Below are 56,939 nucleotides of genomic sequence, written 5' to 3' on the forward strand. Positions count from 1 at the left end.
TCTCTCCGGTCCTGCTCCCGCTTGTCCAAAAAATATTGATGGTTTAAGCCAGGCCGATAAAGACGCCCTTCCCGCCGCGTGTCAAAAATCAGGAATTACTGAGCAGCAGTTATGGATAACGGGGGGCGCGCTTGCCGGAGTGGCTGCGGTGGTCGGTATTGCCATGTCAGCTGGCGGTGGCGGCGGCGGCGGTTCAGATGACGGCGGCAGCACACCACCAAATCCGGACGACGGCGGCAACACGCCACCAAATCCGGACGACGGCGGCAACACGCCACCGAATCCGGATGACGGCGGCAACACACCACCAAATCCGGACGACGGCGGTAACACGCCACCGAATCCAGACGATGGCGGTGATACGCCACCGGATCCCGATGATGGTGGCGATACGCCAGATCAAACGCCGGTGACCACCACTTATCCAAACGGACTGTCAGTGACGATGGTGCCGGGCGCAACGACAGCGTCGCTGACGCTCAGCGGTGAGACTATGCAGGCAGTGAAGCAGGCGAACGGCACCTGGCTTGTCACGGATTCGACGGGCAAAACCTATACTGCGCAGACGCTGGATCAGGCAACGGGCGCGATCACCGGTTACAGCATTGCCGATCGAAAATCATGGACCCTTGATGCAACGACACCCACCGGGAAAAAAATCTGGACGTCGCAATATTATGATGTCAGCGGGGTTGTTGAAGAAAACGAAACATTATTTACCGGTGCCGTAGTGACGGAAAATAGAGCGGGTGAATCATATACTATATACTCTGCTCAGACGGGGACATATGCGCAGAATCCCGCTTCGCAGGATGTGAGTGATGGTTTAAATATTTCCGGTCGTGTCAGGGTGGAAAATAATGCGATATTTCTTAACTCTGGGAAAATGGCTTTAAGCACGCGTTATGTTCAAAGCAATCAGGGTTTTTTTCACTCTCCAAACGGTAATTTTTATGTTCTGGATTCCATGCGACTGGATCACGGGCGGTTTATTAATACCGGATCACTGTACAACAACTGGAACTCAATCGTCAGCCTGAACAGTTCAGATATTTATAATTCCGGCACGATTACTACGACCGGTGGTGATACTAAATCGGCTGGCGCGGGTCCGGATAATGTGGAGTCTAACCCTCTCTTCCTGCTGGGTGGAGATTCGGCACAAAGTACAGATACCTGGACCAATACATCAACCGGGGTGATTACCGCCAGAGGGGGAGCATCTGTCCTTTCAGATTTCGGTGGCAACATAGATTATTCAGATTCACTCGCGGCAGGCTCCGCTCATGATCAGGGAACGATCAATGCGGTCAATGATGGTTTCATTGATTACTCTTTACTTAATTCGCATCCCGGTAACGGTGATTTTGTGTCTACGGACACTCTGGCCGCAGTCTCATTAGGTAACAGCGCCGGCACGGTCAATACTTTTGTTAACAACGGCACAATGACCGTCAGCGGCAGTACTGCGGTGGCAATGTCCGGTCAAAATAATACGACGCTGGTCAACAACGGGACGATCAATCTGGGTGACACCAGTCACTCGGTCGCTGACAACGGCACCGGGCTTGTGGCCTTTAAAGCGGTGGGCGACAACGTCACGGCCTATAACCAGGGCACGGTGAATATCAATGCCAACGATTCCTATGTGTTTGACCGCGGAGGCAGCGCCACGGCGCATCTGGTGAATACCGGTGAAGTGAATGTGCGTACGGGTGTGACGTCGGGCGGTCTGGTGAAAGGCGAATCCAGTTCTGTTGTCGATACCACCTCGGTTTACCGCAGCACGGTCAGCAACTACACCGTGGGCACCACTGCCGCCGGAGCGGCAGGGACAATGACGGTCAGCCATGCTGATTTGAACGACGTTTCTGTGGATACCGGTTTTACCTCCGGCACCGCCGCCCAGACCCAAACCTTCGACAATGTCTTTGTGGGTGAAGATATTCAGGGCGCGGAAAACATACAGTCAACCAGCGTCGTCTGGTCCGCCAGCGCGCAGACTGATCAGAGCGGCAACGTTGATGTCACGATGAGCAAAAACAGTTATCAGGACGTGGTCAGCAGTGATGCCAGCGCGCAGAACATGGCCGCCACGCTTGATGCGAACTACACCAATAACGCGTTGTATAGCAGCCTCAATCTGCAAACAGCGTCGGAAGTCGATAAAGCGATGCGTCAGCTTTCCGGCGTGGATGCCACCACCGCTTTCAAAGAGGCGCGTGTGCTGAGCCAGCGTTTCAATATGCTGGCCGATAACGCCATCGTATTGCCGTCAGGTTTTGGTTTTAATCTGGTGGATAAAAACGATAAACGCAGCGAACTGGGCAACGATACCCGTTATGACATGATGGCCCTGAGTCAGAGTTTTGACCTCAGTGCAGGTCAGAAGATGCAAATGCAGTACGGTATTGCGCGTCTTGACGGTAACGGCATCGATGGCAAAAGCAAAGCGGGTGATAACGGGTTGACCGGCGGTTACAGCCAGTTCTTCGGCATCAATCACAGCGTAGATTTTGGCAGTCTGAAACTGACCAACGCCCTGCGCTATGACGTGCATCAGCTGGAAAGTAACCGCAGCATTCGTTATTCCGGTGTTAACCAGACCGCCAGTTCTGACAACAGCCAGCAGTACATGGAATGGCGCAGCCAGTTCAGCAGAGGGTTTGACGTGGCAGAAGGTTTGAATCTGACCCCTTCTGTGGGCATGAAACTTCGCCATACCAATAACGATGCTTACAGCGAAAGAGGCGCGGGTGATTTCAATCTGAATATGGATTCCAGCAACGAAACGGCAGTAGATGCTGTCATCGGTGTTCAGATGAAATATGCGGCATCCAATGGCTGGGCGATGAATGCCCTGCTGGAAGGCGGGCCGAATCTCAGTTATACCCAATCTGCGCAGAAAGCCTCTTTGCAGGGCGCGAACAATGCCAGCTTTACCATGAACGACGATCAGCAGGGTGGTGGCTTTAATGGTGTCGCCAAAATGGGGCTGAGTTATGGCGGCAAGGCCGGCAAACTTGCCTTCGATGCTTATCAATGGAAAGAAGATGATATTGTCGATAAAGGTCTGTCATTAGGCTATCAATATAACTTCTAAATCATTTTATTCCGTTCTTCAAAGCGGCCGAGAGGCCGCTTTATTCATCTTCTGTTTTCATAAAATGACATTGGTCATGGCGCTTAAAAGAGAGTCATTACCTGGAATGGAGTTTTCATGAGCATCGATAATATTAATAAGCTATACAGGAAATTTGATATAAACCTGCTTCCTTTATTTGTTTTACTTTTTGAGTGCGGCAGCGTAAGCCAAACCGCATCGCGTCTGGGGGTATCCGCTTCGGCAGTGTCGCAGTCATTAAATAAGCTGAGGGGATATTTTTTTGATCCGCTCTTTGTTCGTGATTGCCAGACGATGATACCCACGGACACCGCCAGGCATTTATATTTCTTAGTGCATGATGATATGGTGAAACTGATTGAGGATATTGATCAGCTCCTTGATGCCAATGCTATAAAGAAACTGGTGATCCGCTGTTCAGATTATCTTTGTGTCAGATTATTTTCCGATATCTCAGACGTGGTGATGTCGCAACACCCTAAATATCAGGTCATTCACGATTCGGCCTTTGAGAGGCCAGAGTCTACAATGTCTTTTTCTGGCATGACTGAAGTCATTCTTGGTTTCACACCCTGTCAGGACAGTTCTTACGAAAATGTAAAAATAATGGATGAGGAGCTGTGTTACATTTGCTCAGATAATCATCCCCGCGTGAAAGATATCCTGACAGAAGAGAACTTTCAGAATGAAGAATATATTGTATTTTACCGGATGAAGAATAAAGAAGATGAAATTGAAGGGTTCATTCCTAAGTCGAGATTTTTCAGTCTGCTGGAATATAATTCATTTATCACCTTGCTGAAAACGGTGGAAAACAGCGAATGTATTTGCATCATACCAAAATGGGTTTTAGACCATTTTAAAGAGATATTCAGTATTAAATGTATTGATTCCGTCCAAAAACTCCTGCCTTTACCCGTCTATCTGAGTTATCAGAAATCGATGGCGTCAGACCAAACGATTAAAGATATTCTCCGGCATTTTTCAACGCAGGCATTTGCAGGCGTGCTCTGACCCACCTTCAATTCCCTTACCAGGGAAAGTGCCTGTACCGGGCTTCAGTGTTTGCTGGGCCCCTGCAGGTTTTTTATCCAGTGGCCATTTTCATGGTGAAAACCACACGCCGTCATAAAGGCATCCAGCACGGGTTCCGGCTCGGCTTTCATTGTCCAGCTTTTCACCTGCGGCAATTGCGCCTGCAAATCTTCCATCAGATATAACCCGACACCGCGACGGCGCGTCACTTCGCGCACCAGCAGATCGCTGAGTTCACCCTGACTGCCGTTGAGCCGGATTTTCACGGCACCCAGAATGCGTTCATTAAACACCGCCGCAAACAGCGCACGATCATTTTGCAGGCTGGCTTGCCAGTCGTTTTGCGTTTGCTCAGGCCAGATTTTTGCCAGATCGATCAGGTCTTGTGCGCTGAGGGAGGTGAGTCTTTGAATCGTTAATTTCATGATGCGGAAGGTCTGAAAAAAGGAGGCGTGTAGTGTAGCGGATCCTGCTAAAAACCGGGCGTAACTTTTTTTGTACAGTAACAGCGCGAAAACTTTTTTGGCGATCCCTGTATAAGCGATAAATGTTGGCTTTAATCAATAATGCCAGCGTTTACCACTGATTGTCTGAGAGGGAACCGATTTAATGCCCAGATAAAATTCTGTTTACACCTCATATTTCTGATTGTGCTATTTGATTTGCAGAAGAAAATTCCTGTTTAATGATATGAATTATAAAGTCTTATTCGAAAATAAGACGAAATAAGCCGGTAACTCGTTATTACTTATACTAAATTTCTTAAGTGATGACGTTTTGAACAGGCAAAGAAAGCGCAAACCACAACACACATCAACGGGGTAATCGGATGAAAGTAACAAAGGGTAAGATCTGGCTGGCAGGGTGTATTGCATTGGCAATGAGTCAGGCCGCGTTTGCAAAAGATATTAAAGTCGCCATCGTGGGCGCGATGTCCGGTCCGGTTGCCCAGTATGGCGATATGGAATTTACTGGCGCAAAACAAGCCATCGCTGACATCAATGCCAAAGGCGGCGTAAAAGGCGACAAACTGGTTGGCGTCGAATATGACGATGCCTGTGACCCGAAACAAGCGGTCGCCGTGGCTAACAAAGTGATCAACGACGGTATCCGTTACGTGATCGGCCACCTGTGTTCCTCTTCCACTCAGCCCGCTTCTGACATCTATGAAGATGAAGGCGTGTTAATGATCACACCGGCTGCGACCAACGCAGACCTGACCACCCGTGGTTACAAAATGGTGATGCGTACCACCGGTCTGGATTCCGATCAGGGCCCGACCGCCGCGAAATACATCCTCGACACCATCAAACCAAAACGTATCGCCGTGGTGCATGACAAACAGCAATACGGCGAAGGCCTGGCCCGTTCCGTACAGGACGCGCTGAAAAAAGGCGGCGGCAACGTGGTGCTGTTTGAAGGCGTCACCGCTGGCGATAAAGACTTCTCCACCCTGGTGGCGCGTCTGAAGAAAGAAAACGTCGATTTCGTTTATTTCGGCGGTTACTACCCGGAAATGGGTCAGATCCTGCGTCAGTCAAAACAGGCCGGTCTGAACGCGAAATTCATGGGTCCGGAAGGCGTGGGCAACTCCTCACTGTCTAACATTGCCGGTGATGCTTCTGAAGGCATGCTGGTGACGCTGCCAAAACGTTATGACCAGGTTCCGGCTAACCAGCCAATCGTTGACGAACTGAAAGCCAAAAAACTGGATCCAACCGGTCCGTTCGTCTGGACGACTTACGCCGCATTGCAGGCGCTGACCACCGGTATGGAACGCAGCGGCAGCATGGAACCGGCTGATATTGCTAAAAACCTGAAATCAGCGTCAGTGGATACCGTCATGGGCCCGCTGAGCTGGGATGATAAAGGTGACCTGAAAGGATTCGAATTCGGTATTTTCGAGTGGCATAAAGACGGCACGTCTACCCCAATCAAATAAATGCCCGGCATCCTTCAGGTTGCAGGGGGTTGGCTGCAACCAGAATGATTTTGGCATTGCTATGCAGTAGTAGCAGAACAGCGCATTACTCTGCCCGGCGTCTGGTGTTATATGAGGCGCCGGGTTGCAGTCTCAGCACAAGTTTTCAAACCCTTGATTAATAAGGATAGGGTATGTCAGAGCAGTTCCTCTATTTCACTCAGCAGATGTTCAACGGCGTCACGTTGGGCAGCACCTATGCGCTGATCGCCATTGGTTACACCATGGTTTACGGCATTATCGGCATGATCAACTTCGCCCACGGCGAGGTGTATATGATCGGCAGTTATGTCTCCTTTATCGTAATCGCCGCCCTGATGATGATGGGTATCGACGCCAGCTGGTTGCTGATCGGTGCCGGTTTTATCGCCGCGATTGTGATTTCCAGTGCTTACGGCTGGAGTATTGAACGCGTGGCGTATAAGCCGGTGCGTAACTCCAAGCGTCTTATTGCACTGATTTCTGCCATCGGGATGTCTATTTTTCTGCAAAACTACGTCAGCCTGACCCAGGGCTCGCGTGATCTCGCCTTACCGAGTCTGGTGACCGGCCAGTGGACACTGGGCATAGCTAACGGCTTTGCGGCGACCATCAGCACCATGCAGCTGATCATCTGGATAGTGACCTTTGTTGCCATGCTGGCGCTGACGCTGTTCATCCGTTATTCACGCATGGGCCGCGCCTGTCGCGCCTGCGCGGAAGATCTCAAAATGGCCAGCCTGCTGGGGATCAGCACTGACCGCGTGATCTCACTGACTTTCGTCATCGGTGCATTAATGGCGGCGGTGGCGGGCGTGCTGCTCGGTCAGTTCTACGGTGTCATCAACCCGTACATCGGCTTTATGGCCGGGATGAAAGCCTTCACCGCGGCGGTTCTCGGCGGTATCGGCAGCATTCCGGGGGCGATGATCGGCGGCCTGATTTTAGGCGTGGCCGAAGCGCTGACCTCGGCGTATCTGAGCACCGAATACAAAGACGTGGTCTCCTTCGCGCTGCTGATCGTGGTGCTGCTGGTACTGCCGACCGGTATTCTCGGACGTCCGGAGGTTGAGAAAGTATGAAGCGCCTGAATCTGTTAAATGCGCTGGTTTCCGCTTTCGTCCTGCTGGTGCTGGCCGCGTTCATCATGGGATTGCAGCTGAGCCTCGATGGCACAAAACTGGTGGTCAACGGGGCCGGTGAAGTGCGCTGGACGTGGATTGCCATCGGCTGTGCGATTGTTTTTGTGTTCCAGCTTTTCCGCCCGGTGGTCAGCAGCAGCCTGAAAAAAATCTCCGGGCCAGGCTGGGTGTTGCCGAGCTTTGACGGCTCGACGCCGAAACAAAAACTGCTGGCGCTGGTGCTGATTATCGCCGCCATCGCCTGGCCGTTTATCGTCTCGCGCGGCACGGTGGATATCGCCACGCTGACGCTCATCTACATCATGCTCGGCCTAGGCCTGAACGTGGTGGTCGGGCTGTCCGGCCTGCTGGTGCTGGGTTACGGCGGCTTTTACGCCATCGGCGCTTACACCTACGCGCTGCTCAATCACTATTACGGCATCGGGTTCTGGGAAGCGTTACCGCTGGCCGGTCTGGTGTCGGCGGCATTTGGTTTCCTGCTCGGATTCCCGGTTCTGCGATTGCGGGGCGACTATCTGGCGATTGTGACGCTCGGCTTCGGCGAAATCGTTCGTATCCTGCTGCTCAACAATACCGAACTGACCGGCGGGCCGAACGGCATCAGCCAGATCCCCAAACCGACGCTGTTCGGGCTGGAATTCAGCCGCACACCGCGCGACGGCGGCTGGGACACCTTCAGCAACTTCTTTGGCGTGGCCTACGACCCGAGCGACCGCATTATCTTCCTGTACATGGTGGCGCTGCTGCTGGTGATCGCCACCTTGTTCATCATCAACCGTTTGCTGCGTATGCCGCTGGGGCGTGCGTGGGAAGCGTTGCGTGAAGATGAAATTGCCTGCCGGTCGCTCGGGCTGAACCCGACCCGCATCAAACTGACCGCGTTCACCATCAGCGCCGCGTTTGCCGGTTTCGCCGGTACGCTGTTCGCTGCGCGTCAGGGCTTTGTCAGCCCGGAATCCTTCACCTTTGCGGAATCCGCTTTCGTGCTGGCTATCGTGGTGCTCGGCGGCATGGGATCGCAGTTCGCGGTGATTCTGGCGGCGATTCTGCTGGTGGTTTCCCGTGAGCTGATGCGCGACCTGAACGAATACAGCATGTTACTGCTCGGTGCGTTAATGGTGCTGATGATGATCTGGCGTCCGCAGGGCTTGCTGCCGATGAAACGTGTCCATCTCAAACTGAAGCTTTCTAAGAAACAAATCGCGGATCAGGGGGAACAGGCATGAGCACGCAACCTCTGTTAGCGGTTGAAGGTCTGATGATGCGTTTTGGCGGCCTGCTGGCGGTCAACAACGTGGCGCTGAAGCTCAACCAGGGCGAAATTGTTTCGCTGATCGGCCCGAACGGCGCCGGTAAAACCACGGTGTTTAACTGCCTGACCGGTTTCTACAAGCCGAGCGGCGGCACCATTAAACTGCGTGATCAGCATCTTGAAGGGTTACCGGGGCAGAAAATCGCCCGCATGGGCGTGGTGCGGACTTTCCAGCACGTGCGTCTGTTCCGCGAAATGACCGTGATTGAAAACCTGCTGGTTGCCCAGCATCAGCACCTGAAAAGCGGCGTACTGGCGGGCTTGTTCAAAACGCCGGGATTCCGTCGCGCTGAAGCGGATGCACTGGATCGCGCTGCCGACTGGCTGGAACGTGTCGGGCTGCTCGAACTGGCCAACCGTCAGGCGGGGAATCTGGCGTACGGCCAGCAACGTCGTCTGGAGATTGTGCGCTGCATGGTGACGCGTCCGGAAATCCTGATGCTCGACGAACCGGCAGCCGGCCTGAACCCGCGGGAAACCGAAGAGCTGAACCAGCTGATTGCCGAGCTGCGTAACCAGCACAACGTGTCGGTGCTGCTGATTGAGCACGACATGAAACTGGTGATGGGCATTTCTGACCGCATCTACGTGGTGAATCAGGGCACGCCGCTGGCGCAGGGCACACCGGCTGAAATTCGAAACAATCCGGATGTGATCCGTGCGTATCTTGGCGAAGGGTAAGGGACAGAACACGATGTTGTCATTCAATCAGGTATCCGCCCATTACGGCAAAATTCAGGCGCTGCATGAAGTCAGTCTGAGTATTAATAAAGGGGAAATCGTCACGCTGATCGGCGCGAACGGTGCGGGTAAAACCACGCTGCTCGGCAGTTTGTGTGGCGAACCGCGTGCGACGAACGGCTCGATCATTTTCGAAGGGCAGGACATCACCCAGTGGCAGACCGCCAAAATCATGCGTGGCGATATCGCGATTGTGCCGGAAGGCCGCCGCGTGTTCTCCCGTATGACGGTGGAAGAAAATCTGGCGATGGGCGGTTTCTTTGCCACACGCGACCAGTTTCATGCCCGTCTGGAGCGCGTATTTACGCTGTTCCCGCGCCTGAAAGAGCGTCGTGTGCAGCGCTCCGGCACCATGTCCGGCGGTGAACAACAGATGCTGGCGATTGGCCGTGCGCTGATGAGCCAGCCGCGTTTGCTGCTGCTCGATGAACCGTCGCTGGGGCTGGCGCCGATCATCATCCAGCAGATTTTTGACACCATCCAGCAACTGCGCGAAGAAGGGATGACCATCTTCCTGGTCGAGCAAAACGCCAATCAGGCGCTCAAACTCGCCGACCGCGGTTATGTGCTGGAGAACGGCCATGTGGTACTGGAAGATACCGGTGCGGCATTGCTGGCGAACGAAGCGGTGCGTGCGGCCTATCTCGGCGCATAAATTGGCTTCGGATTTCAAAAATCTGTGATAAATCTATAAAACCGCACGGCTGGCGCTTTGCGGTTTTTATTTTGTCGATAAATTAACAACTCTTACATTCTTATAACTTGGCTACTCATCAGGAACATTTCATGAACACAGAAGGTTTACTCGCCGCCCGCATGGTCAGGCTCAAAAGCTCAGCCATCCGGGAACTGCTTAAACACAGCAAAATGGAAGGCGTTATTTCACTGGCGGGCGGTATTCCTTCTTCGGCGCTGTTCGATTTCGACGGCCTGCGCGAAGCCACGCAGCAGGCGATCACTGAACAGCCTGAGCACGCTTTCCAGTACGGTCTGACGGAAGGCAGCCATACGCTGCGTGAGCGTATTGCTGAGCTTTGTGAAGAGCGTGGTGTGGTTGCCGGTGCTGACGACATCGTGGTCACCGCCGGTTCCCAGCAGGCGCTGGATCTGGTGATGCGTGCCGTCGTGAACCCGGATGATATTTTCGTGGTGGAACGCCCGACCTATCTGGCGGCGTTACAGACGCTGGAACTGGCCGAAGCGCAGATTCTTTCCGTCGGCTCCGACGGCGACGGCATGATTGTTGATGAACTGGCTGAACTGCTGAAAACCCGCAAAATTAAAGGCGTCTATCTGGTGCCGACATTCGGCAACCCGAGCGGTGTCACCCTGAGCCGCGCACGCCGTGAACAGCTGGTGAAACTGGCGGCACAGCACGAATTCCTGATTGTAGAAGATGACCCGTACGGCGAACTGCGTTTCACCGACGAGCGCCAGCCGACGTTGTTTGAGCTGTCGAAAGCGTTGTTCGGCCACGCCGAGAACATCATCTATACCTCGACCTTCTCTAAAATTCTGGCACCGGGTCTGCGTCTGGGCTGGGTGATCATGCCAGACTGGTTGCTGCACAAAGTCGCCATCATTAAACAGGCGGCGGATCTGCACGCCAGCGCGCTGTCACAGTCAATTGCCGAATGCTATCTCGGCCTGGGGCGTTTGCCTGCACAGATCGAAACCATCCGTGCGGCGTACAAAAAGAAATGTCAGGTCATGGCTGAGCTGCTCGAGCGTGAACTGGGCGACGTGCTGACCTTCGAATATCCGAAAGGCGGTATGTTCCTGTGGGCGCGTTTCCGCGAGCCGCGCAACTGCGCTGAATGGATGAAAAAGACGCTGGAGCAGGGCGTGGTGTTTGTACCGGGCGAATTCTTCTATGCCGATAATCCGGACCACTCGACCTTCCGTCTTTCCTTCGCGACCGCAACCGAAGAACAAATGCACGAAGCGGTGGCCCGCCTGAAACGCGCGCTGTAAATCCCCGACACTCTCTTCTCTGAGGCGCATCGTTAACCCGGTGCGCCTTCTTTTTTGCCATCTCTCCGTCACTTCTACTTAACGCCTCTGTCACATCAATGTCATTTAACGTTTATTTTTCTGTCATTTAGCCGTGTCATGTTAGCTCCCGAATCAGAAAATCCTTACATCAACTGACATCACACCAGCCCTCTTCAGGAGACAAGCATGCTTAAGCACGCTGTTACAAAAACGACACTTTGCATCGCACTGGCATTCGCGTTCAGCACCCAGGCGATGGCGGTTACAGAAATTCCTTTCTGGCATTCAATGGATGGCGAGTTAGGCAAAGAAGTGAACTCACTGGCTGACCGTTTTAACCAGACGCACCCTGATGTCAAAATCGTGCCTGTTTACAAAGGCAAATATGACGAAAGCCTGGCTGCCGGTATCGCCGCGTACCGTACCGGTAATGCACCGGCGATTTTGCAGGTGTACGAAGTGGGTACCGCGACCATGATGGCCAGCAAAGCCATCAAGCCGGTCTACGAAGTGTTCAGCGATGCCGGTCTTAAGCAGGATGTGTCTCAGTTCGTGCCGACCGTCTCCGGTTACTACTCCGATTCTAAAGGCCGCCTGCTGTCCCAGCCTTTCAACAGCTCCACGCCGGTGCTGTATTACAACAAAGACGCTTTCAAGAAAGCCGGTCTGAACCCGGATCAGCCACCAAAAACCTGGCAGGACATGGCCGCCTACACCGAGAAATTGCGTGAAGCGGGCATGAAATGCGGATATGCCAGCGGCTGGCAGGGTTGGATCCAGATTGAAAACTTCAGCGCCTGGCACGGCCTGCCGATCGCCACCAAAAACAACGGTTTCGATGGCACTGATGCGGTTCTGGAATTCAACAAACCTGAACAAATCAAACATATCCAGATGCTGGAAGACATGAACAAAAAAGGTGATTTCACCTATTTTGGTCGTAAAGATGAATCCACCGCCAAGTTCTACAACGGCGATTGCGCGATGACCACCGCGTCTTCCGGTTCACTGGCTGACATCCGTCAGTATTCCAAATTCAACTACGGCGTAGGCATGATGCCTTACGACGCAGACATCAAAGGCGCACCACAAAACGCCATCATCGGCGGCGCAAGCCTGTGGGTGATGAACGGCAAAGACAAAGACACCTACAAAGGCGTCGCCGAATTCCTGCAATTCCTGACCACGCCGGCCATCGCTGCCGAATGGCATCAGAAAACCGGTTATCTGCCGGTGACCACCGCCGCGTATGAGCTGACCAAAAAAGAAGGCTTCTACGAGAAGAATCCAGGTTCTGACGTCGCTACCCGCCAGATGCTGAACAAGCCACCGTTACCGTTCACCAAAGGCCTGCGTCTGGGCAACATGCCGCAGATCCGTACCATTGTGGATGAAGAACTGGAAAGCGTGTGGAGCGGTAAGAAAACGGCGAAAGAAGCACTGGATACCGCAGTACAGCGCGGGAACTTACTGCTGCGTCGCTTCGAAGCTTCTACTAAGTAAGTCGGCTACTGTGCATTGCCCGTCTGGATTGGGCAGTGCCTGCTCTCGTCATGGACGTTGTGTCCGCGCCGGGAGCTGTGCGCTGTCCGCACCCGGTCTGGCTTCGCTCGCTACGCCTCCTCCGGCGTAGCCTGCCTTTTGTCATCGCATTAACGAGTAAACCATCATGAGTTCACACCGTCCCGGTTTTGGTTGCAGCTGGTTGCCCTACGCACTGGTGCTGCCGCAGCTGTTAATCACCGCGATATTCTTCCTGTGGCCTGCCGGTCAGGCGCTGTGGTATTCGGTGCAGACGCTGGATCCTTTCGGCTTATCCAGTACCTTCGCCGGGCTGACAAACTTCACGCAGCTTTTTCAGGATCCGTACTATCTCGAATCTTTCTACACCACGCTGAAATTCAGCTTTATGGTGGCCTTTATCGGACTGGCCGTTTCGCTGTTTTTCGCGGCGCTGGTCGATCACGTGGTGCGCGGCAGCCGGATTTATCAGACGCTGATGATCCTGCCTTACGCCGTGGCGCCTGCCGTGGCCGCCGTCTTGTGGATGTTTTTGTTCAGCCCCGGTCTGGGTCTGATCACCCATTTCTTAGGCTCGATTGGCTACAACTGGAACCACGCGCAAAACAGCGGCCAGGCGATGTTCCTGGTGGTGCTGGCGTCGGTCTGGAAGCAAATCAGCTACAACTTCCTGTTCTTCCTGGCGGCGTTGCAGTCGATCCCTAAATCGCTGGTGGAAGCGGCGGCGATCGACGGCGCAGGCCCGGTACGACGTTTCTTCAATCTGGTGCTGCCGCTGATTTCGCCGGTGAGTTTCTTCCTGCTGGTGGTCAATCTGGTGTACGCCTTCTTCGATACGTTCCCGGTCATTGATGCCGCGACGGCCGGTGGCCCGGTGCAGGCGACCACCACGCTGATTTATAAAGTCTATCGCGAAGGTTTCTCCGGCCTGGATCTGTCCAGCTCTGCCGCGCAGTCCGTGATTCTGATGCTGCTGGTTTGCGGCCTGACGTTCATTCAGTTCCGCTTTGTCGAGCGTAAGGTGCGTTACCAATGATTGAAAACCGCAGAGGGCTGGATATCTTCAGCCACATCATGCTGCTGCTCGGCGTGCTGGTGATTCTGTTTCCGCTGTATGTCGCCTTTGTGGCGGCATCGCTGGATAACAAACAGATTTTTGAGGTGCCGATGACGCTGATCCCAGGCAGTCATTTATGGGAAAACATTAGCACCATCTGGACGCAGGGCGTCGGCAATAACAGCCCGGCGTTTGGCCGTTTGCTGGTCAACAGTTTTGTGATGGCAATCGTTATCACCGTCGGCAAGATTTCCGTCTCGATGCTGTCGGCGTTCGCCATTGTCTACTTCCGTTTTCCACTGCGTAACCTGTTCTTCTGGCTGATTTTCATGACGCTGATGCTGCCGGTGGAAGTGCGTATTTTCCCGACCGTGCAGGTGATCGCCAATCTGCATATGCTCGACAGTTACACCGGCCTGACGCTGCCGCTGATGGCGTCGGCGACCGCCACCTTCCTGTTCCGTCAGTTCTTTATGACCTTGCCGGATGAGCTGCTGGAAGCCGCGCGCATCGACGGCGCAGGCGCCATGCGCTTTTTCTGGGACATCGTTCTGCCGCTGTCGAAAACCAATCTCGCGGCGCTGTTCGTTATCACCTTCATCTATGGCTGGAACCAGTATCTGTGGCCGATCCTGATCACCAGCGATGCCTCGATGGGCACGGCGGTGGCGGGGATCAAAAGCATGATCTCCTCCGGCGACGGCTCGACCCAATGGAATCAGGTGATGGCGGCCATGATCCTGACCTTATTACCACCGCTGGCGGTGGTGCTCCTGATGCAGCGCTGGTTTGTGCGCGGCCTGGTAGACAGTGAGAAGTAAACCGAAATGGCAAATTTGAAATTACAGGCAGTGACCAAGTCTTACGACGGCAAAAACCAGATCATCCAGAGTATCGATCTGGACGTCGCCGACGGCGAATTTATCGTGATGGTCGGGCCTTCCGGCTGCGGAAAATCGACGCTGCTGCGGATGGTGGCGGGGCTTGAGCGCACGACGTCCGGCGATATCTATATCAACGACCAGCGCGTCACCGAGCTGGAACCGAAAGATCGCGGTATCGCGATGGTGTTCCAGAACTACGCGTTGTATCCGCACATGACCGTGTTCGACAACATGGCGTATGGCCTGAAAATTCGCGGCTTCGGCAAAGCGCAGATCCTTGCCCGCGTTGAAGAAGCCGCACGCATCCTCGAGCTCGGCCCGCTGCTTAAACGCAAGCCGCGTGAGCTTTCCGGCGGCCAGCGTCAACGTGTGGCGATGGGGCGCGCTATCGTGCGCGAACCGGCGGTATTCCTGTTCGACGAACCCCTCTCCAACCTCGACGCCAAACTGCGCGTGCAGATGCGCCTTGAACTGCAACAGCTTCACCGCCGTCTGCGCACCACCAGTTTGTACGTCACCCACGATCAGGTCGAAGCCATGACGCTGGCGGAACGTGTGATCGTGATGAACAAAGGCATTGCGGAACAAATCGGTACGCCGTCGGAAGTGTATCGCCGTCCGGCCAGCCTGTTTGTCGCCAGCTTTATCGGCTCACCGGCCATGAATCTGCTGCCCGGCCAGCTGACCAGCGACGGCACGTCGCTGGTGATGGAAGACGGTTTTGAGTTACCGCTGCCGGTTCCGCGCCCGGAATGGGGTGGCCGGGAGCTGACCGTTGGTGTTCGTCCTGAGCACATTCAGCTGTCCGACGATCAGCAAAAAGGGATCCCGATGGTGCTTAACACGCTGGAACTGCTGGGCGCCGATAATCTGGCGCACGGCAAACTGGCGGGCAGCGGCGTTGTGGTGCGTTTATCGCATGAAGTGTTTCCGACGGCAGGCTCGCTGTTGCGCTTGGATTTCCCGGCGAAAGCGTTACACTTTTTCGATACTCAAACCGGATTACGGATGGAATGAACATGAAAGCCTGGCCTTACCCTCGCATTGTGGCGCACCGTGGCGGCGGCGCACTGGCACCGGAAAATACGCTGGCAGCCATCGACGTTGGCGCAAAATACGGCCACACCATGATCGAGTTTGACGCCAAACTGGCGCAGGGCGGGGAAATCTTCCTGCTGCACGACGATACGCTCAACCGCACCAGCAACGGCTGGGGCGTAGCGGGGGAGCTGCCGTGGGAAAAACTGCAACAGCTCGACGCGGGCGACTGGTACGGTGCCGCGTTTAAAGGCGAGAAATTGCCGTTGCTGGCCGAGGTGGCCGAACGCTGTGCGCGCCACCATATGATGGTGAATATCGAGATCAAACCGACCACCGGAACCGATGAGAAAACCGGCACCGGGGTGGCGCTGGCCGCCCGCGAACTGTGGAAAGATCAGGCCGTTGCGCCGCTGCTTTCCTCGTTCGAATTCGACGCGCTGGTCGCGGCCAAAAAAGCCGCACCGGAATTGCCGCGCGGTTTGCTGATTGACGAATGGCACGAAAACTGGAAAGCGCTGACCGATGAACTGGAATGCGTTTCCCTGCATCTCAACCATAAATTGCTAAACGAAGAGCGGGTCAGGGCGATCAAAGACGCCGGGCTGCATATTCTGGTTTACACCGTGAATAACCCGGAGCGCGCCCGCGAATTATTGCGCTGGGGCGTGGATTGCATCTGCACGGATAAGATTGATGTGATCGGGCCGGATTTTGTCTGATAACAAAAAATAAGGCGCGGTCATCGCGCCTTATTCATTTCACCGCAATAATCCTCAGTGCTTCAGCAGGCGTGGAAGTTGGTTATCCAGTTCCAGCAAGCAGGAATCCATATATTTTTCGGTAGTTTTGGTGACCAGCGCATAGTTATTTGCCTGCCAGTCGGTAAGCGGAGCGGTCACGACAGTCGGCGTACATTCTGCAATAACCCAGGCGGAGAACATATTCGCATCTTCAGGTTTCTTGTAGAACTTAATGGTATAGCGCAGTTCATAATCAGAGTTAGCGCTGGAGAGATCTTTATAAACCAGCAACCACTGTGCAGCCACAATATTCAGATCGTTTTTATACTGATAGCCGTTGCCGTTTTTTTCCAGCCATTTTGCGATGAGAGGCTTGGCTCTTGGCGTGAGGTAGTTTTTCGTGGGTTCTGGCAGGGCTTTGATCTCCGATCCTTTCAGGTTTTCCTTACTGAAGGAATTTACGGCAACTCCTCCGGCAAGCACGGATGTCAGAACATTCAGCCCCACGCCTGCCGCCGTGTAAGAGGGCGTCACTTCACGTAAATAGATATCGGGCGAGCGGTTGTTATTCATATCTGCTGAAGCAAAACCAGAGTACAAGCCAACACTGCTGCCATTAGCGGCAGTGATTTTTTCAGATTGAGTCGTGGCACACGCGGATAATAATAAGCTTGCAGCGACGACGACAATCCCTGTTGAAACTTTCATGCAACAATTTCCCTTTTAGCTTTATAAAAATCTATCAATGCGTCTTCAGGTATTAACCCTGTTTTATTCATTGTGTTGTTTCTGGGGCAGAACGACGTTATTCCTGTCGGCCAGGAAGATTAAAGCATTAATAAAAATATTAGGGAAGGCGTGATTTATTTAATGCGGTAATATTACCGGAGGTAAATAGTCGGGGAAGGAGAACGGCTTTTAAAAAACTAAGAGGCACTGAGTGCCTCTGGTCATATTACGGTGTCTGATTTAACTTCTGGTTTAACGTCTGGTTATTCTGCTGGATCTGCAACCGTTGCTGATTGCTCTGGATTTGCGATTTCAGCTTAAGCTGTTGCTGCTGCTGACTGCTGCGTAAATCCTGCTCCTGCTGGCGTTTCTGCATTTGCTGATTGTTCTGCTGCTGTTGTTGCATACGCTGCTGCGACGGGTTGGTCAGCAGGGGATCGTTAGCGTTGGGCACTTTGTCGGCGGCGCCCGCAGTGTGAACGGCAAGCAGCAATGGCAGTACGGCAATAATTCCATATAAGCGTTTCATCGGTTCATCCTCCATTTCCAGTCATCCGTTAAGTGTATGCCATCACACCCGACAGCGTGTCATTTGAGGGCACGTTTCCCTCAAAGCGTGGCATGCGTCTCGTTTGCTCTATAATTAAACAGACGTCAACCACCTTCACGCTTCGCGGTTTCCTTCATTCCGCTACAATCATCCATCTTTATCATTTTAGGGCTCAACTGCCGTGCCTTTACTCATTATCACCACCATTTTGTGGGCCTTTTCCTTCAGCCTGATTGGCGTCTATCTCGCCGGACAGGTCGACAGCGTATTCGCCGTGCTGTTCCGTTTAGGGCTGGCGGCGCTGGTTTTCCTGCCGTTCTTACGCTGGAAAGGCCATCAGCTCACCACCATCTTGCTGTACATGGCCGTGGGCGCGATGCAGCTTGGCATCATGTATCTCATCAGCTTTGAGGCGTATCTGTACCTTTCGGTGCCGGAATTCCTGCTGTTTACCGTGATGACGCCGCTGTACGTCACGCTGATTTATGACCTGATCAGCGGGCGCAAAATCCGCATCGGCTATGCGCTCAGCGCGCTGCTGGCGGTTGCGGGTGCAGCGATTATCCGTTACGACCACATCAGTGAACATTTCATCATCGGCCTGCTGCTGGTGCAGGCGGCGAACATTTGTTTTGCCATCGGGCAGGTGGGCTATAAACGTCTGATGGAAACCCGTCCGGTGCCGCAGCACACGGCGTTTTCCTGGTTCTACATCGGTGCGCTGTTGTGCGCCGTTGTGGCGTGGTTCCTGTGGGGCAATCCGCAAAAACTGCCGACTACGGACCTGCAATGGGGCATTCTGGTGTGGCTGGGGATCGGCGCATCGGGGCTTGGGTATTTCATGTGGAACTACGGTGCAACGCAGGTTGATGCGGGAACACTTGGGATTATGAACAACTTTCACGTCCCGGCCGGGCTGCTGGTTAATCTGGCGATCTGGCAACAGCAGCCGCACTGGCCGAGCTTTATCGTGGGAGCCGCAGTGATTATGTCCTCACTGTGGGTACACCGGCGTTGGGTCGTGCCGCGTCGCGAACAAACGGCAGATGATCGCACGCGTGCTGCCGCGCCGAACGAATAAAGGCTTCGGTCACCGGCTGACGCTGTTCGCCGTCACGCACGGCAGCGTACAGCCGGCTCCATAAGCCATCGCCCAGGGTTTTGGTCACGACCAGACCCTGGCGCTCAAAACTTTCCACCACCCAGTGGGGCAGCGCCGCAATCCCCATTCTCGCCGACACCATCTGAATCAATAACAACGTGTTATCGACATTTTTCAGTGCCGGACTGACGCCCGCCGGTTGCAGGAAATGCCGCCAGATATCCAGACGCTGCCGCTGCACGGGATAAATCATCAGCGTTTCACTGCTGAGGTCTTCCGGCGTGATGACCGGTTTCGCCGCCAGCGGATGATCCGGTGCCAGCACCAGACGCACTTCAAAATCAAACATCGGGGAATAATGCAGACCGCTGCGCGGCAGGATGTCGGAGGTTAAGACGATATCCAGCTCGCCCTGTTGCAGCGCGGGCTGCGGGTCGAATGTCACGCCGGATTTGAAATCCATCATCACCTGCGGCCAGTTCTGATGGAAGTTATCCAGCGCGGGCGTCAGCCACTGAATACAGCTGTGACACTCAATCGCAATGCGTAACGACGCCTGATGCGGTTCATTGCACGCCTGCAACGCCTGCTGGATTTGCGGCAGCACCTGTTCCGCCAGATTCAGCATGATTTCGCCCTGCGGCGTGAACCGTAAAGGCTGACTTTTTCGCACGAACAACCTGAAACCGAGACGTTGCTCAAGGTCACTGAACTGGTGCGACAGGGCCGATTGGGTCTGATGAAGCTGTGAGGCGGCGGCGGCCAGTGACCCGGTGTTGCGCAGTGCTTGCAACGTTCGCAGGTGTTTCAGTTCGATCATGAGAGTCCTTCACTGTGTCATGAATAATTTGCGCTTGTGGAATATACACTACCTGCGGATTATGGATGTGTAAACATCTGGATGGCTAAACAGGAATTAAAAAGATGACGATACTGAATCACACTCTGGGTTTTCCACGCGTTGGTCTGCGTCGTGAACTTAAAAAAGCACAAGAAAGCTACTGGGCAGGCAATTCCACTCAGGAAGAACTGCTGGCCACCGGCCGCGAACTGCGCGCCCGTCACTGGAAACAACAAACTGAAGCTGGCGTGGATGTGGTGCCGGTGGGCGATTTCGCCTGGTACGATCACGTTCTGACCACCAGCCTGCTGCTGGGTAACGTGCCGGCACGTCACCAGAACGCCGACGGCTCTGTTGACCTCGATACTTTATTCCGTCTTGGCCGTGGCCGCGCACCGACCGGTAAACCGGCTGCCGCTGCGGAAATGACCAAATGGTTTAACACCAACTATCACTACATGGTGCCGGAGTTTGTGAAAGGGCAGAAATTCAAACTGACCTGGACACAACTGCTGGAAGAAGTGGACGAAGCGCTGGCGCTCGGCCACAAAGTGAAACCTGTTCTGCTGGGGCCGCTGACTTATCTGTGGCTCGGCAAAGTGAAGGGCGAACAGTTCGACCGCCTTTCCCTGCTCAACGACATTCTGCCGGTGTACCAGAAGGTGCTGGCGGAGCTGGCAAAACGCGACATCGAGTGGGTGCAGATCGACGAACCCGCGCTGGTGCTGGAACTGCCGCAGGAATGGCTGGATGCCTGCAAACCGGCCTACACCGCGCTGGAACAGAGCAAAATCAAACTGCTGCTGACCACTTATTTCGACAGCGTCGGGCATAACCTCGACACCATCCGCCAGCTGCCGGTGCAGGGTCTGCACATTGACGCCGTTGCCGGTCGCGATGACCTGCACACTGTGTTCAACGCGCTGCCTGAAGACTGGCTGATTTCTCTGGGGGTGATCAATGGCCGTAACGTCTGGCGTGCGGATCTGAGCGCCTGGTTTGACCGTCTGAAACCGCTGGTGGCAGGCCGAAATGTCTGGATCGGCAGCTCCTGTTCACTGCTGCACAGCCCGATCGATTTAAGTGTGGAAAGCCGTCTGGATGAGGAAGTGAAAAGCTGGTTCGCGTTTGCCCTGCAAAAATGTGCCGAGCTGGCGTTGCTGACCTCCGCGCTGAACAATCCCACCGGGGAAGCGCAGCAGAAACTGGCACAATACAGCGCACCCATCCGCGCCCGCCGTGAGTCCGCCCGTGTGAACAATGCGGCAGTCACTCAGCGCGTGGCCGCGATCACCGGCGCCGATATTGAGCGGCAGAACGTTTATACCCAACGTGCCAAAGCCCAGCGTGCCCGTTTCAATTTGCCTGCATGGCCGACCACCACCATCGGTTCCTTCCCGCAAACCACCGAAATCCGCGGCCTGCGTCTGGACTTCAAACAAGGCCGTCTGGATAACACCAAATATCGCACCGGCATCAGCGAGCACATTAAGCAGGCCATCAAAGAGCAGGAACGTCTGGATATCGACGTGCTGGTTCACGGTGAAGCTGAGCGTAATGACATGGTTGAATACTTCGGTGAGCATCTTGACGGCTTTGTGTTCACGCAAAACGGCTGGGTACAGAGCTACGGTTCCCGCTGTGTGAAACCGCCGGTGATTATCGGCGACGTCAGCCGTCCCGACGCGATCACCGTAGAGTGGGCGAAGTACGCCCAGTCCCTGACCGAAAAACCGGTCAAAGGCATGCTCACCGGCCCGCTCACTATTCTCTGCTGGTCCTTCCCGCGTGAAGATATCAGCCGTGAAACCATCGCCAAACAAATCGCGCTGGCGCTGCGTGACGAAGTGGAAGATTTGGAAAAAGCCGGTATCGGCATCATTCAGATTGATGAACCGGCGCTGCGCGAAGGCCTGCCATTGCGTCAGTCTGAGTGGAAGGCGTACCTGCGCTGGGCGGTGGATGCGTTCAAACTCAATGCCGCGGTTGCCCGCGATGACACCCAGATCCACACCCACATGTGTTACTGCGAATTCAACGACATCATGGATTCTATCGCCGCGCTGGATGCTGACGTGATCACTATCGAAACCTCGCGTTCTGATATGGATTTGCTGGAATCATTCAAAGACTTCGAATACCCGAACGAAATCGGACCGGGTGTTTATGACATTCACTCGCCGAATGTCCCAAGCGTGGAATGGATTGAAGATCTGCTGCGAAAAGCTGCGGATCGCATTCCGGCAGAGCGTCTGTGGGTCAATCCGGATTGCGGGCTGAAAACCCGGGGCTGGCCTGAAACCCGCGAATCGCTGGAAAACATGGTCAAAGCCGCCAAACGTCTGCGCGCTGAGAAAGCCTGAAATTAAGAGTTGTTGTGTTGTTGCTGAAACAGTTGGGGCACTCCGGTGCCCCTTTTTTTTGGCGCTCATTCGTACTTTGTTACGACTCTCTCAGGCGGCGTCATACGGTGGCTGTGGGCTGATTAGCGGCCATTTTGGCGGCTCGTTTCCGCACGAGGTGGCGTTGTCCGCTAGGCTTAATGGACGTTTCATTCATTTCAAACATTTCAAACAGGGAGAGAACATGAACCGATTTACAGACAAAGTGGTTGTCGTGACCGGCGCGGGTTCTGGTATGGGGGCGGCAACGGCCCGGCGTTTTGCTGATGAAGGCGCGATAGTCGTGCTGGTTGGCCGAACCAAAGAGAAACTGGAGAAAGTCGCGAGCACGCTGAGCAGCACGCAATATTATATTCATCTGGCAGATGTTTCGTCGGCGCAGGACGTCGAGCGAATGGCGGCGGTCATCGGGGATAAATTTGGCCGCGTGGATGTGCTGGTGAATGGCGCAGGCGTGGTCGTCCAGGGGAAAGTGACCGAGGCAAGTCTCGAGGACTGGCAAAAAATTCTGGCCATCGACCTGAGCGGTGTTTTCTACTGCACGCGTTTCTTCATGCCCGCCCTGATAAAAAGCAAAGGCAACATCGTGAACATCTCATCCGTGTCTGGCATGGGCGGCGACTGGGGCATGAGTTTCTACAACGCGGCCAAAGGCGGCGTAACCAACTTCACCCGCTCGGTTGCTATGGATCACGGTAAAGACGGCGTGCGTGTCAACGCGGTTTGCCCGTCGCTGACCTTTACCGAGATGGCGGCAGGGATAAAAGACAATCAGCCTCTGCTGGATAAATTTGCAGAACGCATCCCGCTTGGCCGTGGCGCTGAGCCGGAAGAAATCGCTGACGTGATCGCGTTTCTCGCCAGCCACGATGCCCGGTTTGTGACCGGCGTAAATCTGCCGGTGGATGGCGGGCTCAGTGCCTCTAACGGCCAGCCTCCGCAGGCATAACCGGCTGTGTCCGGTTCACCGGCGTGCATCGACAGCCGCCGGTGAACCCTTTTCCCGTCAATGTTTTCCCGTCAATGTTCGCAAATCTGTGACTTCTTTTTCTTCCTTCCACGCAGGTTGGTTATCATGGTGTGATTCTGCAAACAGGTAGCACGACCATGACTCATCCTCTTTTTTCTGTTTTATCTCCGGTACTTGAAGCCACCAATGGCATCCGCCAGGTTTATTATGCGGGCAACCAGCATCCGGTTCCTGCGCTGGCCTATCAGGTCGATTTTCCGCGTCTCGAGCTGATTCTGGACGGCGAACAGGTAATGGAATGGGAGGACGAACAGGGGACGACTCAAGCGACGCTCCTGCAGGCGGGCGATGTGTTATATGTTCCGGCGAAAGGCTGGAACAGCCCCCGGTGGCAGATGCCAGTGCGCACGCTGAGTATTTTATTTGGCAAACAGCAACTGGGTTTTAGCCTGCTCCACTGGAACGGTGCAGGTTTTGATTCCAGCGAAAAGGGCAATATCGGCAGACGCGGCCCGCGCGTCGGGGCATTTATGTTGCAGGCGCTGAACGAGCTGGCGTGGCACAGAAGCGATCAGCAAACCGCGAAATTTTTGGTGAAAGGGCTGCTGAGCCATGCGGTAGATCTGTTCAGCTCTTCGGTACAAACCGCATCGCGCAGCCAGGCTCTGTTCAGTGCCATCCGCCAGCATATCGAAGTCTATTTTCGCGAGCCGCTGACCCGCGATTCTGTCGCGAAATCTTTCTACATCTCGCCCAATTATTTATCGCATTTATTCCAAAAAAGCGGCGGCATCGGGCTGAATGAATATCTGAATTATGTCCGGCTGGAACAGGCGAAAAATCTGCTGAAAGGCTACGACATGAAGGTGAAAGAAGTGGCGCATGCCTGCGGATTTACCGACAGTAACTACTTTTGCCGTCAGTTTAAGAAAAGCACCGAACGCTCCCCGTCGGAATACCGTCGGCAATATCGCAGCCAGTTTGAGCAGGAACAGGCGTGAGGTGTTTTGCAGTTTGCGGGCACCCTGGCGAAGGCAAGGTTACGGCAGGATGATGTGTGTACCCTGTGGCGAGGTGGCTATTTTCTTTACGGCAGTCATCACTTTTTCGGGTGTGCGTAAAAAGGTATGCATGCCTGTCTGAACGCAGCGGCTGTGGGCAAAGCGCTCGCGGTTTTCCAGTTGGATCTCGGTGATTAACAGAACAATATCGGCCTGAGCGATATCACTTTCTGACAGCATGTTTTCAATGCCCAGCGCGCCCTGCGTTTCCACTTTCACCTGCCATTTTTCCTGTGCGCTGAGCTTTTCAAGACGCTCTGCCGCCATATAAGTGTGCGCCACACCGCTGATACATGCGGTTACTGCAACCAGTTTGAGCGACATCGTATTTCCTCTGATCAAAAGTTTTACCCACCGAGCGTCACGTTATAACCGTATTTTTCGGCCATCGCATAAAACGGCGCAATAGTTGCGGCATCCGGCACCTTTGTTTGATGCATTGAATAGGTTTTATCCAGTAAGGGATATTTCGCTTCACCGTATTTGTGGAAGGGTAAAAGGTGGATTTCAGTTAATTTGAAAGGCTTCAGGAAATCCAATATTTGTCGCATATTTTCAGGCGTTAACGTGAAGCCTGGGATCAGCGGAATCCGTGGAAGCAGCTTCACGCCGCGTTGTGTCAGCGCGGTGAAATTCTGCAACACTCTTGGCTGGTTCATATTGAGCACTGATCTTGCCAGCGCGGGATCCATCATTTTGAAATCATACAACACCTGATCGCAGTGATCGGTAAGCGCAAGCAGATGATCCAGCGGCGCATCGCCCGCCGTTTCGATCGCCGTCGAAATGCCCAATGCCTGCAACTGCCGGAGTAACTGGCCGGCAAAAGCATGTTGCATCAACACCTCGCCACCTGACAGCGTGACACCGCCGCCCGACGAACGGAAAAAAATCTCATCTTTGAGCAGGCGCGTCATTAACGCCGGCAGCGTAATGTCTTCGCCGACATATTCCATTGCGCCACTCGGGCATTCGTTCGGATCCTGCAAACAGGTGCGGCAGTTCAGGCATTTCGCCTGCCGTTTGATGACCTGAATACGTGGCGACATCGATTCAGGGTTGGCGCACCACGGACAGCGGTGCGGGCAGCCTTTGAAGAAAACCAGGGTACGAATACCCTGGCCGTCGTTGAGCGAAAAGCGCTGAATATTGAAAATGCGCCCGCGCCTTTCCGGCTCATTCAACACAGGGATCTGCATATCATAACTGGTGTGCGGTACGGCCGATAATGTCATCCTGAATCTCCCTCGACAGTTCGACAAAGAACGCGCTGTAACCCGCCACCCTGACGACCAGCCCGGCAAAATCCTGCGGACGCTTTTGCGCTTCACGCAGTTGTTCAGCGTTCACCACGTTGAACTGTATATGCTGTAGTTTCAGTCGGGTAAAGGCGCCGAGGAAATCCGCCAGTTTGTTCAGCCCCTGCTGACCTTCCAGCGTGGATGGCGTGAATTTCACATTCAGCAACGTCCCGTTAGACAGCAGAGTGTTGTCGAGTTTGCTGACCGATTTCAGGACGGCGGTCGGCCCTTCGTGATCTTGTCCCAGCATCGGGGAAAGGCCGCCGTCGGCAAGTTGCTCACCGGCGAACCGTCCATCGGGCGTTGCACCGACCACGGCGCCCAGCGGCACATGTGCTGACACCGTGTAAGAACCCGGAGTGAACTGGCCGCCACGCGGGTTGCGGTATTGCTCGACCTCTTTGCAGTAATAACGCAGTAAGTCGGCACTGATTAAATCCACTTCATCAACGTCGTTGCCATATTTCTCGAAGCGGTTGATGAGCCGGGCGCGGATGGCGCGGCCCTCTTCACTGGCAAAGTTCTCTTTCAGCGAAGCCAGTAGCTCATCAAACGTCAGACGTTGCTGGTCAAACACCATGCCTTTGAGCGCGTGCAGGGAATCGCTGAGATTCGCGATGCCAATGCCCTGAACCCCCGAGAAGTTGTAGCGCGCGCCGCCCTCAGTAATGTCTTTGCCGCTGTTCAGACAGCCTTCGATAAAGGAAGACAGCAGGGGAACCGGTGCCCAGTCACGGTGGCCGATGTCACAGATATTGCTGCCCTGCGCCATCAGCCTGACGTAATGGCTGATTTTCTGGCGGATCTGCTCCACCAGTTCAGGATAAGTCATTGACGCGTTGCCTTCATTTTCGTGCAGCGTCAGTTCCATGACTTTCAGCAGGTTAAACATCGCGATGTCATGCAGGCCGTATGTTTTTCCCGGAATCGATAATTCGACACAGCCCACCACGGCGTAATCCCGCGCGTCTTCAAGCGAAACACCGCGGTTAAGGAAGGCAGGCACCACGACTTCATCATTAAAAATTTGCGGAATACCGGTCCCCATTCGGATGGTTTCGGCGGTTTTCAGCAGGAACGGGCGGTCAATCAGTTCATTGACCCGCACCCCGAGATTCGGCTGCGGCAGGCAAACATTCTGGTAGGCATCCAGACAGAGGAACGACAGCACATTGACGGCGCTGCGACCGGTTTCTGTCAGGCCACCCAGTAAAATGGTGTAACCGGTCGGGAAACCGGCGAAGTAACGGGCGCTGGAGGCGGAGCGTAACAGCACGATGTCATTGCATTTCACCCACAGACTTTCCAGCAACTCTTTAAGAAACGCCGGGGATTCGCCGTGTGAAAGGGAATGCTGGTAGAACGGCAGCATGTACTGATCGAAGCGGCCAAGTGACAATGAACTGGCGTTGGATTCGTACTGCAAAATGATATTCATGTACCAGAACAGCTGGCAGGCCTGATAGAAATCCTGCGGCTTGTTGCCGGAAATATGGCGCGAGACGTGAGCGATACGCACCAGTTCCTGTTTTCTTGTGTCGTCCTGACAGCTTTCCGCCATCTCTTCAGCCAGTGCGGCGTAGCGCAAAATATGCCGTTGTGCGGCCTTAAGCAGAATCAGCGCCGCCTGATAAAAGGCGTTATCTGGCGCCTGTTCATTCAGTTGCACAAGTTCAGCCACTAAATTGTCCAGACCCGAATTAAGCAGGCGCGGGTAATCAATAATGATGTGCCCCTGGCCTTTATCGGTCTGATTAATACTGAAAATCTGGGTCCGGGTGGCCGCCGTGACCTCTTCCGGCATCTGGCTGTTGATGAAGTCTTTCATTGAGCGCGATTCCCAGTAAGGGAAAAGCTGCCCGCGATAGATCTGTTTATCTTCCCCGGAAATAGTGAAACGGTCCTGCGGACGGGTGGAAAACGCGTCCAGCTCTTTGAGCAGCCAGTAAGGGTCCATTTCAGGAGAGATGATCCCCGCACGCGGTTTGACCGTTCGGTTACCGGCAATCAGCTCGTCTTCACGCAGGGCAATCTCAACGTTATCCATAATGTATGCCGTGGCTTTAGCACGGCGCACAAGAGTCAGTTCGCCCTCCGTGCTGCGGTGACTTTCGGTATACAGCAGGGCACGTTCCAGCGAGATTTCACGCGGGCTGGCGAACAGTGCGGCTTTCAGTCGTTCGGTGCGGGACGTCATCATATTCTCCTTGTGATCAATCCGTGACGGCAGCTTTAGTCAGGTGTGCTGCGATTTTTTCCATAATGGCGTCAGCGCGTTTTACTGCGTCACTGATGCCTACGCGAACGGTGACTTTGCCTTTAAAGCGCTCTTCAAATTTGATGCCAATATCTTTGGTCAGGATCACGATGTCGGCGGCAGCGACGTCTTCGGCGGTCAGTTCGTTCTCCAGACCGATTGAGCCCTGAGTTTCCACTTTGCATTCCCAGCCTTTGGCTTTCGCTGCGCGTTCGATGGCCTCTGCTGCCATGTAGGTATGAGCAACGCCGGAAGGGCAGGCGGTAACAGCAATAATTTTGGTCATAGTTAATTCCCTGATGTCAGTTAATTTCGAAGTCTAAGTCCAGGTCAGATTCCTGATGTGTCTTGTTGGATTGCTTTTTGGCCGCCAGATATTTCAGCAGATTGAGACAAAGGGCGGTGACGACCATGCCGACCAGCAGCGCGCCGATGTAAGCAAATTTGCCCTGAACGACAGGCAGCACGATCAGCCCGCCCCATCCCGCGTAGCACTCTGCGCCGAGCAGGGCGGCAGTCACCGCGGCACAGGCAGAACCGAACATGATGGAAGGAATAACGCGCAGCGGGTCGGCAGCGGCGAAAGGGATCGCGCCTTCAGTGATGCCGACGCAACCCATCAGCATGGCCGCTTTGCCAGCTTCACGCTCCTCGGTGGAGTAATATTTACGGCCAATCAGCGTTGCGAAACCTACACCGAGCGGAGGTGTGGCGATGGCAACCGCCGCAATGGCGACCACCGTATACACACCCTGCGCCACGCAAATCAGCATAAAGGCGTAGGCAACTTTGTTGACCGGCCCGCCCATATCGAAAGCCAGCATCAGGCCCATAATGATGGCGAGTACCACAATGCTGCCCTGCTGCATGCCTTGCAGCCAGTGGGTGAGCGAGGTGGTCAGCAGCCCGACAGGTTCGCCCAGCCCCCACATCATGATCCCCGCCGTCAGCAACGTACCGACGATCGGGATCACGAAGATCGGCATCACTGAGCGCAGGATCTTAGGAACCGGGATCTTCTTGAGATAGAAAACAATGATGCCGCCCAGCAGGCCCGCAATGATTGCGCCGAAAAAACCGGCACCAAAAGAGGCGCCAACCCAGGCACCGATGGCCGCAGGAGCCAGTGCAGAGCGATCGGCAATGGAATACCCGATGTAGGCAGCCAGAAAGGGCACCATCAGGGTTAAACCGGCGACGCCGATATCAAACAGTTTTTTGAGATTGGGATCGGTCAGAGGGTCCGGAACGGCGCCTTTACCGTACAGCATGACGGAGATGGCCAGTAAAATGCCCCCTGCGACAACAAAGGGGATCATGTGGGAGACGCCAGTCATCAGGTGCTGACGGGTATTTTTTAGAATATTGAGCAAGTCTTTCATGATTGGCTCCGGGAACGGCTGGTGTCGGGCTTAACGATCGCAAATATCGGGGCTGATTAACGAAAAAAGCCCAGATACTGAAAGGGTATCGACGACAACAATAGGCTGACGGCCGTGGCGCTAATAGTGGACAAAATTGTGTTTTACTGGACTTTTGTAATGTTCGATTGAAAATGCGAGCAGGTTCAAATAACCCGAATAAACCGCAGAATCCTCAACCCCTGTACACTGTGAGCTGCCTCGCAAAAAAGCTCATACATTACATTTATCCAGTGTTTGCCATTTTTGTCTGGTAGCCAGCGGGCGCTTGCGGCTCTTATTCTGCAACAGCCGGTAAATTTCACCGGAATCTGGGATGAGGATTCAGAAATGACCAAGAAGTTGAGCTTCACCTGCGTACTGGTAAATGGGGTTCACGCCCGTCCGGCGAGCCATATAGAAACGTTGTGCAATGGATTTACCGCAGCGTTTCAGTGGCATAACACCCGTACCGGTCGCACCGCTGACGGTAAAAGCGTGCTGTCGTTGATCGGCGCAGATATTTTGCTCGGCGATGAATGCCACATCACGGTCGAGGGAGCGGATGAAGACGCCGCCCTGGCCGCTCTCACGCATTTTATTGAACACACATTTCCACTGTGCGATGAAGCCCTTCCTGAACACCCAGAAAATGCAGAGCTCGAACCGCTTCCTGAATCCTTAGCGCATCTCTCGCCGGTGGTTTACCGCGCCCGTTCGGTCAGTGAAGGCTGTGCATCGGGCAGGCTGATTACCCTCTCAAACGTCAATCTGACGGCGCTTACTGATTTGCCTGAGTCACAGGGCAAGGATAAAGAACAAAGTCTGCTTTCCGCCGGGCTGGCGCAGCTTGAAAAATCCATTGAATTACAGCTGATGGAAGGCAGCGGCACCCTCACCGCCGTGCTGGAGGCTCATCGCTCTCTGCTGCGTGATAACAGCCTTCGCGATGCGCTGCTGGGCCACGTCATGGAAGGTAAGAGCTGCGCGCAAAGTATTGTGGATACCGCCGCACATTTCAGTGCGCAACTGGCACAATCTTCCAGCGCCTACTTACGTGAGCGCGAACTGGATATTCGTGATGTCAGTTTCCAGTTGCTGCAACACATTTACGGAGAAGCGCGTTTCGCTCCCCAGCAAACCCTCAGCGAAGCCAGCATTTGTCTGGCCGACGAACTGACGCCAAGTCAGTTTCTCGAACTGGATAAAAAACATCTCAAAGGCCTGCTGCTCGGCAGCGGCGGCAGCACGTCTCACACCGTCATTCTGGCGCGGTCGTTCAATATCCCTGCGCTGGTGGGCGTCGATCCGGAGCCTTTGCAGGCGTATCTGGGACAGGAAGTGCAGATCGACGGCGATCTGGGGTTGATCGCCTGTGCGCTGACGGAACCGGTGCAGCGCTACTATCGTCAGGAGCGGGCGGTGCATCAGGCACTGCGCCAGCAGCAGAGCGAGTATCTTGATAAGCCGGGTTACACCGCTGACGGCGTTCGTCTGGAAGTGGCGGCAAATATTGCGCACTCGGTCGAAGCCAGCGCAGCCTTTGGCAACGGTGCCGAAGCCGTCGGGCTGTTCCGTACAGAAATGCTGTATATGGATCGCGCCAGTGCGCCCTCTGAAGATGAGTTGTACAACATATACTGTCAGGCGACGGAAGCGGCTAACGGCAAAACCATTATCGTGCGTACGATGGATATCGGCGGTGATAAGCCGGTTAATTACCTGAACATTCCTGCTGAAAACAACCCCTTCCTTGGCTATCGCGCCGTGCGTATCTATCAGGAGTTTTTACCGCTGTTTCACACGCAACTGCGCTCGATCCTGCGTGCTTCGGCGCACGGATCGTTGAAAATCATGATCCCGATGATCTCATCAATGGAAGAGATTCTGTGGATTAAAGATCGTCTGGCGGAAGCCAAACAGTCGCTGCGCAGCGAGCAAATCCCGTTTGATGAAAAAATTCAGCTGGGGATCATGCTGGAAGTCCCTTCGGTGATGTTCATCATCGATCAGTGCTGCGAAGAGATTGATTTCTTTAGTATCGGCAGTAACGACCTGACGCAATATCTGCTGGCGGTTGACCGCGACAATGCCAAAGTGACCCGCCATTACAACAGTCTGAATCCGGCGTTTCTGCGTGGCCTCGATCATGTGGTGCGTGAAGTCCATCGCCACGGTAAATGGATTGGCCTGTGCGGTGAACTGGGCGCAAAAGGCTCTGTGCTGCCGTTACTGGTCGGCCTGGGGCTGGATGAAATCAGTATGAACGCGCCGTCAGTTCCGGTGACCAAAGCGCGGCTGGCAAAACTCGACAGCCGCGAATGCCGCCTGCTGCTTAACCGCGCCATGCAGTGCCGTACCTCGCTGGAGGTTGAACACCTGCTGGCGCAGTTCCGCATGACGGCGAACGACGCGCCGCTTATCACGACAGAATGTGTGGCGCTGAACAGCGACTGGCGCAGCAAGGAAGAAGTGATCAAAGGCATGGTTGATAACCTGATGCTGGCAGGCCGATGCCGCTACCCGCGCAAGCTTGCCGCAGACGTCTGGGCCCGTGAAGCGGTATTTTCGACAGGACTCGGTTTTGGTTTTGCTATCCCGCACACCAAATCTGAGCACATCGAACAGTCGACCATCAGCGTGGCAAAACTCAAGGCACCGGTGCAGTGGGGCGATGAAGAAGCGCAGTTTGTGATCATGCTGACGCTGAATAAACACGCTGCCGGTGACCAGCACATGCGGATTTTCTCTAAACTGGCGCGCCGGATTATGCATGACAGTTTCCGGGATGCGTTGATGCATTCGACCACGGCCGCGCACATTGAAGCGTTGCTGAAACAAGAGCTTGAACTCTGACAGGAGATGGCATGGAACTCTATCTGGATACCGCGGATATAAGCGCAGTCAAACGTTTATCCCGTATTTTACCGCTGCAGGGCGTCACCACTAACCCGAGCATAATCGCTAAAGCGCGCACCTCCTTGTGGGAGGTCTTACCGGCGCTGCGTGACGCGCTCGGTGGCGAAGGAAAACTGTTCGCTCAGGTACTGGCGAATCAGGCCGACCGAATGGTGGAAGAGGCGGAGTTACTGCATTCCCGCGTGCCGGGGCTGATTGTGAAGGTGCCGGTCACTGCCGAAGGGCTGGCGGCGATAAAAATTCTGCGCACCCGTAAAATCCCGACGCTGGGAACGGCCGTGTATGGCGCAGGGCAGGGGCTGCTTTCCGCTCTCGCCGGTGCAGAATATGTCGCCCCCTATGTCAACCGGCTGGACGCTCAGGGCGGTGATGGCATTGCGATGGTGACGGAGTTGCAGCAATTACTGACGCTTCATGCGCCGCAGGCCAAAGTGCTGGCGGCCAGCTTCAAAACGCCGCGTCAGGCGCTGGCGTGTCTGCTGGCGGGCTGTCAGTCGATCACCCTTCCGGTGGATGTGGCGGAGCAGTTTATCAGCGCACCGGCGGTTCAGGCGGCCGTCGTGGCGTTTGAAGAAGACTGGCAGGGCGCGTTCGGTGTGAAAACGCTAAGCTGAGTTGCTCAGCATCTGAGACAGCATTTCGCGTAAAAAAGCCCGACAGGTCAACCTGCCGGGCTTTTTATCATTTTTAACGGCTGAGAATTCTACTTCACACCGGTCTTATTTCACGCCGTACTGTGCAAAGAAATCCAGCATCCGCTTCCAGCCATCGGCGGCCGCTTCAGCGTTGTAGCTCGGGCGGTAATCGGCGTTAAACGCGTGTCCGGCCTCCGGATAGACAACGATTTCCGCATTGGCATTGGCTGCGCGGATGGCCTGACGCATGGTTTCAATCGTCTCCAGAGGAATGCTGGAGTCTTCCCTGCCATATAACCCCAGAACCGGTGCATCCAGCGCCGCAGCGCGATCTACCGGCTGCATCGGGCTGGTCAGCGTTTTGTCACCGACCAGTTTGCCGTACCACGCCACACCCGCTTTCAGCTGCGGATTATGCGCCGCGTACAACCAGGTAATACGGCCGCCCCAGCAGAAACCGGTAATGCCTAATTTTGTGATATCTCCGCCGTGCTGAGAGGCCCAGTGTGCCGCGTGGTCGAGATCGGAAAGCACTTGCTGATCCGGCACTTTGCTCACCAGTTTGGCAAACAACTCGCTGATTTCAGTGTAATCACGCGGATCGCCCTGACGGAAATAAAGCTCCGGCGCGATAGCCAGATAGCCCTGTTTCGCCAGCCGGCGGCAGACATCCTGAATATGCTCGTGCACACCAAAAATCTCCTGCACCACCAGAACGATAGGCAGCTTACCGGTGAAATGTTCCGGACGGGCGAGATAGGCGGGCAGGTCTTCTCCCTGCGAGGGAATGGTGGTCTGGCCGGCGTGCAGGCCATCGGTATCAGTGTGAAGGGTGGTTTCAGCCACTGGCGTTACGGCCGGTGCAAAGCTGGTCGGAGCCTGTTTCAGGGGGAGGATTTCGTCGTTTTTCATTGGAGTCTCCATACAGAAAATTTGCGCGATGGATTAAAACTATAGCCGGAAAGCCGCAACAGCAAGGCAGATGAGATGTTCTATAGTTAAAAGTTAGTGAGGAAAAATGTCACGGAAGACCTATAGAACGCCTTAAACGTCTAGCTGGAGTCTTGTTCAATGTCGAAATTACCTTCAAAAGTGTCCAAAAAGAGTGAGTCAAAACCGGTAAGCAGCGCCCCCGCCACGGGCATTAAATCCACACAACCCGGTCTGGGTGATCTGGCACCTGCCGACAGTGCTTATCAGCCATCGCCACAACCGACGCCACCGGGCAAAGAGCCCACGGCCTCCGGCAGCGCGAAAAGCCCGCAAAACACCAATGCCAAACTCGATGCGCTGGAGCGGCATCGTAAAAATGGTGAGAAGCAGCCGCTGACCACCAATCAGGGGACGAAAATCTCTGATGATCAAAACTCGCTGAAAGCCGGAAGCCGTGGTCCGACGCTGCTGGAAGATTTTATTCTTCGCGAGAAAATCACGCATTTTGACCACGAGCGTATTCCCGAACGTATCGTTCATGCCCGTGGCGCTGCGGCACATGGCTATTTTCAGCCGTACCGCAGTATGAAATCTGTCACCAAAGCCAGTTTCCTCTCTGATCCGAAAAAACAAACCCCCGTGTTTGTGCGTTTTTCTACCGTGCAGGGATCACGCGGCTCTGCGGATTCTGTCCGCGATATTCGCGGCTGGGCCACCAAGTTTTATACCGATGAAGGCATTTACGATCTGGTCGGCAATAACACGCCGGTATTCTTCATTCAGGATGCCCACAAGTTTCCGGACTTTGTGCATGCGGTGAAACCTGAACCCCACAACGAAATCCCGCAGGGGGCCAGCGCGCACGATTCCTTCTGGGATTACGTCTCGCTGCAACCTGAAACGCTGCATAACGTGTTCTGGGCAATGTCCGATCGGGGGATCCCGCGCAGCTATCGCACGATGGAAGGCTTCGGGATCCACACTTTCCGTTTTGTGAATGCGAAGGGAAAATCCACGTTTGTCCGTTTCCACTGGAAGCCACTGGCAGGTAAAGCGTCGTTGCTGTGGGATGAAGCGCAGAAACTGGCCGGTAAAGATGCGGATTTCCATCGCCGTGACTTATGGGAAGCCATTGAAGCCGGTGATTATCCTGAGTATGAGTTGGGTGTTCAGCTGATCCCGGAAGAAGACGAATTCAAATATGATTTTGATTTGCTCGACCCGACCAAACTGATCCCGGAAAAACTGGTGCCGGTGCAGCTTATTGGCAAGATGGTGCTAAACCGTAACCCGGACAACTACTTTGCCGAAACCGAGCAGGTCGCCTTCCACCCCGGCCACGTCGTACCGGGCATTGATTTCACTAATGATCCGTTGTTGCAGGGGCGGCTTTTTTCGTATACCGATACGCAAATCAGCCGTCTGGGCGGGCCAAATTTCCACGAAATTCCGATTAACCGGCCAACCTGTCCGTACCACAATTTCCAGCGTGACGGCATGCACCGCCAGGATGTTGATACCAATCCGGCGAACTATGAGCCGAATTCCATTAACAATAACTGGCCGAGAGAAACCCCTCCGGCAGCATCGGGCGGCGGGTTTGAAAGCTATCCTGAACGCATTGATGCGGAAAAAGTCCGCCAGCGCAGTGAATCGTTTGCCGAGTTTTATGCGCAGCCGCGCCTGTTCTGGCTAAGTCAGACGCCGGTGGAGCAGGAGCATATCGCAGGCGCTTTCTCGTTTGAGTTATCCAAAGTTGTGCGGCCTTACATCCGCGAACGTGTTGTTGATTTACTGGCCCGCGTCGATCAGTCTCTGGCCCAACAAGTGGCGAAAAATGTCGGCATTACGCTTTCGCCGGACACGCTGAAAATCAAACCGCCAAAACCGGTAAATGGTCTGGAAAGCGATCCTTCTCTCAGCCTGTATGCCAGTGGCAAAGGCGTGATCAAAGGGCGCCAGGTTGCGCTGTTATTAGGTGACGGTGTCAATGCAGCGGATGTGCTGGAAACCTTGCAGGCGCTTCAGGCCGTTGGCGTTCACCCTAAACTGCTGGCCAGCCATTTAGGCACGGTCACGGCCGATGATGGTTCGACATTGCCGATTGATGCCACGTTTGCCGGTTCGCCGTCGATCACGGTTGACGCAGTGATTGTGCCGCACGGGCATATCGACGCATTGCTGATGAGTGGGGATGCGCGGCATTACGTCCTTGAAGCCTATAAGCATCTGAAAGTTATTGGCCTGAGCGGTGATGCGCGACGCTTCAAATCATTGCTGGGGCTTAAAGATGATGTGGCGGAAGAGGGGATCATTGAAGGCGAAAAAGCGGAAGGTGCCTTGCTGAAAGCCTTTGTGAAAAACTTAGCGAAACACCGGATCTGGTCACGCAGCGCTGCGGCAGATTCTGTTCCTGCCTGACAGGTTAACCCGCACCCGGCAGGCAGAGCCTTGTTATAAGGCAATGCCTGCTTTTTTATGCCTGCCACGAAAACAGACCGTTTAAAAATTCGTCTTTTGCGCTGTTATTTGTGACTGTCATCACAAATTAAATGTATGCGTTATTCTTGTTGTTACATCATAGTGACGGCCATCACGAAATAACGTCACAATGTTCAGTACAGTTGCCGGGTGTTCCTCCTGCCAATTTATGACCTTACACACAGAGGAGTTTGTTATGTCTCAGCCTGAAGTTTTCCATCTTGGCCTGGCCAAAAAAGATTTAAACGGCGCGACGCTGGCGATTGTACCCGGCGACCCTGAGCGCGTTGAGAAGATTGCCAAACTGATGGAGAACCCGGTTCGCCTGGCTTCCCACCGCGAATTTACCTCATGGCGCGCTGAGCTTGACGGCAAATCTGTGATTGTCTGCTCAACCGGTATCGGGGGTCCTTCCACCTCTATCGCGGTTGAGGAACTGGCACAGCTCGGCATCCGTACCTTCCTGCGCGTCGGTACTACCGGTGCCATCCAGCCACACATCAGTGTGGGCGATGTGCTGGTCACCACCGCCGCCGTTCGCCTTGATGGCGCGAGCCTGCACTTTGCACCGATGGAATTCCCGGCAGTGGCCGATTTCGCCTGTACCACTGCGCTGGTTGCTGCGGCTGAATCCGTGGGTGCACAAACTCACATCGGCGTGACCGCGTCTTCTGACACCTTCTACCCGGGCCAGGAGCGTTATGATACTTACTCTGGCCGCGTGGTTCGTCGCTTTAAAGAATCGATGAAAGAGTGGCAGGAAATGGGCGTCATGAACTATGAAATGGAATCTGCCACCCTGCTGACCATGTGTGCAAGCCAGGGCCTGCGTGCAGGTATGGTTGCCGGTGTCATTGTGAACCGTACGCAGCAGGAAATTCCTGATGCAGAAACCATGAAAAAGACAGAAAGCCACGCGGTTAAGATCGTGGTAGAAGCCGCCCGCCGCCTGGTCTGATTTTACCGTTCTCAAACAAGATATCACCCTGATGGGCTGCCTCTGGCGGCCCATTTTTTTGCCCATTGCCGGTGATCTGTTAAGGTCATGTTAATAGTGAATCTGGAATACTGTCTTTCATTCCGTCTCCGCTTTCATGAAAAAAGGAACTGCATTTTTGACTGTTAACGACATTCTTGATTACACCACCACTTTCATCCGCGCTCATCAGGTATGGGCTGCGCCGATTGTTTTCTTTCTGGCGTTCGGTGAGTCGCTCGCTTTCCTGTCATTGCTGCTTCCGGCAACCTTCATTTTGCTCGGGCTCGGCGCACTGATTGGCGAAACCGGCATTCCTTTCTGGCCCATTTGGGCGGCAGCGGCAGCCGGGGCGTTCTTCGGCGACTGGCTCTCCTACTGGGTCGGTTCCCATTACCAGGATCGCGTTGGTAATTTCTGGCCATTCTCCCGCCATCCGCAAATGTTAGTTCGCGGCCATGCCTTTTTTGATAAATGGGGCATGCCGGGTGCATTCATCGGCCGTTTCTTTGGCCCGCTTCGCGCCGTGGTTCCACTGGTCGCCGGAATTTGCGGTATGCCACAAAAGTATTTCCAGATTGCCAACGTCAGCTCGGCGTTGATCTGGGCCTTCGGCATTCTTGCGCCGGGTGCGTTTGGTATCCAATGGCTGAGCCGCTGGTTGTAAATCCTGCGCTCTGCCTTTGGCCGTCGCAAGGGGGGAAATGCAGAGAAATTCCATTCTGGAAGGCATCCCGCAAAGGCGCGATGCAACAGAAAATAGACTGGACATCCATACAGCCTGCTATTACCGTGACCGCAGATGATTTGAAGAGGGAAAACGTGTGGATATCAGCATTCTGACTGCCCTGGGCGCGGGGTTAATCGGCTTAGTTGTGGGCTGGCTGGTGGCCAGTTTACGTCAGCAACAACAGCAAACTGAGTTCGAGACTCAGCGCCGTCTTCTGGAGCAATCGCTGGAACAGGTGAGAGCAGAAAACGAAACGGTCAAAAGTGACCGGCAGTTCTCATTGCAGCAAATCCGGGAAGCAGAACTGGAACTGCGCAAGCTTCACAGCCTGCAGGCGGCCAGTCAGGAAAAATTGCAGTTGCTGGCGCACTGGCAAAACGAGTGCGAACAATTGAATCAGGAGCTGCGCGCGCAGCGTGAAATCAACAGCGCGCAGGAAGCCGAGTTGCGTGAGGTTTCCACCCGTCTGGATGAAACCCGCATGGCCGCCGAAGATAAACAGCGCCTGCTGATCAACAGCGAGCAGCGTCTGAGCAGCCAGTTCGAAAATCTCGCGAACCGCATCTTCGAGCAGAACGGCCGCCGCGCTGATGAACAGAACAAACAGAGCCTCGATAAACTTTTGCTGCCGTTGCGCGAGCAACTGGATGGTTTCCGCCGTCAGGTGCAGGACAGCTTTGGTCAGGAAGCGCGGGAACGGCATACGCTGGCGCACGAAATCCGCAATCTGCAGCAGCTGAATGTTGAGATGGCGCGTGAAGCCGTCAATCTGACCAAAGCGCTGAAAGGCGATAACAAAACCCAGGGCAACTGGGGCGAAGTGGTTCTCAGCCGTGTGCTTGAAGCCTCCGGGTTGCGTGAGGGGCATGAGTATCAGACGCAGGTCAGCGTGCAGGTTGACAGTAACAGCCGGATGCAGCCTGACGTTGTTGTGCGTTTGCCGCAGAACAAAGACGTCGTGATTGACGCCAAAATGACGCTGGTGGCTTATGAGCGTTACTTCAACAGTGAAGATGATGGCGAACGGGAAGTGGCGCTCAACGAGCATATCGCGTCGGTTCGCGGGCATATCCGTTTGCTGGGGCGCAAAGATTATCAGCAGCTTCCCGGCTTGCGCAGCCTCGATTATGTCCTGATGTTTATCCCCGTCGAGCCTGCGTTTCTGCTGGCCATCGACCGGGAGCCCGAATTGATCAGCGAAGCACTCCGGCACAACATTATGCTTGTCAGCCCGACGACGCTGCTGGTGGCATTACGTACCATCAGCAATTTGTGGCGCTACGAGCATCAAAGCCAGAACGCAAAACGTATCGCCGATCGCGCGGCGCGCCTGTATGACAAACTGCGCCTTTTCGTCGACGATATGGAATCGATGGGGCAAAGTCTGGACAAAGCGCAGGGCAGTTATCGCTCTGCGATGAATAAACTCTCGCAAGGGCGTGGTAATCTCATCGGGCAGGTGGAAAGTTTTCGCGCGCTGGGCGTTGAAGTTAAACGGCCTATTAGCCCCTCTCTGGCTGAGATAGCCAGAGCGGAAAACGAGCCTGAGGATACCGCATCTCTGCCCGAGACTTCTGATGCGCAAGAAGAACAGACGTTGAACCCGCATGAGTGATCATGCTTAGCCACCGGGCACTCGTTTTGACCGATTTTATGATTCAAATGATGAATCTTTGCAATATGTTGAATCAGCATCGGTGATGGGGCTTTCTAACGGGTTCTGATACACTTCTCCCCAAGAGTTCGACTGAAAAAGCAGGCAAATAAAATGGAAAAGCAGACGCAGGAAACTACGCATTTCGGTTTTCGCACGGTAGCTAAAGATGACAAGCAGGGAATGGTGGCAGATGTCTTCCATTCCGTTGCGGCAAAATATGACCTGATGAATGACCTGATGTCTTTCGGTATTCATCGTATCTGGAAACGCTTCACCATTGATTGCAGCGGTGTCCGCCGTGGTCAGCGCGTACTGGATCTGGCAGGCGGTACCGGTGATCTGACCGCGAAGTTCTCCCGGCTGGTCGGCGAGACGGGCGAAGTTGTTCTGGCAGATATCAATGATTCCATGCTGAAAATGGGACGCGAAAAACTGCGTAACCTCGGCATTGTGGGTAACGTCAGCTACGTTCAGGCTAACGCCGAAGCGCTGCCTTTCCCTGATAATTACTTCGATTGCATCACCATTTCTTTCGGTTTGCGTAACGTGACCGAAAAAGAGAAAGCGTTGCGTTCGATGTTCCGCGTGCTTAAGCCGGGTGGCCGTTTACTGGTGCTGGAATTCTCCAAACCTCAGCTGAAACCGCTGAGCAAAGCCTATGACACCTATTCCTTCCACATTTTGCCGCGCATTGGCGAACTGGTTGCACAAGATGCCGAAAGCTATCGTTATCTCGCTGAATCTATCCGCATGCACCCCGATCAGGAAACGCTGAAGGGCATGATGGGCGACGCCGGTTTTGAGAATGTGATTTATCACAATCTCACCGGGGGTATTGTGGCGCTGCACCGGGGTTTCAAATTCTGATATGAGTATGCCGATGTTGTTAACGCCGCTACTGACTGCCGCTATCGAGACGCCGCTTAATTACCTGCTTTTCAGAGATCGCAGCATGAAGGCGGCGCGGACGCGTCTGGCAGGTAAAGTTCTGCGTGTTGAATTGCAGGAACTGAGTACCCCGCTGACGTTTGTCTTCAGTGAGCAAAAAATTGATGTCCTCGGGCAATGGGATGGCGTGGCAGATTGCACCGTCACCTCAACACTCTCCGTGTTGCATAAGCTGCGCGATCGCCAGCAGTTATCGCCACTCATGCGCAGCGGTGAGCTGGTGGTCGAAGGCGATATTTCTGTGGTGCAGCAACTGGTTGCGTTGCTGGATATGGCCGAGTGGGAACCAGCGGAATTCCTGGCACCTTATATCGGTGATATTGCTGCTCAGGGAGTGAGCCAGGCGGTGCAGGGCAGTTTCCGTTTCCTGCAAAAAGGGCTTAAACATCAGCAAAACTACGTCGCGCAGACGCTGACTGAAGAGTGGAAAATGGCTCCCGGTCCGCTGGAAGTGGTGTGGTTTAGTGATGAAGTCTCCGCATTGGCAGGCGAGCTGGATACACTGGAGAAACGTATCGAAAAACTGGAGGGCAAACCGTGACGCCAAGGGAAATGCGACGTTTATACTTGATTATCCGCATGTTTCTCATCTACGGCCTTGACGAACTCATCCCTAAAATCCGTTTGACGTTGCCGCTGCGCATGGGCCGTTATCTGTTTTTCTGGTTACCAAATCGTCATAAAGAAAAGCCGCTGGGTGAGCGTATGCGTCTTGCGCTGGAAGAATTAGGTCCGGTTTGGATCAAGTTCGGCCAGATGATGTCTACACGTCGCGATCTTTTCCCGCCTCATATTGCCGACCAGCTTGCTCTGCTTCAGGATCACGTTCCTCCTTTTGATGGCGCGCTGGCACGTAAGCAAATTGATACCGCGTTGGGCGGCCCGCTGGAAAACTGGTTCGATGAATTTGATCAGACGCCGCTGGCTTCCGCCTCGATTGCTCAGGTGCATACCGCGGTGCTCAAAGAGAATGGCAAACCTGTCGTTCTGAAGGTGATCCGCCCGGATATTTTACCGACCATCAAAGCAGATATCCGTCTGATGTCGCGCCTTGCCGGTTGGGTGCCGCTTCTGCTGCCGGATGGTCGCCGTTTGCGTCCGCGTGAAGTGGTTCGCGAATATGAAAAAACGTTGCTTGATGAGCTGAACCTGCTGCGTGAAGCGGCCAATGCCATTCAGCTGCGTCGTAATTTTGAAGGCAGCCCGATGCTGTATGTGCCGGAAGTGTATCCGGACTACTGCAGCGAGCGTCTGATGGTGATGGAACGCATCTACGGAATTCCTGTTTCGGATGTTGAGGCGCTGAAAAAACAGGGCACCAACATGAAATTACTGGCGGAGCGTGGTGTTCAGGTCTTCTTTACCCAGGTTTTTCGCGACAGTTTCTTCCATGCTGACATGCATCCCGGTAACATTTTCGTCAGCTACGAAACGCCTGAAGATCCTTGCTACATAGGTATCGATTGCGGCATAGTTGGTTCGTTGAACAAAGAAGATAAGCGCTATCTGGCTGAAAATTTCATCGCTTTCTTCAATCGCGATTATCGCAAAGTGGCTGAACTGCATGTTGATTCCGGTTGGGTTCCGCGCGATACCAATGTTGAAGACTTTGAATTTGCTATCCGGACAGTATGCGAGCCGATTTTTGAAAAGCCGCTTGCAGAGATTTCCTTCGGTAACGTGTTGTTAAATCTGTTTAATACCGCGCGCCGCTTTAATATGGAAGTCCAGCCTCAACTGGTGTTGCTGCAAAAAACACTGTTGTATGTAGAAGGTCTGGGGCGTCAGCTTTATCCGCAGCTGGATTTGTGGACAACGGCGAAACCTTTCCTGGAAAGCTGGGTACGTGATCAGGTAGGTCTGCCGGCAATGATCCGCGCACTGAAAGAGCGCGCGCCATTCTGGGTTGAGAAACTGCCTGAATTACCCGATCTGGTTTATCAGAGCCTGCAACAGCACAAGCTGTTGCAGTACAACATCGAAAAGCTTTCCTCCCAAATGCACAACCAGAACTCCCGTCAGGGTCAGTCTCGTTATCTTTTGGGGATAGGGGCGACGTTGTTATTAAGCGGCACCCTTTTGCTGTTAGGCAACGTCGAGATTTATCCGGCTTGCCTGATGACCGCGGGCGCGGTTTCCTGGCTGATTGGCTGGCGACGCGCCAGCTAAAACATGTTTTAAAATTGAATGCCGTTTGCGGACGGCAATGAATGTCGTTCCTTCCTATTTGAGGTGAAAATAATGGGTGGTATTAGTATTACTAAGATCCTGATTCTCGTTGTGATTGTGGTACTGCTGTTCGGTACTAAGAAACTGCGTGGTCTGGGTGCTGATCTGGGGGCTTCCATCAAAGGCTTCAAAAAAGCCATGAGTGAAGATGATAGCCAGTCAAAAGCAAATAAAGACGCTGACATTACGCCAACTGATGCTGATTTCGCTGCCAGGTCTATCGAGGGCAAGCCGGACGCTAAAGCAGAAGACACCAAGAGCCAAAACAAAGAGCAGGTATAAACCGTGTTCGATATTGGATTTAGTGAACTGCTGCTGGTATTGGTGATTGGCCTGGTTGTTCTCGGGCCGGAGCGTTTACCTGTAGCAGTCAGAACAGTAGCAGGCTGGATCCGCACGCTTCGGGCGATGGCCGCGTCAGTACAAAGCGAGCTGTCGCAGGAGCTGAAACTTCAGGAATTGCAGGATAGCCTGAAGAAAGCCGAAGAGGCGGGTCTGAAGAATCTCACGCCGGAAATCAAAGCCTCCATGGATGAGCTGAAAGAAGCGGCTGAATCCATGAAGCAATCTATCAATTCAGGGCTCAATCCTGCCGATAAAGCGATGGAAGAAGCGAAAGCGGAAGGCAACACTATCCACAATCCTGTGATCGATGATGCCGAAGCCCACCATGATGCCGGTATTTCGCCGGCCACGGCTGACAACGTGGCCTCAGCACCGGCTGCTGCGCCACTGAGTGCGGTGGATGCGGCTCTGGCTTCAAATAAGACGGCCCATGCTGCGGCAGCACAGGCTGAAGTGCAGGCAGCGGCGGCACAATCGCCTGTCGCTGACTCTTCCGTTGCCTCTGCGCCCGTGACCAAACCGGTTGCCGTTGACGCACCGGTGGCTGAACCTTCTGCGCCGGAAACACCGGTTTCACTCACTAAACCGACAGGCGAGCGCTAAACATGGCTGTTGAAGATACTCAACCGCTTATCAGCCATCTGATTGAGCTGCGTAAGCGTCTACTGAACGCCATTGTCTGTATTTTAGTGGTGTTTTTATGTCTGGTTTATTTTGCCAATGACATCTATCAGCTGGTGGCTTCACCGTTGATTGAGCAAATGCCTTTGGGTGCGAGCATGATTGCTACTGACGTAGCATCACCGTTCTTTACGCCAATCAAGCTGACCATGATTGTCTCGGTATTTGTTTCCGCGCCGTTCATTTTGTATCAGGTGTGGGCATTCGTTGCTCCCGCGCTGTACAAGCATGAACGCCGTCTGATGATGCCGTTATTGTTCTCCAGTTCTGCATTATTTTACCTCGGTGTGGCTTTTGCTTACTTCGTGGTGTTTCCGCTGGCGTTTGCTTTTTTTGCGAAAACCGCACCGGCTGGCGTGCAGATTGCGACTGACATCAACAACTATCTCGATTTCGTGATGGCGTTGTTCATGGCGTTTGGCGTCTCATTTGAAGTGCCGATTGCCATCGTTTTACTGTGCTGGAGTGGTGTGACGACACCGGAAGACCTGAAAAAGAAACGTCCGTATGTGCTGGTCGGGGCGTTTGTGGTCGGGATGTTGTTAACGCCGCCGGATGTCTTCTCTCAGACGCTGCTGGCTATTCCGATGTATCTGCTGTTTGAAATCGGCGTGTTCTTTGCCCGTTTCTACGTAGGCGGACGTCGTCGCGCTGATGTCGATAAAGAGAACGATCCGGATCAGGCTGAGTAAGTCTCTTTGATTATTTCGATATAAAACAGAAACCGCCCAGCAGGGCGGTTTCTGTTTCAGGACAATGTATGTTTGAAATTGGCATAAACCTCACCAGTAATCAGTTTGATAAAGATCGCCCGCAGGTGGTGGAAAGAGCGCGAGCCGCCGGTCTGAGCGGTATGTTGATCACAGGTACGTCTGCGCAGGAAAGTGGTGAGGCGCAGAAAATGGCGGCTGAATACCCTGATTTCTGCTGGTCTACGGCGGGTGTGCATCCACATCAGGCCAGTGAATGGAATGCGCAGGTGGAAGCTGACATCCGTGAGCTGGCCGGATTAGCGAATGTTGTGGCAGTCGGTGAATGCGGACTGGATTTCAATCGCAATTTTTCGCCTGCCTTGCAGCAGGAATCGGCGTTTACCGCACAGCTTGCGCTGGCATCCGAGTTGCAGTTACCGGTGTTTTTACATTGTCGCGATGCCGGGGAACGTTTCGCTGCATTACTCAAGCCCTGGCTTGCGGATTTACCGGGCGGTGTCGTTCACTGCTTTACCGGTACGCGGCATGAACTTGAACTGTATTTGTCTCTCGGCCTGTCGATAGGAATTACGGGGTGGGTCTGCGATGAGCGGCGCGGGCTGGAGTTGCGTGAAATGCTGCCGCTGATCCCGGCTGAACGCTTAATGCTGGAAACCGATGCGCCCTATTTATTGCCAAGAGATATGGAAAACAAACCGAAGAACCGACGCAATGAACCGGCGTTTTTACCGCACATTGTTCATCAGGTCGCGCAGTGGCGCGGGGAAGACCCGCAGTGGCTGGCGGATATCACCGATGATAACGCGCGCAAAATGTTTGCCCTGCCAGCGCGCTGAATGTTTCACATAAAAAAGCACCGTTTAACGGTGCTTTTTTGCAGGGCACAGACAGAGAAAATGCGCTCAGAGTTTCTGGAAATGCGTATTGTCTATGCTCTGGCGGACAGGCTGATTAATCAGATTCAGCATCAGCAGCGAACGGGCTTCGCCGTCTGGCTCGGTATAAATGGCCTCGATGCCCTCGAAAATCCCTTCAGTGATCAAAACGATATCGCCTTCATACGGCGTTTCAGGATCGCGAATGTCAATCGTCGGCGGTTCCATCAGTTGTTTGATTACCTGAGGTTGCACGGTCGCCAGTTTTGGCCCGAAGCGGATGAAATGGCTGACACCACGCGTTGCGCTGATCGTCGTCGTGTGGATCCGTTCAGGGTCAAACTCGATGAACATGTAGTTCGGGAACATGGGTTCGCTGACAGGCGTGCGGCGTCCGCGCACCATCTTTTCCAGGGTGATCATGGGCGTCAGGCAGTTTACTTGCTGGCGCTCAAGATGTTCTTTGGCGCGGAGCAACTGGCCGCGTTTGCAATAGAGTAAGTACCAGGATTCCATAGTTTCCCACATTAAAACGTTGATTCCGGCAGCATAACAAAAGCTGCCCCTGAGATACAGGCAGTGAGATTCTGTGCAGACGCTTGCTGATTGTCGGTCTGTTATCTTTTATTATCGAAGAAAAGTGCACACTTATCCCTTTATCTTCCTCTTATTACAGTCAGGAGAAGCGTCATGGAGCTGTTCTTACTGAGCAACGGTAAGCTTTCCGGTGAATCTGAATTACTGGGCTATGCAAAAGATCGTATCCAGGCGGTGCTGAAATCCCGCGGGATCACCTCCGCCGTGCTGATCCCCTACGCACTGATCCGCAGCGATTATGATGAGCGCGCCGGTGCGCTGGCCGATGTGCTGGGCATTGAAGTCACCAGCATTCATCACGCAGATAATCCGGCGCACGCCATTGCCAGTGCGCAATGTATTTTGGTCAGCGGCGGTAATACCTGGATGCTCAACCAGATGCTGCATGAGAAGGGGCTGATCGTCCCTGTTCAGCGTGCTGTGCGTGAACGCAATGTGCCGTATATCGGCTGGAGCGCGGGGTGTAACGTGGCAACGCCAAGTATTCGTACCACTAATGATATGCCAGTCCGCAATTCTGTGGTGCTGCCCTCTCTTGGCCTGTTCCCGGTACAAATCAATCCGCATTACATCGATGCACACCTGAGTGGCCATATGGGTGAAACCCGTGACGAGCGCATTGCTGAATTTTGCGCGGTGAATCCGTCTGAGGCGGTCATTGCGCTGCGTGAAGGCAGTTTGTTGCAGGTATCCGGCAATGAGCTGAGCTATTTCAGCGCCAGAAATCAGGGCTTCAAGGTGTTCCGGCATGGTCATGAGATTCAGGAATATCATGACACCCAGGCGTTGAGCGCGTGGGTACCCTTTACCTGTTTGTGATCGGATCATTGGCAGACGATTTGCGCACCGTCAGACCAACAGCGTTGGTTTCTGGCGGTTACACTGGTTTTTCATTATCGGCGTTTACCTGCTGATAACAAAAAGGCAGCAACAACCCCGGAGAGGCTCTATAATGCTCTCCTTCAACCCGGCGACTCAGAATCAGCATGAAATACCGTGATTTACGTGACTTCCTCTCGTTACTCGAAAAGAGAGGCCAACTGAAACGCATTACTCAGTCTGTCGATCCCTACCTGGAAATGACCGAAATTGCTGACCGTACCCTGCGTGCGGGCGGCCCGGCGTTGTTGTTTGAAAATCCAAAAGGGTACGACATGCCGGTGCTGTGTAATTTATTCGGCACACCTGAGCGTGTGGCGATGGGCATGGGCAAAGAGGACGTCAGTGCGTTACGTGAAGTCGGTGAGTTGCTGGCGTTTCTGAAAGAGCCTGAGCCGCCACGCGGTTTGCGCGATTTATACGATAAGGCGCCGAAGTTTAAGCAGGTGCTGAACATGCCGACAAAAGTGCTGCATTCCGCACCTTGTCAGCAGGAAATTTGGGAAGGCGACGAGGTGGATATCACCCGCATTCCGGTGATGCAGTGCTGGCCGGAAGATGCCGCGCCGTTGATCACCTGGGGCCTGACTGTCACCCGTGGGCCGGAAAAACCCCGTCAGAATCTGGGCATTTATCGCCAGCAGGTTCTCGGGAAAAACAAAGTCATCATGCGCTGGTTATCCCATCGCGGCGGTGCGCTTGATTTCCAGGAGTGGTGCCAGAAGAATCCCGGCCAGCGTTTCCCGGTTTCTGTGGCGTTGGGTGCAGATCCCGCCACCATTCTGGGCGCAGTGACGCCGGTGCCGGATTCGTTGTCTGAATATGCGTTCGCCGGTTTGCTGCGCGGTAATAAAACCGAAGTGGTGAAGTGTATTTCCAACGATCTCGAAGTCCCTGCCAGTGCGGAAATCGTGCTCGAAGGGTATATCGAGCCGGGCGAGATGGCGCCGGAAGGCCCGTATGGCGACCATACCGGCTACTATAATGAAGTAGACAGCTTCCCGGTCTTCACGATCACGCATATGACGCAGCGTAAAGATCCCATCTATCATTCGACCTATACCGGCCGTCCGCCGGATGAGCCTGCGGTGCTGGGCGTGGCGCTGAATGAAGTCTTTGTGCCGATTCTGAAGAAACAATTCCCGGAAATTGTTGATTTTTATCTGCCGCCGGAGGGTTGCTCCTACCGTATGGCTGTCGTTACCATGAAGAAACAGTACCCTGGTCATGCAAAGCGCGTGATGATGGGTGTCTGGTCATTCCTGCGTCAGTTCATGTACACCAAGTTTGTGATTGTGTGCGATGACGATGTGAATGCCCGTGACTGGAACGACGTGATTTGGGCGATTACCACCAGAATGGATCCCGCACGGGATACGGTTTTGGTCGAAAATACGCCGATCGATTATCTCGATTTTGCCTCGCCTGTATCGGGCCTCGGTTCGAAAATGGGGATGGATGCGACCAACAAATGGCCGGGTGAAACACAGCGTGAGTGGGGGCGTCCGATAGTGAAGGATCCTGCCGTCACCGCCCGTATCGATGCCATCTGGGATGAGCTCGCTATTTTTAATGATAAAGACGATGCGAAAAAATAATCGACTCTTTGTCCCACGCTTTGCTTTGATGACCCACAGAGGGAACGCATGACAACTTTGAGCTGTAAAGTGACCTCCGTTGAGGCGATTACCGATACGGTGTATCGGGTCCGGTTGTTGCCGGAAGCGCCTTTTTCTTTCCGCGCGGGTCAGTATCTGATGGTCGTGATGGACGAGCGCGATAAGCGTCCGTTCTCTCTGGCCTCCACGCCTGCTGAACACAACGTGATTGAGTTGCACATCGGCGCCTCCGAACTGAATCTGTACGCGATGGCGGTGATGGATCGCATTCTGAAAGAACAGGCGATTACCGTGGATATTCCTCACGGCGATGCCTGGTTGCGCGAAGAAGGCCAGCGTCCGCTGGTGCTGATTGCGGGCGGCACCGGTTTTTCTTATGTGCGTTCCATTTTGATCACCGCGCTTGAGCAACAGCCTCATCGCGATATCTCCATTTACTGGGGCGGGCGCGAGCTGAAGCATCTGTACGATTTGGGCGAGCTGGAAGCACTGAGCATTCATCACCCGAATCTGAAAGTGATCCCGGTGGTGGAACAGCCTGAAGACGGCTGGCAGGGCAGAAGCGGTACCGTTCTGAGCGCGGTGTTGCAGGATTTCACCTCGCTGGCGGAGCACGATATTTATATCGCAGGCCGTTTTGAGATGGCAAAAATCGCCCGCGAGCGCTTTGTTGCAGAGCGCGGCGCGCTGGAAGATCGACTGTTTGGTGATGCGTTCTCTTTCATTTGATGTGACGCTACCGTCGTGAAAAAGCCCGCCCCTGACAGGCGGGAAAACGGCAACTAAAACGGGCAGATAAGATTCATAAAAGCGGACAATCTGTCCGCTTTTTGTTTATGCAGAAAAGAGTAAAACTCAGACGCGTTCGAAAACGGTCGCGATGCCCTGACCTAAACCGATACACATGGTCGCAACGCCAAACTGCACGTCGCGGCGTTCCATCAGGTTCAGCAGCGTCGTTGAGATACGTGAACCGGAGCAGCCAAGCGGATGACCGAGTGCAATCGCGCCGCCGTTCAGGTTGACGCGCTCTTCCATGGTTTCCAGCAGCCCCAAATCTTTCACGCAGGGTAAGGCTTGTGCCGCGAAGGCTTCGTTCAGTTCGAACAGGCCGATATCCTGCACGCTCAGTCCGGCGCGTTTCAGAGCCAGGCGCGTCGCCGGGACCGGGCCGTAACCCATAATCGACGGATCGCAGCCGACCACCGCCATCGCACGAATTCGCGCACGGGCTTTCAGGCCCAGAGATTTGGCATGTGCTTCACTCATCAGCAGCATCGCCGATGCGCCGTCGGAGAGGGCAGATGACGTGCCCGCAGTGACGGTGCCGTTGACCGGGTCAAACGCCGGACGCAGCGCCGCCAGCGTAGCGACGGTAGTTTCCGGGCGGATCACCTCGTCAAAATCATAACGGGTCAGCACGCCTTCTGCGTTATGGCCTTCGGTCGGGACGATTTCATTGGCAAAGTGTCCGGCGAGCGTGGCCGCGTGGGCGCGATGATGCGAACGTGCTGCAAACTCATCCTGCATTTCACGGCTGATCTGGTGCATTTTCGCCAGCATTTCAGCGGTCAGCCCCATCATTCCCGCCGCTTTCGCCACGGTTTTGCTCAGACCCGGATGGAAATCCACGCCGTGATTCATCGGCACGTGGCCCATATGTTCCACACCGCCAATCAGGCTGACCTGTGCGTCGCCGACCATAATGGCGCGGGCGGCGTCGTGCAGTGCCTGCATGGAAGAACCGCACAGACGGTTAACCGTGGTCGCCGGGACACTGTGTGGAATTTCCGCCAGCAGCGCCGCATTGCGGGCAATGTTGAAGCCCTGTTCCAGCGTCTGCTGCACGCAGCCCCAGTAAATATCATCAATATCTTTGGCGTTCAGCGCCGGATTTCGGGCCAGCACCGCGCGCATCAGATGCGCGGAGAGATCTTCAGCCCTGACGTGGCGAAATGCGCCGCCCTTTGAACGGCCCATCGGCGTGCGGACTGCGTCAACAATGACTACGTTTTCCATGATTTCGGTCCTTATGCCTGATTGCAGGTGCTGATGTTTTCCAGCGCAGCCGCAACCGGGTAGTAACTTTCATTGGTTTGCGCTTTGGCGCGAAGCCCGTCCGGTGCCTGATACATTGGCCCCAGGTGCGCGTAATGTTCGGTCATTTTCAGATACTCAGCCGTGCCAAGCGTGTCCAGATAACGGAACGGGCCGCCGTGGAACGGAGGGAAACCGATGCCGTATACCAGCGCCATGTCGGCTTCGGCCGGGCTGGCAATAATGCCTTCTTCGAAGCAGCGCACCACTTCGTTAATCATCGGGATCATCATGCGGGCAATGATGTCCTGTGGTGAGAATTCTGCATGTGCCGGTTTCAGATTATCGGCCAGCAGGCTGACAGCCTGTTCGTCGACGTCTTTACGCGGCTTGCCTTTGCTGTCTTCACTGTAGCGGTAGAAGCCCAGCTGATTTTTCTGGCCGAAACGGCGGTTATCGAACAGCACGTCGATGGCGTCACGGTAGTTTCGCGCCATACGCTGCGGAAATCCGGCGGCCATAACGGCCTGCGCGTGATGCGCGGTGTCGATGCCCACGACGTCCAGCAGATATGCCGGGCCCATCGGCCAGCCGAACTGTTTTTCCATCACTTTGTCGATCTGGCGGAAATCGGCCCCGTCACGCAGCAGTAAACTGAAACCGGAGAAATACGGGAACAGCACGCGGTTAACGAAGAAGCCCGGGCAGTCGTTCACCACGATCGGCGTTTTACCCATTGCCAGCGCGTAAGAGACAATGCGTGAAAGGGTTTTGTCTGAGGTTTTCGCGCCACGCACGATTTCAACCAGCGGCATACGATGCACCGGATTGAAGAAGTGCATGCCGCAGAAGTTTTCCGGGCGTTTCAGTGAAGAAGCCAGCTGGTCGATCGGAATGGTTGACGTGTTGGAAGCCAGCACGGTATCGGCGTCGAGCAGCGATTCCGCTTCCGCCAGCACCGCAGCTTTCACTTTCGGGTTCTCCACGACGGCTTCGACCACGACGCTGGCGCGTTCGATTCCGCTGTAATCCAGCGTCGGATGAATGGTCGACAGCACGTTGGCCATTTTCAGACCGTCGAGTTTGCCGCGCTCCAGCTGTTTGTTCAGCAACTTGGCCGCTTCGTTCATGCCGAGCGTCAGGGACTGGTCGCTGATGTCTTTCATCACAACCGGTACGCCTTTCAGGGCAGACTGATACGCAATCCCGCCACCCATAATGCCCGCTCCCAGCACCGCAGCCTGCTTTGGTTTTTCGCTGCCGTGCGCCAGTTTTTTGGCTTTCGCTTTGACGAACTGATCGTTGAGGAAAATGCTGACCAGCGCGCGGGCTTCTTTAGATTGCGCGAGGGGAACAAAACTGGCTGTTTCCAGTTTCAGCGCATCGTCACGGCCCAGACGTGCGGCGGCTTCAATGGTTTTCACCGCGGTCATCGGCGCAGGGTAATGTTTCCCCGCGTTCTGCATGACCATGCTTTTGGCGACGCTGAAACTCATCGTCGCTTCAATCTGGCTGAGTTTCAGCGGCAGACGTTTGGGTTCGCGACGGCTTTGCCATTCCAGTTTGCCGGCCACGGCATTTTTCAGCATGGTGATCCCGGCGTTGCGCAGTGTGTCGGCGTCGACCACCGCATCCACCAGCCCGATTTTCAGGGCTTCTTTCCCGCTGATATTTTTTCCGGCGGCGATAATTTCCAGTGCGCTGTCAGTGCCAATCAGGCGCGGCAGACGCACGGAACCGCCAAAACCCGGCATGATCCCTAAGCTGGTTTCCGGCAGGCCAATGCGCGCATCCGCAGTACTGATACGAAAATCCGTCGCCAGCACGCATTCACAGCCGCCGCCCAGGGCATATCCGCTGATGGCGGAAAGCGTGGGTACCGGTAAATCTTCCAGCCGGTTAAAAATGCTGTTGGCGAAATTCAGCCACTCATGCAGTTTCTGGGCGGGCGCGTTGAACAGGGATAAAAATTCGGTGATATCTGCCCCGACAATAAATGCCGGTTTTGCAGAACTCAGCAGTAAACCTTTCAGGCCTGACTGTTTCTCGAGCACTGCGATCGCCTCGCCCAGGCTGGCAACCGTTTGGGTATCGAGCTTGTTTACGGAGCCCGGAGCATCGAAGACCAGCTCGGCGATCCCCTCGTCGAGCCAGTGCAGGTGTAATGTTTCGCCTTGGTAAAGCATGTGTCTCTCCTGAATCATCTGTGATGATCTGGTATGACCAGATGCTTTCGAGTGTGGTTATTATGTTAATAATTTGCAAATGAGATGTGTTTTATTTGCAGGCAAGATCACAAACCTTCCGGGACTATGGCAGCCGTAAGGCTGTGGTAAGATGCTGCATCGTCTTTCCGGTGAAATAAGGACAGTTGGATGGAATCGCTTTCTACGCTTTATAAAGAACATATCGCCACGTTGCAGTCGCGTGCCCGCGAAATTCTGCAACGTTCTCAGCTTGATGCGTTACTGATTCACTCCGGTGAACTGATAACGACCTTCCTTGATGATCACAGTTATCCGTTCAAAGTGAACCCGCAATTCAAAGCCTGGGTGCCGGTCACCAAAGTGCCAAATTGCTGGTTATGGGTGGATGGCGTGAATGCGCCTAAGTTGTGGTTCTATTCGCCGGTTGACTACTGGCACAGCCACGAGCCGCTGCCGGATTCATTCTGGACCAAAGAAATCGCGATTACGCCGCTGGCTAATGCCGATGAGATCAAAAGCCAGTTGCCGGTGGATCTTAAGCGCGTGGGTTACATCGGTTCGAGCCAGGATCGTGCTATCAGCCTGGGCGTGCCTGCTGCCAACGTGAACGCGAAAGCGGTGCTGGATTTCCTGCATTATCATCGCTCGTATAAAACCGGCTATGAACTGGCCTGTATGCGTGAAGCGCAGAAAGTGGCGGTCAGCGGGCATCGTGCGGCGAAAGAAGCGTTCCTTTCCGGCATGAGCGAGTTCGACATCAACCTGGCGTATCTCACCGCCACCGGCCACCGTGATACCGATGTGCCGTACGACAATATTGTTGCGCTCAATGAACATGCGTCGGTACTTCACTACACCACGCTTGATAACCAGCCGCCTGCCGACATGCGCAGCTTCCTGCTGGATGCCGGTGCGGAATATAACGGTTACGCCGCTGATCTGACCCGTACCTACGCCGGGAAACCGGACAGCGATTTCGCCGCACTGGTGAAAGACCTCAATACGGAGGAACTGGCTTTAATTGACACGATCAAGGCCGGTGTGCGCTACACCGACTATCATGTTCAGATGCATCACCGTATCGCCAAATTGCTGAAAGCGCACAAGCTGGTGGTTGATATCAGCGAAGACGCCATGGTGGAACAGAACCTGACCGGGCCTTTCCTGCCACATGGTCTTGGGCATCCGCTGGGGTTACAGGTGCATGACGTTGCCGGTTTCATGCAGGATGATAAGGGCACCCATCAGGCCGCCCCTTCGCAATATCCTTTCCTGCGTTGTACCCGTGTGATTGAGCCGGGTATGGTGCTGACCATTGAACCGGGCCTGTATTTCATCGATTCGCTGCTGGCACCGTTGCGCGAGGGGCAATTCAGTAAGCACTTCGCCTGGGATCGCATTGAAGCGCTGAAGCCTTTTGGCGGGATCCGTATCGAGGACAACATTGTTATCCACGATAATCGCATCGAAAACATGACCCGTGACCTGAAGCTGGCCTGATGCAGCCGTATCGGGTTCCCGCTGAGTCAGTCAGTTTCAGCGAGGAAATAAAGAAAAGCCGCTTCATTACCTTACTGGCACGAACAGAGGGCGTTGAAGCGGCCAAAGCATTTATTCAGGATATCCGCCATCAGCATCCGGCAGCGCGTCATCATTGCTGGGCGTTTGTGGCTGGCGCGCCGGATGATTCTCAGCAACTGGGATTTTCTGATGACGGCGAACCTGCAGGTACAGCGGGTAAACCGATCCTCAGCCAACTGATGGGAAGCGGTGTCGGTGAGATCACCGCCGTCGTCGTGCGCTATTATGGCGGTATTATGCTGGGCACCGGCGGGCTGGTGAAAGCCTATGGCGGCGGCGTTCAGCAAGCTTTAAAACAACTTACCGTGCAACAAAAAGTTCCGCTGGCAGAATACGCGGTGCAGTGTGATTACAGCCAGTTACAGCTGGTGGAAACGCTGCTCTCGCAAGTCGGCGGACATATCTTACGCAGTGAGTATGGCGCTGCTGTCGATCTCGTTCTGGCGCTGCCTGCTGCAGAGGCAACAGCAACCGTCAGTCACTTATTCGATATCAGCCGTGGCACGCTCATTCTGCGTCCGGTTTCATAATTTTTTCTATGGTTAATTCGCTGAGGAACGCACCAGCATGCATTTTCGTGCCATAACACGCATCGTCGGGGTGCTCGTCATCCTGTTCTCCGGAACGATGATTATTCCCGGCCTGGTCGCCCTGATTTACCGCGACGGCGCAGGACGTGCGTTCAGCCAGACGTTTTTTGTCGCCCTGACGATTGGTTTATTCCTCTGGCTTCCCAACCGAAAGCAGAAAAGTGAGCTGAAGCCGCGCGAAGGTTTCCTGATCGTGGTGCTGTTCTGGACGGTGCTGGGCAGCGTCGGGGCATTGCCCTTTCTGTTTTCCGAGCGGCCGAATCTGTCGCTGACCGACGCTTTCTTTGAATCCTTCTCTGGGCTGACGACGACGGGCGCGACCACGCTGGTGGGGCTGGACTCATTACCCAAAGCCATTTTGTTCTACCGACAAATGCTGCAATGGTTTGGCGGTATGGGGATCATTGTGCTCGCGGTGGCGATTCTGCCGATATTGGGCGTCGGCGGGATGCAGCTGTACCGTGCTGAAATGCCGGGACCACTGAAAGATAACAAGATGCGGCCACGTATTGCTGAAACGGCGAAAACCCTTTGGCTGATTTACGTACTTCTGACCATTGCCTGTGCATTATCGCTGTGGGGCGCGGGGATGTCCGCATTTGATGCTATCGGGCATAGCTTCTCGACGATCGCCATCGGAGGATTTTCAACCCATGACGCCAGTATTGGATATTTTCACAGCGGCACCATCAACAGCATTATCGCTGTGTTCCTGCTGATATCCGGTTGTAACTACGGCCTTCATTTTGCGGTACTCAGCGGACGTAATCTCAAGGTGTACTGGCGTGACCCGGAATTTCGGATGTTCATCGGGGTGCAATTTACGCTGGTGGTCATCTGTACGCTGGTTCTGTGGATCCACAATGTTTACGGCTCAGGTCTGGAAACCATTAATCAGGCCTTCTTCCAGGTGGTTTCCATGGCAACCACGGCGGGGTACACCACCGACAGTATTTCGAAATGGCCGCTGTTTTTGCCTCTTCTATTATTGTGCTCTGCGTTTATCGGAGGTTGTGCTGGTTCAACCGGTGGCGGTCTGAAGGTTATCCGTATCCTGCTGCTTTACTTACAGGGGACGCGCGAGCTGAAAAGGTTGGTCCACCCCAATGCGGTTTACACCATCAAGCTGGGTAACCGTGCACTGCCTGAACGCATCATCGAAGCCGTGTGGGGATTCTTTTCCGCTTACGCGCTGGTATTTATAGTCAGCATGCTGGCGATTGTCGCGACGGGGGTCGATAACTTCTCGGCGTTTGCTGCGGTCACGGCCACGCTCAATAATCTTGGGCCGGGTCTGGGCGTTGTCGCCGATAATTTTGCATCCATGAACTCTGTGGCGAAATGGATCCTGATCGTCACCATGTTGTTTGGCCGTCTCGAGGTCTTCACACTATTAGTCCTGTTCACGCCGACGTTCTGGCGCGAATAAGTTTATGAAAGGGAAACAAGAATGAAAGCGTTGATACTTTACTCAAGTCGTGACGGGCAGACCCATGCCATCTCTTCTTATATAGCCAGTGTGCTTAAAGAGAAGTGCAACTGTGATGTCATCGACCTGGCACACGCTGAGCATGTGGATTTGAAAACCTACGACCAGGTGATGATTGGCGCTTCTATACGTTATGGCCACTTCAATCCGGTGCTGGATAAATTCGTTAAAAAACATGCCGACACCTTGAATCAAATGCCGTCTGCATTCTTTGGCGTGAATCTCACCGCCCGTAAGCCTGAGAAGCGCAGCCCGCAGACCAATGCCTATGTGCGTAAGTTTCTGCTGGCCTCTCCGTGGGAACCGGCGATTTGTGGCGTTTTCGCCGGAGCATTACGTTATCCACGATATCGCTGGTTCGATAAGGTCATGATCCAACTTATTATGCGTATGACCGGTGGGGAAACGGATACCCGTAAAGAAGTGGAGTACACCGACTGGCAGCAGGTAGCCAAATTCGCTGAGGACTTTGGGCAAATATCGTATAAAAAATCGCTGTAATGCGGTCTTTATCAACGTTTAGACCAAAAAAAAAGCACTCAGAAAGTTTTTTGAAATTAGGGGTTGCGGCCTTCTGAGAACTCCCTATAATGCGCCTCCACTGACCGGGAACAACGACTGAGAAGTCGCTCGGACAGGAAGAGAAAAAGATG

50 protein-coding genes are annotated in these 56,939 nt (G+C 54.2%); 37 read left to right on the plus strand and 13 right to left on the minus strand.

The window, feature by feature from the left end:
• Positions 1-3,103, plus strand: a 3,103-nt coding sequence (locus ED901_RS16290; RefSeq protein WP_305775603.1) for an autotransporter outer membrane beta-barrel domain-containing protein, incomplete at its 5' end; no start/stop codon positions are given.
• A gap of 117 nt (positions 3,104-3,220) precedes the next feature.
• Complete coding sequence (locus tag ED901_RS16295) at positions 3,221-4,138, plus strand: LysR family transcriptional regulator (RefSeq protein WP_122096535.1); 918 nt, start codon at positions 3,221-3,223, stop codon at positions 4,136-4,138.
• Positions 4,139-4,182: 44 nt separating this feature from the next.
• Here the strand turns inward: ED901_RS16295 and panM are convergent, their stop codons facing one another.
• Positions 4,183-4,584 (minus strand): aspartate 1-decarboxylase autocleavage activator PanM, encoded by a 402-nt coding sequence (gene panM, locus ED901_RS16300; RefSeq protein WP_122096536.1) that lies wholly within the window; start codon positions 4,582-4,584, stop codon positions 4,183-4,185.
• Positions 4,585-4,988: 404 nt separating this feature from the next.
• On the opposite strand from panM, the gene ED901_RS16305 reads away from it, so the two are divergent.
• The 11 genes from ED901_RS16305 (at position 4,989) to ugpQ (ending at position 16,531) form a co-directional block, all read left to right on the plus strand.
• Entirely contained in the window at positions 4,989-6,101 is a 1,113-nt protein-coding gene (locus ED901_RS16305; protein WP_056772160.1) for a branched-chain amino acid ABC transporter substrate-binding protein, read from the plus strand.
• Between the two features lie 173 nt (positions 6,102-6,274).
• On the plus strand, positions 6,275-7,201 hold the full coding sequence (livH, locus tag ED901_RS16310) for a high-affinity branched-chain amino acid ABC transporter permease LivH (protein WP_122096537.1): 927 nt from the start codon (positions 6,275-6,277) through the stop codon (positions 7,199-7,201).
• Positions 7,198-8,487, plus strand: a complete 1,290-nt coding sequence (locus tag ED901_RS16315; protein ID WP_122096538.1) for a high-affinity branched-chain amino acid ABC transporter permease LivM — start codon at positions 7,198-7,200, stop codon at positions 8,485-8,487. Before livH ends, ED901_RS16315 begins: the two co-directional genes overlap by 4 nt.
• Entirely contained in the window at positions 8,484-9,254 is a 771-nt protein-coding gene (livG, locus tag ED901_RS16320) for a high-affinity branched-chain amino acid ABC transporter ATP-binding protein LivG (protein WP_122096539.1), read from the plus strand. The genes ED901_RS16315 and livG overlap by 4 nt, the downstream gene beginning before the upstream one ends.
• Positions 9,255-9,267: 13 nt before the next feature.
• Positions 9,268-9,969 (plus strand): high-affinity branched-chain amino acid ABC transporter ATP-binding protein LivF, encoded by a 702-nt coding sequence (livF, locus tag ED901_RS16325; RefSeq protein ID WP_122096540.1) that lies wholly within the window; start codon positions 9,268-9,270, stop codon positions 9,967-9,969.
• A 131-nt stretch (positions 9,970-10,100) separates the two neighbouring features.
• Positions 10,101-11,288 carry a PLP-dependent aminotransferase family protein gene (locus tag ED901_RS16330; RefSeq protein ID WP_122096541.1) on the plus strand — a complete coding sequence of 396 codons (1,188 nt, stop codon included), beginning with the start codon at positions 10,101-10,103 and terminating at the stop codon, positions 11,286-11,288.
• Between the two features lie 207 nt (positions 11,289-11,495).
• On the plus strand, positions 11,496-12,812 hold the full coding sequence (gene ugpB, locus ED901_RS16335) for a sn-glycerol-3-phosphate ABC transporter substrate-binding protein UgpB (RefSeq protein ID WP_122096542.1): 1,317 nt from the start codon (positions 11,496-11,498) through the stop codon (positions 12,810-12,812).
• A gap of 166 nt (positions 12,813-12,978) precedes the next feature.
• Positions 12,979-13,866 carry a sn-glycerol-3-phosphate ABC transporter permease UgpA gene (gene ugpA / locus ED901_RS16340; RefSeq protein ID WP_056772129.1) on the plus strand — a complete coding sequence of 296 codons (888 nt, stop codon included), beginning with the start codon at positions 12,979-12,981 and terminating at the stop codon, positions 13,864-13,866.
• Positions 13,863-14,708: a sn-glycerol-3-phosphate ABC transporter permease UgpE gene (gene ugpE / locus ED901_RS16345; protein ID WP_122096543.1), complete on the plus strand. Its 846-nt coding sequence runs from the start codon at positions 13,863-13,865 to the stop codon at positions 14,706-14,708. The genes ugpA and ugpE overlap by 4 nt, the downstream gene beginning before the upstream one ends.
• A 6-nt stretch (positions 14,709-14,714) precedes the next feature.
• Entirely contained in the window at positions 14,715-15,788 is a 1,074-nt protein-coding gene (locus ED901_RS16350) for a sn-glycerol-3-phosphate import ATP-binding protein UgpC (RefSeq protein WP_122096544.1), read from the plus strand.
• Between the two features lie 2 nt (positions 15,789-15,790).
• Positions 15,791-16,531 carry a glycerophosphodiester phosphodiesterase gene (ugpQ, locus tag ED901_RS16355; protein WP_122096545.1) on the plus strand — a complete coding sequence of 247 codons (741 nt, stop codon included), beginning with the start codon at positions 15,791-15,793 and terminating at the stop codon, positions 16,529-16,531.
• A gap of 54 nt (positions 16,532-16,585) precedes the next feature.
• On the opposite strand, the gene ED901_RS16360 is transcribed toward ugpQ, so the two are convergent.
• On the minus strand, positions 16,586-17,260 hold the full coding sequence (locus ED901_RS16360) for a hypothetical protein (protein WP_122096546.1): 675 nt from the start codon (positions 17,258-17,260) through the stop codon (positions 16,586-16,588).
• A 247-nt stretch (positions 17,261-17,507) separates the two neighbouring features.
• The gene (locus tag ED901_RS16365) at positions 17,508-17,810 is read right to left on the minus strand and encodes a DUF2756 domain-containing protein (RefSeq protein WP_056772401.1); all 303 of its coding nucleotides are present in this window, start codon (positions 17,808-17,810) and stop codon (positions 17,508-17,510) included.
• A 202-nt stretch (positions 17,811-18,012) separates the two neighbouring features.
• Here ED901_RS16365 and ED901_RS16370 point away from each other — a divergent pair, with 202 nt between their 5' ends.
• Positions 18,013-18,912, plus strand: a complete 900-nt coding sequence (locus ED901_RS16370) for a carboxylate/amino acid/amine transporter (RefSeq protein WP_122096547.1) — start codon at positions 18,013-18,015, stop codon at positions 18,910-18,912.
• Here ED901_RS16370 and metR read toward each other — a convergent pair.
• Positions 18,818-19,753, minus strand: a complete 936-nt coding sequence (gene metR / locus ED901_RS16375; RefSeq protein WP_056772115.1) for an HTH-type transcriptional regulator MetR — start codon at positions 19,751-19,753, stop codon at positions 18,818-18,820. The genes ED901_RS16370 and metR overlap by 95 nt on opposite strands.
• 104 nt (positions 19,754-19,857) lie before the next feature.
• On the opposite strand from metR, the gene metE reads away from it, so the two are divergent.
• The 3 genes from metE to ED901_RS16390 all read left to right on the plus strand — a co-directional run bounded on the left by metE (position 19,858) and on the right by ED901_RS16390 (position 24,147).
• Positions 19,858-22,137, plus strand: a complete 2,280-nt coding sequence (metE, locus tag ED901_RS16380; RefSeq protein WP_122096548.1) for a 5-methyltetrahydropteroyltriglutamate--homocysteine S-methyltransferase — start codon at positions 19,858-19,860, stop codon at positions 22,135-22,137.
• Between the two features lie 223 nt (positions 22,138-22,360).
• The gene (locus ED901_RS16385) at positions 22,361-23,125 is read left to right on the plus strand and encodes an SDR family NAD(P)-dependent oxidoreductase (RefSeq protein ID WP_056772109.1); all 765 of its coding nucleotides are present in this window, start codon (positions 22,361-22,363) and stop codon (positions 23,123-23,125) included.
• A 158-nt stretch (positions 23,126-23,283) separates the two neighbouring features.
• The gene (locus ED901_RS16390) at positions 23,284-24,147 is read left to right on the plus strand and encodes an AraC family transcriptional regulator (RefSeq protein WP_122096549.1); all 864 of its coding nucleotides are present in this window, start codon (positions 23,284-23,286) and stop codon (positions 24,145-24,147) included.
• Between the two features lie 39 nt (positions 24,148-24,186).
• Here ED901_RS16390 and ED901_RS16395 read toward each other — a convergent pair whose 3' ends face one another.
• Genes ED901_RS16395 through ED901_RS16415 form a run of 5 tightly spaced genes read right to left on the minus strand, consistent with a single transcriptional unit; the run spans position 24,187 to position 29,147 of the window.
• Entirely contained in the window at positions 24,187-24,531 is a 345-nt protein-coding gene (locus ED901_RS16395; RefSeq protein ID WP_056772102.1) for a PTS fructose-like transporter subunit IIB, read from the minus strand.
• Positions 24,532-24,554: 23 nt separating this feature from the next.
• Entirely contained in the window at positions 24,555-25,442 is an 888-nt protein-coding gene (locus tag ED901_RS16400) for a [formate-C-acetyltransferase]-activating enzyme (protein ID WP_122096550.1), read from the minus strand.
• Positions 25,408-27,705, minus strand: a complete 2,298-nt coding sequence (locus ED901_RS16405) for a formate C-acetyltransferase (RefSeq protein ID WP_122096551.1) — start codon at positions 27,703-27,705, stop codon at positions 25,408-25,410. The genes ED901_RS16400 and ED901_RS16405 overlap by 35 nt, the downstream gene beginning before the upstream one ends.
• Before the next feature lie 16 nt (positions 27,706-27,721).
• A complete protein-coding gene (locus ED901_RS16410) occupies positions 27,722-28,051 on the minus strand; it encodes a PTS fructose-like transporter subunit IIB (RefSeq protein WP_122096552.1) in 330 nt (109 codons plus the stop codon).
• A gap of 16 nt (positions 28,052-28,067) precedes the next feature.
• Positions 28,068-29,147 (minus strand): PTS fructose transporter subunit EIIC, encoded by a 1,080-nt coding sequence (locus ED901_RS16415; RefSeq protein WP_122096553.1) that lies wholly within the window; start codon positions 29,145-29,147, stop codon positions 28,068-28,070.
• Positions 29,148-29,516: 369 nt separating this feature from the next.
• Here ED901_RS16415 and ptsP point away from each other — a divergent pair, with 369 nt between their 5' ends.
• On the plus strand, positions 29,517-32,021 hold the full coding sequence (gene ptsP / locus ED901_RS16420) for a phosphoenolpyruvate--protein phosphotransferase (protein WP_056772090.1): 2,505 nt from the start codon (positions 29,517-29,519) through the stop codon (positions 32,019-32,021).
• An 11-nt stretch (positions 32,022-32,032) separates the two neighbouring features.
• Positions 32,033-32,698: a fructose-6-phosphate aldolase gene (fsa, locus tag ED901_RS16425; RefSeq protein ID WP_122096554.1), complete on the plus strand. Its 666-nt coding sequence runs from the start codon at positions 32,033-32,035 to the stop codon at positions 32,696-32,698.
• 105 nt (positions 32,699-32,803) lie between these two features.
• Here fsa and ED901_RS16430 read toward each other — a convergent pair whose 3' ends face one another.
• Positions 32,804-33,631 carry a dienelactone hydrolase family protein gene (locus tag ED901_RS16430; protein WP_122096555.1) on the minus strand — a complete coding sequence of 276 codons (828 nt, stop codon included), beginning with the start codon at positions 33,629-33,631 and terminating at the stop codon, positions 32,804-32,806.
• A 159-nt stretch (positions 33,632-33,790) separates the two neighbouring features.
• Here ED901_RS16430 and katE point away from each other — a divergent pair, with 159 nt between their 5' ends.
• The 11 genes from katE to tatD all read left to right on the plus strand — a co-directional run bounded on the left by katE (position 33,791) and on the right by tatD (position 45,248).
• Positions 33,791-36,073 carry a catalase HPII gene (gene katE, locus ED901_RS16435; protein WP_371414318.1) on the plus strand — a complete coding sequence of 761 codons (2,283 nt, stop codon included), beginning with the start codon at positions 33,791-33,793 and terminating at the stop codon, positions 36,071-36,073.
• A 256-nt stretch (positions 36,074-36,329) separates the two neighbouring features.
• Positions 36,330-37,091 (plus strand): uridine phosphorylase, encoded by a 762-nt coding sequence (gene udp / locus ED901_RS16440; protein WP_056772087.1) that lies wholly within the window; start codon positions 36,330-36,332, stop codon positions 37,089-37,091.
• Between the two features lie 136 nt (positions 37,092-37,227).
• A complete protein-coding gene (locus ED901_RS16445; protein WP_371414319.1) occupies positions 37,228-37,776 on the plus strand; it encodes a DedA family protein in 549 nt (182 codons plus the stop codon).
• Between the two features lie 157 nt (positions 37,777-37,933).
• Entirely contained in the window at positions 37,934-39,454 is a 1,521-nt protein-coding gene (gene rmuC, locus ED901_RS16450; RefSeq protein ID WP_122096556.1) for a DNA recombination protein RmuC, read from the plus strand.
• Between the two features lie 153 nt (positions 39,455-39,607).
• Positions 39,608-40,363 carry a bifunctional demethylmenaquinone methyltransferase/2-methoxy-6-polyprenyl-1,4-benzoquinol methylase UbiE gene (gene ubiE / locus ED901_RS16455; protein ID WP_056772081.1) on the plus strand — a complete coding sequence of 252 codons (756 nt, stop codon included), beginning with the start codon at positions 39,608-39,610 and terminating at the stop codon, positions 40,361-40,363.
• 13 nt (positions 40,364-40,376) lie between these two features.
• Positions 40,377-40,985, plus strand: coding sequence for an SCP2 domain-containing protein (locus tag ED901_RS16460; protein ID WP_122096577.1), 609 nt, complete (start codon positions 40,377-40,379; stop codon positions 40,983-40,985).
• Positions 40,982-42,613: a ubiquinone biosynthesis regulatory protein kinase UbiB gene (gene ubiB, locus ED901_RS16465; protein WP_056772077.1), complete on the plus strand. Its 1,632-nt coding sequence runs from the start codon at positions 40,982-40,984 to the stop codon at positions 42,611-42,613. The genes ED901_RS16460 and ubiB overlap by 4 nt, the downstream gene beginning before the upstream one ends.
• A 72-nt stretch (positions 42,614-42,685) precedes the next feature.
• Positions 42,686-42,955: a twin-arginine translocase TatA/TatE family subunit gene (tatA, locus tag ED901_RS16470; protein ID WP_056772075.1), complete on the plus strand. Its 270-nt coding sequence runs from the start codon at positions 42,686-42,688 to the stop codon at positions 42,953-42,955.
• A 3-nt stretch (positions 42,956-42,958) separates the two neighbouring features.
• Positions 42,959-43,621, plus strand: a complete 663-nt coding sequence (tatB, locus tag ED901_RS16475; protein ID WP_122096557.1) for a Sec-independent protein translocase protein TatB — start codon at positions 42,959-42,961, stop codon at positions 43,619-43,621.
• 2 nt (positions 43,622-43,623) lie between these two features.
• On the plus strand, positions 43,624-44,391 hold the full coding sequence (gene tatC / locus ED901_RS16480; RefSeq protein WP_056772070.1) for a Sec-independent protein translocase subunit TatC: 768 nt from the start codon (positions 43,624-43,626) through the stop codon (positions 44,389-44,391).
• A 68-nt stretch (positions 44,392-44,459) separates the two neighbouring features.
• Positions 44,460-45,248, plus strand: a complete 789-nt coding sequence (gene tatD, locus ED901_RS16485; protein ID WP_122096558.1) for a 3'-5' ssDNA/RNA exonuclease TatD — start codon at positions 44,460-44,462, stop codon at positions 45,246-45,248.
• A gap of 66 nt (positions 45,249-45,314) precedes the next feature.
• On the opposite strand, the gene rfaH is transcribed toward tatD, so the two are convergent.
• Entirely contained in the window at positions 45,315-45,803 is a 489-nt protein-coding gene (gene rfaH / locus ED901_RS16490; protein WP_122096578.1) for a transcription/translation regulatory transformer protein RfaH, read from the minus strand.
• Between the two features lie 174 nt (positions 45,804-45,977).
• Here rfaH and pepE point away from each other — a divergent pair, with 174 nt between their 5' ends.
• From pepE to fre, 3 genes are all read left to right on the plus strand, one after another.
• Complete coding sequence (gene pepE, locus ED901_RS16495; RefSeq protein ID WP_122096559.1) at positions 45,978-46,703, plus strand: dipeptidase PepE; 726 nt, start codon at positions 45,978-45,980, stop codon at positions 46,701-46,703.
• 167 nt (positions 46,704-46,870) lie between these two features.
• On the plus strand, positions 46,871-48,361 hold the full coding sequence (gene ubiD / locus ED901_RS16500; RefSeq protein ID WP_056772062.1) for a 4-hydroxy-3-polyprenylbenzoate decarboxylase: 1,491 nt from the start codon (positions 46,871-46,873) through the stop codon (positions 48,359-48,361).
• A 48-nt stretch (positions 48,362-48,409) separates the two neighbouring features.
• A complete protein-coding gene (gene fre, locus ED901_RS16505; RefSeq protein WP_056772058.1) occupies positions 48,410-49,111 on the plus strand; it encodes an NAD(P)H-flavin reductase in 702 nt (233 codons plus the stop codon).
• 126 nt (positions 49,112-49,237) lie between these two features.
• Here fre and fadA read toward each other — a convergent pair whose 3' ends face one another.
• Both fadA and fadB read right to left on the minus strand, forming a co-directional pair.
• Positions 49,238-50,401: an acetyl-CoA C-acyltransferase FadA gene (fadA, locus tag ED901_RS16510; protein ID WP_122096560.1), complete on the minus strand. Its 1,164-nt coding sequence runs from the start codon at positions 50,399-50,401 to the stop codon at positions 49,238-49,240.
• Positions 50,402-50,412: 11 nt separating this feature from the next.
• Positions 50,413-52,605, minus strand: a complete 2,193-nt coding sequence (gene fadB / locus ED901_RS16515) for a fatty acid oxidation complex subunit alpha FadB (protein ID WP_122096561.1) — start codon at positions 52,603-52,605, stop codon at positions 50,413-50,415.
• 189 nt (positions 52,606-52,794) lie between these two features.
• Here fadB and pepQ point away from each other — a divergent pair, with 189 nt between their 5' ends.
• From pepQ to hemG, 4 genes are read left to right on the plus strand one after another with little or no spacing between them, the layout of a single operon-like run.
• Positions 52,795-54,126 carry a Xaa-Pro dipeptidase gene (gene pepQ / locus ED901_RS16520; protein ID WP_122096562.1) on the plus strand — a complete coding sequence of 444 codons (1,332 nt, stop codon included), beginning with the start codon at positions 52,795-52,797 and terminating at the stop codon, positions 54,124-54,126.
• The gene (locus ED901_RS16525) at positions 54,126-54,737 is read left to right on the plus strand and encodes an IMPACT family protein (protein ID WP_122096563.1); all 612 of its coding nucleotides are present in this window, start codon (positions 54,126-54,128) and stop codon (positions 54,735-54,737) included. Before pepQ ends, ED901_RS16525 begins: the two co-directional genes overlap by 1 nt.
• Positions 54,738-54,774: 37 nt before the next feature.
• A complete protein-coding gene (trkH, locus tag ED901_RS16530; RefSeq protein WP_056772045.1) occupies positions 54,775-56,226 on the plus strand; it encodes a Trk system potassium transporter TrkH in 1,452 nt (483 codons plus the stop codon).
• A gap of 21 nt (positions 56,227-56,247) precedes the next feature.
• Positions 56,248-56,787 carry a menaquinone-dependent protoporphyrinogen IX dehydrogenase gene (gene hemG, locus ED901_RS16535; RefSeq protein ID WP_122096564.1) on the plus strand — a complete coding sequence of 180 codons (540 nt, stop codon included), beginning with the start codon at positions 56,248-56,250 and terminating at the stop codon, positions 56,785-56,787.
• Positions 56,788-56,939 lie beyond the last annotated feature (152 nt).

Origin of the sequence: Rahnella sp. Larv3_ips, assembly GCF_003697865.1 — a bacterium.
Classification (GTDB): domain Bacteria; phylum Pseudomonadota; class Gammaproteobacteria; order Enterobacterales; family Enterobacteriaceae; genus Rahnella; species Rahnella rivi.

What these genes read in the sequence shown, in the direction of transcription:
- ED901_RS16295 (WP_122096535.1), top strand. Translation starts at nt 3,221, where the DNA reads ATGAGCATCGATAATATTAATAAGCTATACAGGAAATTTGATATAAAC.
- panM (WP_122096536.1), bottom strand. Translation starts at nt 4,584, where the DNA reads ATGAAATTAACGATTCAAAGACTCACCTCCCTCAGCGCACAAGACCTG.
- ED901_RS16305 (WP_056772160.1), top strand. Translation starts at nt 4,989, where the DNA reads ATGAAAGTAACAAAGGGTAAGATCTGGCTGGCAGGGTGTATTGCATTG.
- livH (WP_122096537.1), top strand. Translation starts at nt 6,275, where the DNA reads ATGTCAGAGCAGTTCCTCTATTTCACTCAGCAGATGTTCAACGGCGTC.
- ED901_RS16315 (WP_122096538.1), top strand. Translation starts at nt 7,198, where the DNA reads ATGAAGCGCCTGAATCTGTTAAATGCGCTGGTTTCCGCTTTCGTCCTG.
- livG (WP_122096539.1), top strand. Translation starts at nt 8,484, where the DNA reads ATGAGCACGCAACCTCTGTTAGCGGTTGAAGGTCTGATGATGCGTTTT.
- livF (WP_122096540.1), top strand. Translation starts at nt 9,268, where the DNA reads ATGTTGTCATTCAATCAGGTATCCGCCCATTACGGCAAAATTCAGGCG.
- ED901_RS16330 (WP_122096541.1), top strand. Translation starts at nt 10,101, where the DNA reads ATGAACACAGAAGGTTTACTCGCCGCCCGCATGGTCAGGCTCAAAAGC.
- ugpB (WP_122096542.1), top strand. Translation starts at nt 11,496, where the DNA reads ATGCTTAAGCACGCTGTTACAAAAACGACACTTTGCATCGCACTGGCA.
- ugpA (WP_056772129.1), top strand. Translation starts at nt 12,979, where the DNA reads ATGAGTTCACACCGTCCCGGTTTTGGTTGCAGCTGGTTGCCCTACGCA.
- ugpE (WP_122096543.1), top strand. Translation starts at nt 13,863, where the DNA reads ATGATTGAAAACCGCAGAGGGCTGGATATCTTCAGCCACATCATGCTG.
- ED901_RS16350 (WP_122096544.1), top strand. Translation starts at nt 14,715, where the DNA reads ATGGCAAATTTGAAATTACAGGCAGTGACCAAGTCTTACGACGGCAAA.
- ugpQ (WP_122096545.1), top strand. Translation starts at nt 15,791, where the DNA reads ATGAAAGCCTGGCCTTACCCTCGCATTGTGGCGCACCGTGGCGGCGGC.
- ED901_RS16360 (WP_122096546.1), bottom strand. Translation starts at nt 17,260, where the DNA reads ATGAAAGTTTCAACAGGGATTGTCGTCGTCGCTGCAAGCTTATTATTA.
- ED901_RS16365 (WP_056772401.1), bottom strand. Translation starts at nt 17,810, where the DNA reads ATGAAACGCTTATATGGAATTATTGCCGTACTGCCATTGCTGCTTGCC.
- metR (WP_056772115.1), bottom strand. Translation starts at nt 19,753, where the DNA reads ATGATCGAACTGAAACACCTGCGAACGTTGCAAGCACTGCGCAACACC.
- metE (WP_122096548.1), top strand. Translation starts at nt 19,858, where the DNA reads ATGACGATACTGAATCACACTCTGGGTTTTCCACGCGTTGGTCTGCGT.
- ED901_RS16385 (WP_056772109.1), top strand. Translation starts at nt 22,361, where the DNA reads ATGAACCGATTTACAGACAAAGTGGTTGTCGTGACCGGCGCGGGTTCT.
- ED901_RS16390 (WP_122096549.1), top strand. Translation starts at nt 23,284, where the DNA reads ATGACTCATCCTCTTTTTTCTGTTTTATCTCCGGTACTTGAAGCCACC.
- ED901_RS16395 (WP_056772102.1), bottom strand. Translation starts at nt 24,531, where the DNA reads ATGTCGCTCAAACTGGTTGCAGTAACCGCATGTATCAGCGGTGTGGCG.
- ED901_RS16400 (WP_122096550.1), bottom strand. Translation starts at nt 25,442, where the DNA reads ATGACATTATCGGCCGTACCGCACACCAGTTATGATATGCAGATCCCT.
- ED901_RS16405 (WP_122096551.1), bottom strand. Translation starts at nt 27,705, where the DNA reads ATGACGTCCCGCACCGAACGACTGAAAGCCGCACTGTTCGCCAGCCCG.
- ED901_RS16410 (WP_122096552.1), bottom strand. Translation starts at nt 28,051, where the DNA reads ATGACCAAAATTATTGCTGTTACCGCCTGCCCTTCCGGCGTTGCTCAT.
- ED901_RS16415 (WP_122096553.1), bottom strand. Translation starts at nt 29,147, where the DNA reads ATGAAAGACTTGCTCAATATTCTAAAAAATACCCGTCAGCACCTGATG.
- ptsP (WP_056772090.1), top strand. Translation starts at nt 29,517, where the DNA reads ATGACCAAGAAGTTGAGCTTCACCTGCGTACTGGTAAATGGGGTTCAC.
- fsa (WP_122096554.1), top strand. Translation starts at nt 32,033, where the DNA reads ATGGAACTCTATCTGGATACCGCGGATATAAGCGCAGTCAAACGTTTA.
- ED901_RS16430 (WP_122096555.1), bottom strand. Translation starts at nt 33,631, where the DNA reads ATGAAAAACGACGAAATCCTCCCCCTGAAACAGGCTCCGACCAGCTTT.
- katE (WP_371414318.1), top strand. Translation starts at nt 33,791, where the DNA reads ATGTCGAAATTACCTTCAAAAGTGTCCAAAAAGAGTGAGTCAAAACCG.
- udp (WP_056772087.1), top strand. Translation starts at nt 36,330, where the DNA reads ATGTCTCAGCCTGAAGTTTTCCATCTTGGCCTGGCCAAAAAAGATTTA.
- ED901_RS16445 (WP_371414319.1), top strand. Translation starts at nt 37,228, where the DNA reads ATGAAAAAAGGAACTGCATTTTTGACTGTTAACGACATTCTTGATTAC.
- ubiE (WP_056772081.1), top strand. Translation starts at nt 39,608, where the DNA reads ATGGAAAAGCAGACGCAGGAAACTACGCATTTCGGTTTTCGCACGGTA.
- ED901_RS16460 (WP_122096577.1), top strand. Translation starts at nt 40,377, where the DNA reads ATGTTGTTAACGCCGCTACTGACTGCCGCTATCGAGACGCCGCTTAAT.
- tatA (WP_056772075.1), top strand. Translation starts at nt 42,686, where the DNA reads ATGGGTGGTATTAGTATTACTAAGATCCTGATTCTCGTTGTGATTGTG.
- tatC (WP_056772070.1), top strand. Translation starts at nt 43,624, where the DNA reads ATGGCTGTTGAAGATACTCAACCGCTTATCAGCCATCTGATTGAGCTG.
- tatD (WP_122096558.1), top strand. Translation starts at nt 44,460, where the DNA reads ATGTTTGAAATTGGCATAAACCTCACCAGTAATCAGTTTGATAAAGAT.
- rfaH (WP_122096578.1), bottom strand. Translation starts at nt 45,803, where the DNA reads ATGGAATCCTGGTACTTACTCTATTGCAAACGCGGCCAGTTGCTCCGC.
- pepE (WP_122096559.1), top strand. Translation starts at nt 45,978, where the DNA reads ATGGAGCTGTTCTTACTGAGCAACGGTAAGCTTTCCGGTGAATCTGAA.
- ubiD (WP_056772062.1), top strand. Translation starts at nt 46,871, where the DNA reads ATGAAATACCGTGATTTACGTGACTTCCTCTCGTTACTCGAAAAGAGA.
- fre (WP_056772058.1), top strand. Translation starts at nt 48,410, where the DNA reads ATGACAACTTTGAGCTGTAAAGTGACCTCCGTTGAGGCGATTACCGAT.
- fadA (WP_122096560.1), bottom strand. Translation starts at nt 50,401, where the DNA reads ATGGAAAACGTAGTCATTGTTGACGCAGTCCGCACGCCGATGGGCCGT.
- fadB (WP_122096561.1), bottom strand. Translation starts at nt 52,605, where the DNA reads ATGCTTTACCAAGGCGAAACATTACACCTGCACTGGCTCGACGAGGGG.
- pepQ (WP_122096562.1), top strand. Translation starts at nt 52,795, where the DNA reads ATGGAATCGCTTTCTACGCTTTATAAAGAACATATCGCCACGTTGCAG.
- ED901_RS16525 (WP_122096563.1), top strand. Translation starts at nt 54,126, where the DNA reads ATGCAGCCGTATCGGGTTCCCGCTGAGTCAGTCAGTTTCAGCGAGGAA.
- trkH (WP_056772045.1), top strand. Translation starts at nt 54,775, where the DNA reads ATGCATTTTCGTGCCATAACACGCATCGTCGGGGTGCTCGTCATCCTG.
- hemG (WP_122096564.1), top strand. Translation starts at nt 56,248, where the DNA reads ATGAAAGCGTTGATACTTTACTCAAGTCGTGACGGGCAGACCCATGCC.